This is a genomic window from Stenotrophomonas maltophilia (assembly GCF_047497515.2).
Classification (GTDB): domain Bacteria; phylum Pseudomonadota; class Gammaproteobacteria; order Xanthomonadales; family Xanthomonadaceae; genus Stenotrophomonas.
In genome coordinates this window covers 209,926-261,620 of sequence record NZ_JAXAXL020000002.1, presented here as the reverse complement: position 1 = coordinate 261,620, position 51,695 = coordinate 209,926, and the positions used below count along the sequence as shown (strand labels likewise).

At 67.4% G+C, this 51,695-nt stretch carries 46 protein-coding genes; 31 read left to right on the top strand and 15 right to left on the bottom strand.

Going from position 1 to position 51,695, the window contains the following annotated elements; translation table 11 throughout:
• Positions 1–42: 42 nt before the first annotated feature.
• From dapE to map, 6 genes are read right to left on the bottom strand one after another with little or no spacing between them, the layout of a single operon-like run.
• Complete coding sequence (gene dapE, locus ACMZPQ_RS04925) at positions 43–1,170, bottom strand: succinyl-diaminopimelate desuccinylase (protein ID WP_197580660.1); 1,128 nt, start codon at positions 1,168–1,170, stop codon at positions 43–45.
• Positions 1,167–1,538 carry an arsenate reductase gene (locus tag ACMZPQ_RS04920; RefSeq protein ID WP_008266886.1) on the bottom strand — a complete coding sequence of 124 codons (372 nt, stop codon included), beginning with the start codon at positions 1,536–1,538 and terminating at the stop codon, positions 1,167–1,169. The genes dapE and ACMZPQ_RS04920 overlap by 4 nt, the downstream gene beginning before the upstream one ends.
• 31 nt (positions 1,539–1,569) lie before the next feature.
• The gene (locus ACMZPQ_RS04915) at positions 1,570–2,436 is read right to left on the bottom strand and encodes a hypothetical protein (protein WP_197580661.1); all 867 of its coding nucleotides are present in this window, start codon (positions 2,434–2,436) and stop codon (positions 1,570–1,572) included.
• 2 nt (positions 2,437–2,438) lie between these two features.
• A complete protein-coding gene (dapD, locus tag ACMZPQ_RS04910) occupies positions 2,439–3,500 on the bottom strand; it encodes a 2,3,4,5-tetrahydropyridine-2,6-dicarboxylate N-succinyltransferase (protein WP_197580662.1) in 1,062 nt (353 codons plus the stop codon).
• Positions 3,500–6,109 carry a [protein-PII] uridylyltransferase gene (locus tag ACMZPQ_RS04905; protein WP_495495826.1) on the bottom strand — a complete coding sequence of 870 codons (2,610 nt, stop codon included), beginning with the start codon at positions 6,107–6,109 and terminating at the stop codon, positions 3,500–3,502. Before ACMZPQ_RS04905 ends, dapD begins: the two co-directional genes overlap by 1 nt.
• Before the next feature lie 20 nt (positions 6,110–6,129).
• Positions 6,130–6,915: a type I methionyl aminopeptidase gene (gene map / locus ACMZPQ_RS04900; protein ID WP_414486003.1), complete on the bottom strand. Its 786-nt coding sequence runs from the start codon at positions 6,913–6,915 to the stop codon at positions 6,130–6,132.
• Positions 6,916–7,145: 230 nt separating this feature from the next.
• Here map and ACMZPQ_RS04895 point away from each other — a divergent pair, with 230 nt between their 5' ends.
• The 16 genes from ACMZPQ_RS04895 to bamA all read left to right on the top strand — a co-directional run bounded on the left by ACMZPQ_RS04895 (position 7,146) and on the right by bamA (position 25,057).
• Positions 7,146–7,676, top strand: a complete 531-nt coding sequence (locus ACMZPQ_RS04895; protein ID WP_197580665.1) for a spore coat protein U domain-containing protein — start codon at positions 7,146–7,148, stop codon at positions 7,674–7,676.
• Positions 7,676–8,425: a fimbrial biogenesis chaperone gene (locus ACMZPQ_RS04890; RefSeq protein WP_197580666.1), complete on the top strand. Its 750-nt coding sequence runs from the start codon at positions 7,676–7,678 to the stop codon at positions 8,423–8,425. Before ACMZPQ_RS04895 ends, ACMZPQ_RS04890 begins: the two co-directional genes overlap by 1 nt.
• A gap of 7 nt (positions 8,426–8,432) precedes the next feature.
• Positions 8,433–10,811 (top strand): fimbria/pilus outer membrane usher protein, encoded by a 2,379-nt coding sequence (locus ACMZPQ_RS04885; RefSeq protein WP_197580667.1) that lies wholly within the window; start codon positions 8,433–8,435, stop codon positions 10,809–10,811.
• Positions 10,808–11,842, top strand: a complete 1,035-nt coding sequence (locus ACMZPQ_RS04880) for a Csu type fimbrial protein (protein WP_197580668.1) — start codon at positions 10,808–10,810, stop codon at positions 11,840–11,842. The genes ACMZPQ_RS04885 and ACMZPQ_RS04880 overlap by 4 nt, the downstream gene beginning before the upstream one ends.
• Before the next feature lie 301 nt (positions 11,843–12,143).
• On the top strand, positions 12,144–12,389 hold the full coding sequence (locus tag ACMZPQ_RS04875) for a hypothetical protein (RefSeq protein ID WP_414486001.1): 246 nt from the start codon (positions 12,144–12,146) through the stop codon (positions 12,387–12,389).
• On the top strand, positions 12,389–13,087 hold the full coding sequence (locus ACMZPQ_RS04870) for a fimbrial biogenesis chaperone (RefSeq protein WP_197580669.1): 699 nt from the start codon (positions 12,389–12,391) through the stop codon (positions 13,085–13,087). Before ACMZPQ_RS04875 ends, ACMZPQ_RS04870 begins: the two co-directional genes overlap by 1 nt.
• A gap of 219 nt (positions 13,088–13,306) precedes the next feature.
• Positions 13,307–14,113 carry a 30S ribosomal protein S2 gene (gene rpsB, locus ACMZPQ_RS04865; RefSeq protein WP_006427162.1) on the top strand — a complete coding sequence of 269 codons (807 nt, stop codon included), beginning with the start codon at positions 13,307–13,309 and terminating at the stop codon, positions 14,111–14,113.
• A gap of 126 nt (positions 14,114–14,239) precedes the next feature.
• On the top strand, positions 14,240–15,115 hold the full coding sequence (tsf, locus tag ACMZPQ_RS04860) for a translation elongation factor Ts (RefSeq protein ID WP_197580670.1): 876 nt from the start codon (positions 14,240–14,242) through the stop codon (positions 15,113–15,115).
• Between the two features lie 251 nt (positions 15,116–15,366).
• On the top strand, positions 15,367–16,905 hold the full coding sequence (locus tag ACMZPQ_RS04855; protein WP_197580671.1) for a sensor domain-containing diguanylate cyclase: 1,539 nt from the start codon (positions 15,367–15,369) through the stop codon (positions 16,903–16,905).
• A gap of 120 nt (positions 16,906–17,025) precedes the next feature.
• A complete protein-coding gene (gene pyrH / locus ACMZPQ_RS04850; protein WP_005415854.1) occupies positions 17,026–17,754 on the top strand; it encodes a UMP kinase in 729 nt (242 codons plus the stop codon).
• A gap of 96 nt (positions 17,755–17,850) precedes the next feature.
• Entirely contained in the window at positions 17,851–18,405 is a 555-nt protein-coding gene (gene frr, locus ACMZPQ_RS04845; protein WP_197580672.1) for a ribosome recycling factor, read from the top strand.
• A gap of 5 nt (positions 18,406–18,410) precedes the next feature.
• On the top strand, positions 18,411–19,178 hold the full coding sequence (gene uppS, locus ACMZPQ_RS04840; RefSeq protein WP_197580673.1) for a polyprenyl diphosphate synthase: 768 nt from the start codon (positions 18,411–18,413) through the stop codon (positions 19,176–19,178).
• Positions 19,175–20,011, top strand: a complete 837-nt coding sequence (locus ACMZPQ_RS04835) for a phosphatidate cytidylyltransferase (protein ID WP_197580674.1) — start codon at positions 19,175–19,177, stop codon at positions 20,009–20,011. The genes uppS and ACMZPQ_RS04835 overlap by 4 nt, the downstream gene beginning before the upstream one ends.
• Before the next feature lie 2 nt (positions 20,012–20,013).
• Positions 20,014–21,204 (top strand): 1-deoxy-D-xylulose-5-phosphate reductoisomerase, encoded by a 1,191-nt coding sequence (locus tag ACMZPQ_RS04830; RefSeq protein ID WP_197580675.1) that lies wholly within the window; start codon positions 20,014–20,016, stop codon positions 21,202–21,204.
• 56 nt (positions 21,205–21,260) lie between these two features.
• Positions 21,261–22,619 carry an RIP metalloprotease RseP gene (gene rseP, locus ACMZPQ_RS04825; protein WP_197580676.1) on the top strand — a complete coding sequence of 453 codons (1,359 nt, stop codon included), beginning with the start codon at positions 21,261–21,263 and terminating at the stop codon, positions 22,617–22,619.
• Between the two features lie 74 nt (positions 22,620–22,693).
• A complete protein-coding gene (gene bamA / locus ACMZPQ_RS04820; RefSeq protein WP_197580677.1) occupies positions 22,694–25,057 on the top strand; it encodes an outer membrane protein assembly factor BamA in 2,364 nt (787 codons plus the stop codon).
• Between the two features lie 160 nt (positions 25,058–25,217).
• Here bamA and ACMZPQ_RS04815 read toward each other — a convergent pair whose 3' ends face one another.
• Positions 25,218–26,030: an NMCC_0638 family (lipo)protein gene (locus ACMZPQ_RS04815; protein ID WP_197580678.1), complete on the bottom strand. Its 813-nt coding sequence runs from the start codon at positions 26,028–26,030 to the stop codon at positions 25,218–25,220.
• On the opposite strand from ACMZPQ_RS04815, the gene lpxD reads away from it, so the two are divergent.
• The 8 genes from lpxD (at position 25,971) to ACMZPQ_RS04775 (ending at position 36,031) form a co-directional block, all read left to right on the top strand.
• Positions 25,971–26,993, top strand: a complete 1,023-nt coding sequence (gene lpxD / locus ACMZPQ_RS04810) for a UDP-3-O-(3-hydroxymyristoyl)glucosamine N-acyltransferase (RefSeq protein WP_197580679.1) — start codon at positions 25,971–25,973, stop codon at positions 26,991–26,993. The genes ACMZPQ_RS04815 and lpxD overlap by 60 nt on opposite strands.
• Entirely contained in the window at positions 26,990–27,448 is a 459-nt protein-coding gene (fabZ, locus tag ACMZPQ_RS04805; protein ID WP_164136383.1) for a 3-hydroxyacyl-ACP dehydratase FabZ, read from the top strand. Before lpxD ends, fabZ begins: the two co-directional genes overlap by 4 nt.
• Positions 27,449–27,464: 16 nt before the next feature.
• The gene (lpxA, locus tag ACMZPQ_RS04800) at positions 27,465–28,256 is read left to right on the top strand and encodes an acyl-ACP--UDP-N-acetylglucosamine O-acyltransferase (protein ID WP_197580680.1); all 792 of its coding nucleotides are present in this window, start codon (positions 27,465–27,467) and stop codon (positions 28,254–28,256) included.
• A gap of 53 nt (positions 28,257–28,309) precedes the next feature.
• Positions 28,310–29,512 (top strand): lipid-A-disaccharide synthase, encoded by a 1,203-nt coding sequence (lpxB, locus tag ACMZPQ_RS04795; protein ID WP_414486002.1) that lies wholly within the window; start codon positions 28,310–28,312, stop codon positions 29,510–29,512.
• Entirely contained in the window at positions 29,509–30,177 is a 669-nt protein-coding gene (gene rnhB, locus ACMZPQ_RS04790) for a ribonuclease HII (protein WP_197580682.1), read from the top strand. Before lpxB ends, rnhB begins: the two co-directional genes overlap by 4 nt.
• A gap of 277 nt (positions 30,178–30,454) precedes the next feature.
• Complete coding sequence (gene dnaE, locus ACMZPQ_RS04785; protein WP_197580683.1) at positions 30,455–34,045, top strand: DNA polymerase III subunit alpha; 3,591 nt, start codon at positions 30,455–30,457, stop codon at positions 34,043–34,045.
• 43 nt (positions 34,046–34,088) lie between these two features.
• The gene (locus ACMZPQ_RS04780; protein WP_197580684.1) at positions 34,089–34,958 is read left to right on the top strand and encodes a hypothetical protein; all 870 of its coding nucleotides are present in this window, start codon (positions 34,089–34,091) and stop codon (positions 34,956–34,958) included.
• A gap of 113 nt (positions 34,959–35,071) precedes the next feature.
• Positions 35,072–36,031, top strand: a complete 960-nt coding sequence (locus tag ACMZPQ_RS04775; RefSeq protein ID WP_197580685.1) for an acetyl-CoA carboxylase carboxyltransferase subunit alpha — start codon at positions 35,072–35,074, stop codon at positions 36,029–36,031.
• Between the two features lie 167 nt (positions 36,032–36,198).
• Here the strand turns inward: ACMZPQ_RS04775 and ACMZPQ_RS04770 are convergent, their stop codons facing one another.
• Positions 36,199–36,654 (bottom strand): CopD family protein, encoded by a 456-nt coding sequence (locus ACMZPQ_RS04770; protein WP_075674936.1) that lies wholly within the window; start codon positions 36,652–36,654, stop codon positions 36,199–36,201.
• A gap of 149 nt (positions 36,655–36,803) precedes the next feature.
• Here ACMZPQ_RS04770 and ACMZPQ_RS04765 point away from each other — a divergent pair, with 149 nt between their 5' ends.
• Together ACMZPQ_RS04765 and ACMZPQ_RS04760 are read left to right on the top strand one after the other, a co-directional pair.
• On the top strand, positions 36,804–37,394 hold the full coding sequence (locus ACMZPQ_RS04765) for a methyltransferase domain-containing protein (protein ID WP_197580686.1): 591 nt from the start codon (positions 36,804–36,806) through the stop codon (positions 37,392–37,394).
• A 93-nt stretch (positions 37,395–37,487) separates the two neighbouring features.
• Positions 37,488–38,795, top strand: coding sequence for a polyhydroxyalkanoate depolymerase (locus ACMZPQ_RS04760; protein ID WP_133934196.1), 1,308 nt, complete (start codon positions 37,488–37,490; stop codon positions 38,793–38,795).
• A gap of 109 nt (positions 38,796–38,904) precedes the next feature.
• On the opposite strand, the gene ACMZPQ_RS04755 is transcribed toward ACMZPQ_RS04760, so the two are convergent.
• Together ACMZPQ_RS04755 and ACMZPQ_RS04750 are read right to left on the bottom strand one after the other, a co-directional pair.
• Positions 38,905–39,894: a sensor domain-containing protein gene (locus tag ACMZPQ_RS04755; RefSeq protein WP_197580687.1), complete on the bottom strand. Its 990-nt coding sequence runs from the start codon at positions 39,892–39,894 to the stop codon at positions 38,905–38,907.
• Complete coding sequence (locus tag ACMZPQ_RS04750; protein WP_197580688.1) at positions 39,891–40,256, bottom strand: helix-turn-helix transcriptional regulator; 366 nt, start codon at positions 40,254–40,256, stop codon at positions 39,891–39,893. The genes ACMZPQ_RS04755 and ACMZPQ_RS04750 overlap by 4 nt, the downstream gene beginning before the upstream one ends.
• Before the next feature lie 136 nt (positions 40,257–40,392).
• On the opposite strand from ACMZPQ_RS04750, the gene ACMZPQ_RS04745 reads away from it, so the two are divergent.
• Positions 40,393–41,295: a peptidylprolyl isomerase gene (locus tag ACMZPQ_RS04745; RefSeq protein ID WP_197580689.1), complete on the top strand. Its 903-nt coding sequence runs from the start codon at positions 40,393–40,395 to the stop codon at positions 41,293–41,295.
• Between the two features lie 579 nt (positions 41,296–41,874).
• Here the strand turns inward: ACMZPQ_RS04745 and ACMZPQ_RS04740 are convergent.
• On the bottom strand, positions 41,875–42,747 hold the full coding sequence (locus ACMZPQ_RS04740; protein WP_049456459.1) for a DMT family transporter: 873 nt from the start codon (positions 42,745–42,747) through the stop codon (positions 41,875–41,877).
• Positions 42,748–42,862: 115 nt separating this feature from the next.
• Between ACMZPQ_RS04740 and ACMZPQ_RS04735 the strand changes: the two genes are divergently transcribed.
• Positions 42,863–43,807 carry a LysR substrate-binding domain-containing protein gene (locus ACMZPQ_RS04735; protein ID WP_197580690.1) on the top strand — a complete coding sequence of 315 codons (945 nt, stop codon included), beginning with the start codon at positions 42,863–42,865 and terminating at the stop codon, positions 43,805–43,807.
• A 69-nt stretch (positions 43,808–43,876) separates the two neighbouring features.
• The gene (locus ACMZPQ_RS04730; protein WP_106550374.1) at positions 43,877–44,170 is read left to right on the top strand and encodes a hypothetical protein; all 294 of its coding nucleotides are present in this window, start codon (positions 43,877–43,879) and stop codon (positions 44,168–44,170) included.
• A gap of 35 nt (positions 44,171–44,205) precedes the next feature.
• Here ACMZPQ_RS04730 and ACMZPQ_RS04725 read toward each other — a convergent pair whose 3' ends face one another.
• Together ACMZPQ_RS04725 and ACMZPQ_RS04720 are read right to left on the bottom strand one after the other, a co-directional pair.
• Positions 44,206–44,970 carry a DUF4349 domain-containing protein gene (locus ACMZPQ_RS04725; RefSeq protein ID WP_495495825.1) on the bottom strand — a complete coding sequence of 255 codons (765 nt, stop codon included), beginning with the start codon at positions 44,968–44,970 and terminating at the stop codon, positions 44,206–44,208.
• Positions 44,971–44,996: 26 nt separating this feature from the next.
• A complete protein-coding gene (locus ACMZPQ_RS04720; protein ID WP_197580691.1) occupies positions 44,997–45,353 on the bottom strand; it encodes a GFA family protein in 357 nt (118 codons plus the stop codon).
• Positions 45,354–45,465: 112 nt separating this feature from the next.
• Between ACMZPQ_RS04720 and ACMZPQ_RS04715 the strand changes: the two genes are divergently transcribed.
• Entirely contained in the window at positions 45,466–47,274 is a 1,809-nt protein-coding gene (locus tag ACMZPQ_RS04715; RefSeq protein ID WP_197580692.1) for a DUF885 domain-containing protein, read from the top strand.
• A 154-nt stretch (positions 47,275–47,428) separates the two neighbouring features.
• On the top strand, positions 47,429–48,427 hold the full coding sequence (locus ACMZPQ_RS04710) for a polysaccharide lyase (RefSeq protein WP_197580693.1): 999 nt from the start codon (positions 47,429–47,431) through the stop codon (positions 48,425–48,427).
• Positions 48,428–48,436: 9 nt separating this feature from the next.
• Here ACMZPQ_RS04710 and agp read toward each other — a convergent pair whose 3' ends face one another.
• A complete protein-coding gene (gene agp / locus ACMZPQ_RS04705) occupies positions 48,437–49,660 on the bottom strand; it encodes a bifunctional glucose-1-phosphatase/inositol phosphatase (RefSeq protein ID WP_197580694.1) in 1,224 nt (407 codons plus the stop codon).
• A gap of 67 nt (positions 49,661–49,727) precedes the next feature.
• Positions 49,728–51,560, bottom strand: a complete 1,833-nt coding sequence (smrA, locus tag ACMZPQ_RS04700; protein ID WP_197580695.1) for a multidrug efflux ABC transporter SmrA — start codon at positions 51,558–51,560, stop codon at positions 49,728–49,730.
• Between the last annotated feature and the right edge of the window lie 135 nt (positions 51,561–51,695).

The following is a 51,695-nucleotide window of genomic DNA, read 5'->3' as shown; positions in this document are numbered from 1 at the left end:
GCCGGAGGTGTGCCGACCAACGGTCGGCACCCACCCTCCCCCTCACACCAGCAGCCGTTCCACCAGCCGCTGGTACAGGCCCGGCAGCGCTTCCAGCTCGTCCACGCGCACGTTCTCGTCCACCTGGTGGATGCTGGCGTTGACCGGCCCTACTTCGATGCACTGCGCACCCAGCGGCGCGATGAAGCGCGCGTCGGAGGTACCGCCACCGGTGCTTTCTTCCGGCGCACGACCGATGTGTTCGGCCAGCACGGCACGCGCAGTGGCACGCAGCGTGCCTTCCGGGGTGTAGAACGGCTCGCCGCTGCGATGCCATTTCAGCGTGTACTGCAGGCCATGCCGGTCGAGCAGTGCAGCGATCTCCGCCTCCAGCCTCGGCGCGTCCCAGTGCGGGTTGTAGCGGATGTTGAAATCCACCTCCAGTTCGCCGGGAATCACGTTGTTGGCGCCGGTGCCGGCATGGATGTTGGAGATCTGCAGGCTGGTCGGCGGGAAGCTTTCGTAGCCCTCGTCCCAGCGCCGCCCACTCAGTTCGGCCAGCGCAGGCGCGGCCTGGTGGATGGGGTTGCGCGCCTTTTCCGGATACGCCACATGGCCTTGCACGCCCTGCACGCGCAGCTTGGCCGACAGGCTGCCGCGACGGCCGACACGCAGCAGATCGCCGAGCGTCGTCGTGGACGACGGCTCACCGGTGATGCACCAGTCGATGCGCTGGCCGCGCTCGGCAAACAGCCGTGCGACATGGCGCACGCCATCAATGGCATCGCCTTCTTCGTCGCTGGTCAGGAGCACCGCCAGCGTGCCGGGATGATCGGGGTGCGCCGCGACAAACTGCTCGGCGGCGACCACGAACGCGGCCACGCTGCCCTTCATGTCGGCCGTGCCACGGCCATACAGCACGCCGTCACGGATCGTCGGCGTGAACGGGTCGCTCGCCCATGCCTCGCGTGGACCGGGCGGCACCACGTCGGTGTGTCCCAGCAGCACCAGTACCGGCGCGCCGTGGCCGTGGGTTGCCCACAGGTTGTCGACCTCGCCCAGGCGCAGATGGTCGCAGCGGAACCCGGCCTGCTTCAGCCGTGCCGCCAGCAGCGCCTGGCAGCCGGCGTCGTCCGGCGTCACCGAGGGCCGAGCGATCAGCTCGCTGGCCAGGTCGAGAACCGCGCTCACGCGCCACCCACGCCGAAGCGTGCCTTGAAGCCGTTGTCACTGAAGCCCTGGCTGACCGTACCGTCGGCGGTGACCACCACGGGGCGCTTGATCAGCTGCGGATACTCGCGAAGCAGCAGCTTCCATTCGGCATCGGACTCGGCCGCCTTGCGGTTGTCCGGCAATTGCCGCCAGGTGGTGGAGGACTTGTTCACCATCGCCGCCAGGCCGCCCAGCTGCGCAGCCCATTCCAGCAACGTTTCCGGGCTGGGCTTGTTGTCGCGGTAGTCGACGAAGGTGTACGGCACGCCGAAGCGGTCCAGCCACTTGGTCGCCTTCTTGCAGGTATCGCAGTTCTTCAAACCGTAGACAGTGGTGCTCATGGCCATCTGTGATGCTGGAAAACAGAGGGCCAGAATCTCACAACAGGCGCTCGGACACGACCCGGAACGGCACCGCCGGCAGCCGGAAGGCGAGCCCCTCGTGCAACGCCACGCCCATCGCCTGCAGCCTCGGGCAGTAGGACTCGCCCTCCAGCTGCAGCGGTTGCAGCTGGGTGACATCCACCGGCAGATCGATGCGGGTGCTGGCCCAGCGCCGATCGCAGGTCCGCGCGATGGCCTCGTCCTGGCAGGTCAGGAAGCGCAGCCGTGCGTCATGGCCATCGCAGAATCCGGCCCATGCCGCTGGGTTCTCGCCTTCTGCTGCGCGCCACTGCAGATGCAGGGGTGGGGCACTGCCCTGCCCGCCTTCGATCAGCGTGTGGCCATGACCCGCGGCATCCAGCACATGTTCAAAGCGGGTGGATAGATGCGGCTGCATCGCATCGCTGAACGCACGCGCGCCGGCCACGAAGGCCCGCTGGTCCATCACGTTGCGGTCGAACAGCACCACCGGCGTCCCGTCCGGAGCATCGTCGCGGCGCAGGTACCAGCGCCAGTTGCTCTGGCGTGGCGAGGGCATCAGCCTGCGCAACGATCCGGCCAGCGCGGGGCCGAAATGCCCGTGGCGGTAGCTGAGGATGGTGTACGGCGTGCGCCCTTCATGCACGACGTAGTGATGGCCCGGCGGCGGCGGCGGTGCCTGCCGCACGTCGACCCACCAGCTCACATACACCACATCGCGCACGTCGCTGACCAGCGCCGGCATCGGCCAGCGCCGCGACAGCGCGCGCCGCAGCCGGGTCCAGCGCGGGGCATGCAGCAGGCGCAGCAGCACCCGCCCGAACAGGGTGTCGGACGGATGCTGGTAGATCGCGGACTGCGCCAGATCCTCCGGCGCCGTCACCTTCAGTCGGCCAGGCCGCGCAGCAGGTCGTTGACGCTGGTCTTGCTGCGGGTCTTGGCATCAACCTGCTTGACGATCACCGCGCAGTACAGCGAATGGGTGCCGTCCTTGCTCGGCAGCGAGCCGGACACCACCACGCTGTACGGCGGGATGTAGCCGTAGCTGATCTCGCCGGTGGCGCGGTTGTAGATGCGCGTGCTCTGGCTGAGGAACACGCCCATGCCGATCACGCTGTGGTGGCCGACCACCACGCCTTCCACCACTTCCGAACGCGCACCGATGAAGCAGTGGTCTTCGATGATGGTCGGGCTGGCCTGCAGCGGTTCCAGCACGCCGCCGATACCGGCACCGCCGGACAGGTGGCAGTGCTGGCCGATCTGCGCGCAGGAGCCGACGGTGGCCCAGGTATCGACCATGGTGCCTTCCCCGACGTAGGCACCGATGTTGGTGAAGCTCGGCATCAGCACCACGTCCTTGCCGAAGTAGGTACCGCGGCGGGCGATCGCGCCCGGCACCACGCGCACGCCACCCCGGCGGAACTTCGCTTCGTCATAACCGGCGAAACGCGATTCGACCTTGTCCCAGAACGGTGCGGGGCGCGCATCGACCACCGCCATGTCGTTGACGCGGAAGTACAGCAGCACCGCCTTCTTCAGCCACTCGTTGACCTTCCAGCCACCGTGGCCATCCGGCTCGGCAACGCGGAATTCCCCGCTTTCCAGGCCATCGATCACGCGGTTGACCAGCGGTTTGGTCGAGCCTTCCAGCTCATGCAGGGTCAACGTGGCGCGGCGCTCGAAAGCGCTCTCGATACCGAACTTCAGCTCCTCCACGCCCGGCGCGGCCGGCTTGCGCAGCGACTTGCGGGCAATGGTTTCGGCGCGAGTGGCTTCGGCGCTCTTGGCCGGAATCTTCTTCGGCGCAGCCAGCTTTTTCGCCGGGGCCTTGGCCGCTGCGGCCTTCTTCGGCGCGGCGGCCTTCTTCGCGGCCGGCGCGGCGGCAGGTTTCTTGGCCGCTGCGGCCTTCGGGGTCGCGGCGGTCTTCTTGGCAGGCTTGGTGGCCATCAGGCGGGGTCTCCGGCGTTTCGATCAGGGTCCAGGCAGGCCAGCATCGCGTCATGCAGCTGCTGCCGGGCAGGTTCAGTCAGGGGGAGGTCGTGTTCGTCACTGATCACGAAGGTGTCTTCGGCGCGTTCGCCGAACGTGGCAATGCGCGCATCATGCACGCGCAGGCCCTGGTTGCGCAGCACGAATGCCACGTCGGCCAGCAGGCCGGGGCGGTCGGGTGCGACCAGGGCAAAGCGGGTCGCGCCGGGCTCATCGCGGAACTCGATGCGCGGGGCAAAGCGGAAATGGCGCAGCTGCCGTGGCACCACCCGGCGCGATGGCCGCAGGCGGGTCAGGTCACCGCTGAGCGCCTCGCGCAGCGCGGCTTCCAGGTTGGCGCTGCTGCCATCGGCAAAGCTGTCGGCCGGGCTCACCTCGAAGGTATCGAAGATGGTGTCGACCGGGCCGTCCAGCACGCGCGCACGGTGGATGCCATAGCCCTTGCGATCCAGGGTCATCACGATGGCGGCGAACAGGCCGTCGCGGTCCGGCGAATGCACGAACACTTCCAATGCGGGGTCGTCGACGCTGATCCGGCGCACCTTCACCAGCGCCTGCCCCTGCTTCACCGGCACCAGCGCGGCGGCCTGCCAGGCCAGCTGTTCCGGGCGCAGGCGGATGAAGCCTTCATCGGGCATCACCGCGAACTGGCGGTCGATGGTGGCATCGTCATAGCCCTGCTCGCGCACCAGCGCGCGCACACTGTCGCGCGCCTCGGCCACGCGCTCGGCCGCCGGCACCGGATGTTCCAGCCCCTCGCGCAGCGCGCGCCGGGTGGCGAAGTACAGGTCGGCCAGCAGGCGGTCCTTCCAGGCGTTCCACAACTTCGGACTGGTGCCGGCGATGTCGGCGCAGGTCAGCAGGTACAGGTAATCCAGGCGATCACGGCTGCCGACCAGGGTGGCGAAACGATGGATCACCACCGGATCGGCGATGTCCTGCTTCTGCGCGGTCACCGACATGCGCAGGTGCTGCTCGACCAGCCACGCCACCAGCTCGGTATCGGTGCCACTGAGCGCATGCGCCTGGCAGAACGCGCGCGCGTCCACCGCGCCCAGCTCCGAATGGTCGCCGCCGCGGCCCTTGGCGATGTCATGGAACAGGCCGGCCAGCAGCAACAGCTCCGGCTTGCGCAGGCGCGGCCACACTTCATGCGCGATCGAGAAGCGCTCATCGGCACGGCTGCTGGCGAACAGGCCGATGTTGCGCAGGACCATCAGCGTGTGCTGGTCGACGGTATAGACATGGAACAGGTCGAACTGCATGCGCCCGCTGACCTGGGCAAACGCGGGAATCCACTGGCCAAGCACGCCCAACCGTGCCATGCGCGAGAGCGTGTCGACCGGGCGCTGGCCACGCAGCAGGGACAGGAACTGCTCGCGCGCATCGCTGTCGGCCTGGTCGTAGGCCGGCAGCAGCGGCAGCGCTTCGGCCAGCGCGCGCGCGGTCAGCGAATGCAGGCCGCGCACCTGTGGATTGTTGGCCCAGCTGGCGAACAGCGCGAACACCTGGCCGATATCGCCGCACGGCCAGCGGGCATCATTTGCGGCCAGGTAGCCGCGGCGCAGGGAAAAGCCGACCGTCAGCGGTTCCGGCTGTGCCTCGCCATCGAACTGTTCCTCGAAACGCTGCAGCAGTCGGTCACTGATCCGCCGCACCACAAGCGCAGCGCGGTAGAAGCCCTGCATCATTTTTTCGACACCGAGATTCTCGGCATCGTCTTCAAAGCCCAGGCGCGCGGCCAGGGTCTTCTGGTAGTCGAAGCGCAGGCGTTCTTCCGGGCGGCGCGCCACCAGGTGTAGGCCGAAACGCAGCCGCGCCAGCACCGCGCGCTCGCGCTTCAGTGCAGCCGCTTCATCGGCACCCAGATGGCCGAGCCCGACCAGTGCCTCCAGATCGCGCACGCCGAACGCACGCAGCGCCATCCAGCCCAGCGTGTTCAGATCGCGCAGGCCGCCCGGGCCATCCTTCAGGTCCGGCTCCAGGTTGTCGGCGGTATCGCCGAAACGCTGGTGGCGGTTGCGCAGTTCTTCCAGCTTGGCCAGGAAGAAAGCGCGTGCCGGCCACAATTCGCGGTCGTCGATGGCCACGCGCAGCGCGCGGCGCGTGGCCTCTTCGGCCAGGATCGGGCGTGCCTCGATCAGCGCGGTCAGCACCGTCTGGTCGGCGGCGGCCTCGCGGCACTGCGCAGCCGAGCGCACGGCGTGGCTGACCGCCAGCCCGCAATCCCACAACAGCGCGAACAGGCGTGCCAATGCGGGCTCATGGGCAAGCTGTGCCGGCGGATCGCCGAACACCAGCAGGTCGATGTCCGAGCGGGGAAACAGTTCACCACGGCCGTAGCCGCCGACCGCGAACAGCGACAGCCCGCTGTCAGCCGGCAGGCAACGCTGCCAGGCCAGGCGGATCAGATGGTCGGCTGCGCGCGCGCGCAGCGCCAGCAGGCGCTCGATGTTGTCGCCCTGGTCGAAACGGCGGTACAGCCGCGCATCGGCCTGCTGCAGCGCCTGGCGCGCGGCAGCAGCCCAGTCCGGGTCGTTGAGCGACGCGGCCGGCGTGTCCAGCAGCGAACTCGCCGGCAGCATCCTCAGGAGACCTGCGACTCGCCCGGCGACAGGGTCAGCACGTCCACGCCGGTCTCGGTGACCGCGATCATGTGCTCCCACTGTGCCGACAGCTTGCGGTCCTTGGTCACCACGGTCCAGCCATCCGGCAGCACCTTGTTGTAGCGGGTGCCCTCGTTGATCATCGGCTCGATGGTGAAGGTCATGCCCGGCTGCAGCACCAGGCCCTGGCCCGGGCGGCCGTAATGCACCACCTGCGGCTCGTCGTGATAGACCTTGCCGATGCCGTGGCCGCAGTACTCGCGCACCACGCTGAAGCGCTCGCCTTCGGCGTAGCTCTGGATGGCATGGCCGATGTCGCCCAGCGTCGCGCCCGGACGCACCGCGCGGATGCCGCGCCACATGGCTTCATAGGTGGCTTCCACCAGGCGGCGGGCCATTACCGACGGGGTGCCGACGAAGTACATGCGGCTGGTGTCACCGTGCCAACCGTCCTTGATGACGGTGACGTCGATATTGATGATGTCGCCGTCCTTGAGCACCTTCCCTTCGCTGGGGATGCCATGGCAGATGACGTTGTTGACCGACGTGCACACGGTCTTGGGGAAGCCGCGGTAGCCGACGTTGGCCGGAATGGCGCCCTGCACGTTCACGATGTGGTCGTGGCAGATGCGGTCCAGTTCCTCGGTGGTGACACCGGGCTTGACGTGGGGGGTGACGATGTCGAGCACTTCGCTGGCCAGCCGGCCGGCGATTCGCATCATCTCGATTTCCTGCGGGGTTTTCAGATTCACGCTCATGCCCGCCATTATCGCCGATCCGGGCGCAATCTGAACGAACGCCACCCAACTGGCGTTCCAGGCCATGCACGGTTCCGGCAAGGAAAGTGAAAGCGTGACGGACTCCGCCCTTTCGGATCCCTATTTATCACGGATTACAGACACTTGCGCTGCCTAAGCTGCCCCCAGCATCGTCAAAGCGGCACCGATCGTGCCGTCTTCGCCTTGTTCAACAGACCTTCGGGTCAGGGAGGTTGTCCATGCGATCCCCAGTACGATCCCCGCTGGCTTGGGCCATGGCCGGGCTGCTGATGTCCAGCCCGGTGCTGGCCGCCGATACCACCACCTTCAACGTCACCCTGGTGGTCACCAAGGCCTGCACCATCACCGCTGCGGCGGCCACCAATGTCGATTTCGGCACTGCCGCTTCCACCACGGCCACGCCCACGCTGGGCCAGGGCACGGTGACCGCGCAGTGCTCGGCGTTGACCCCGTACACGATTTCGCTGAATGCGGGCGCCAATGCCGCCACCGCCAACGACGTCACCACGCGCCGGATGAAGAACACCAACGCCGCGGTGACCGCCAACAACTTCGTCGGCTACCAGCTCTACCAGGATGCTGCGCACACGCTGGTATGGGGGGCCACCACCGGTACCAACACCCAGGCGGGGATCGGCACCGGCCTGGCGGTGCCCTACATCGTCTACGGCCAGATCCTGAACCTGAGCACGAACAACCCGGCAACCGGCAACTACCTGGATACGATCACCGCCACGATCACCTATTGATGGAGCACGCCCGCATGGCCGGACCCCGCCCGTGGCGCGCCACCGGCGTGGCGCTGCTCGCCCTCTGCCTGCTGGCAGCCTCCACGGCAGGCGCCACCAGCCTGCAGGTGGCCCCTACCAGCCTGCAGCTGGAAGCCCGCCAACGCGCCGGCGAACTGTGGCTCACCAACAGCGGCACGTCACCGGTGAAGCTGCAGGTGCGCCTGTTCCGCTGGGTCCAGCAGAACGGACAGGAGCAGCTGCTGCCCACCGATGAACTGGTTGCCACCCCGCCGATGCAGGAATTGGCGGCCGGGCAGCAGCAGCTGGTGCGGGTGATGCGGCCCAACCGCGAGCCGCCGCCAGCACAGCAGTACTTCCGGCTGATTGTCGACGAGGTGCCCGATCTGGCCACCCGCGCCGATGGCATGCAGTTCGTGCTGCGCTATTCGATTCCGGTCTTCGTGCAGCCGGCATCGGGCAAGCTGGCCGCGCGACTGCAGGCCCGGCTGGTGCGGCTGGACGATGGCCGCGACGGCGTGGAGGTGTCCAATTCCGGCGACAGCTACGCGCAGATCGCCGACCTCGCACTGGGCAGTGCCCAGCGCCCTCGCATCGTGCACCCTGGCCTGCTGGGCTACGTGCTGCCCGGCCAGGTGATGCGCTGGCCGCTCGAACGCACGGCGATCGACCGCGACAACGACCAGATCACGGCCAAGCTCAATGGCGAGTCGGAACAGACGCCACTGTCGCCACCACCGGCTCGCTGAGGCGTTGATGGGCGCGCTGCTTGCTGCCCTGGCTCCTGCGGCGACCGAAGCCGCCGATGTGTCCGGCATGGCGGCCAGTGGCGCTGCGGATGTCTCCGGCGTGTCCGCCGATGCCATCCTGCCACCCCCTACCCCGCTCACGGCCAGCCAGACGCTGTACCTGGACGTATCGCTCAACAGCACACCGCGTGGCCTGCTGCCATTCACCGACAACCGGGGTCGGCTTGAGGCCAGCCCCGAAGTGCTGCGCCAGCTGGGTTTCAACGCCAGCGGCGACGCCCCGGTCTACCTGGACCAGATCAGCGGCGCGGTGGTGCGCTATGACGCGCACATGCAGACCCTGGCGCTGGATGTACCGCTGGACCAGTTGACCCTGCCGACCACCGTGCTCAGCCGACCACAGGCGCGCGCACCCGCTGGCAGTGCATCGCCCGGCGTGCTGTTCAACTACGACGTCTACGGCAGCCGGGTGGATACGCTGGGCAGCCTCAGCCTGAGCTCGGAACTGCGCCTGTTCGGCATCGGCAACGGCACCTTCGAGAACACCGCGATCAGCCGTCGCTACCAGCAGCCGGGCGACCGTCGCTGGCGCGGTGAGAGCGTGCGCCTGGACACGCGCTGGAGCCTGGATTTCCCCGACCAGGCGATGACCCTGGAGGTTGGCGACTTCTACAGCGGCTTCGTCGACTGGACCCGGCCGGTGCGCCTGGGCGGCCTGCAGATCGGCCGAAACTATGGCCTGCAGCCGTATCGCGTGCTGACGCCTACCCCCAGCTTCCTCGGCCAGGCGGTGGTGCCCTCCACGGTCGAGCTGTATGTCGACGGCCTGCGCCAGTACAGCGGACAGGTGCCGGTCGGCCCGTTCCAGCTGGCCGCGCAACCCGGCATCAGCGGCACCGGCAACGCACAGGTGGTGGTGACCGATGCGTTCGGCCGCATGCAGACGCTGGATTTCAGCTTCTACGGCACCCAGCAGCTGCTGGCCAAGGGCCTGTCGGACTGGTCGCTCGGCGTTGGACGCCTGCGCGAGGACTTCGGCCAGCGCTCGTTCACCTATGACGACCGCACGGTCGCCAGCGCCAGCTGGCGCGGCGGCGTCACGGATACCTTTACCGGCGAGGTGCATGCCGAAGGCGGCGGTGGCCTGGCCCAGGCCGGCCTCGGTGGCTGGTGGCTGCTCGGCGGTGCCGGCGTGTTCAATGCCGCCTACGCGCACAGCAACTACCACGGCCTGCAGGGCGGGCAATGGGCACTGGGCTACAGCTGGAACAACCGCCGCCTCAACGCCAACCTGCGCACCGTGCGCAGCCACGGCGACTACCGCGATCTGGGCGCGCTGCAGGACAACCTGCCGCCGAGCATCAGCGAACAGGCGACGGTCGGCGTGGATCTGCTGCGGCTGGGCACGCTCAGCGCCAGCTACCTGCGCCTGCGCTATCCCGATGGCGAGGACAACCGCTATGCCAGCCTGTTCTGGTCGCGTAGCTGGAGCCAGCGCTGGTCGGCCTACCTGTCGGTGAACCAGAACCTGGACAGGAGCGACGACCGCAGCATCTATCTGTCGGTGACCGCCAGTCTCGGCAACAACCGCCAGGCCAGCCTGTCCAGCCAGCGCAATGGCGACAGCCAGAGCTGGGTGGCCGATGTCACCCAGCCGGTGCCCGGCGATGGCAGTGCCGGCGGTGTCGGCTGGCGTGCCCAGGTCCGTCATGGCGAAGACGGCAATGGCGGCCTGGCCGAGGTCGGCATCCTCAACGATGTCGGCCGCTACTCGTTCGGTGCGTCGCGCCAGGGCAGCCTCAACTATGCCTACGCCAGTGCCAGCGGCAGCCTGGTGTGGATGGGCGGGCACGCCTTTGCTACCCGCGAGGTCTCCGATGCGTTCGCGGTGATCAGCACCAACGGCGTCGGCGGCGTGCCGGTACGACTGGAGAACCGCCTGATCGGCGTCACCGACGATCGTGGCCTGCTGCTGGTCAGCCCGCTGTTGTCGTGGCAGCGCAACCGGGTTTCGATCGACACGCTCGACCTGCCCGAGGACATGCGCGCCGACCGCATCGAGGACTGGGTGACGCCGCGCCAGCGGGCAGGCACCCGGGTCACCTTCCAGCTGCGTTCGCGGCCCTCGCTGAGCCTGACCCTGCAGGGCATGGACGGGCAACCGCTGGAGGTCGGCAGCGAAGTGCAGCTGCCCGATGGCCGCCAGGCGACCGTCGGCTATGACGGCCTGCTCTACCTTGAGGATGTGGCCGCGGGCAGCACGCTGTACGTCACCACCAGCCGCGGCCAGTGCCGGGTGAAGGTGCCGGACCTGCCCAAGGTGGTGGCCTCCGGCGCGCGGCCGAAGCCGGCACCGCTGCAGTGCATCCCGGAGGTGGCGCCATGAGGGTGCTGCTGCTTGGCCTGCTGCTGGTGGCCGGGCTGCTGGCCGCGGCACCGGCGCGCGCCGTCGCGGTCTGCACGGCCATCGCCGACCCGACACTGCCGTTCGGCAACATCAACAGCAATGCGCCCGGCGCAACCACGGGCACGCTCAACATCACGGTCAACTGCACCACCGCCGCGCTGAGCCTGCTGGCCACCACCGGCGTGCGGGTGTGCGTGGGCATCGGCGCCGGCAGCGGTGGCGGCAGCAGTGCCAGCTGGCGGACGATGAAGACCGGCACCAACGACAGCATGAATTTCCAGCTCTACAACACCTCCAACTTCAGCCAGGTGACCGGCTTGACCCCGCGCGGCACGCCGCCGGCGCAGGAGCTGACCTTGACCTACAACGTGCCCCTGACCGGCGGCAACGGCACGCAGGCCACACAGCTGTTCGCGCAGATCCCGGCCAATCAGATCCTGGCCTCGGGCGCGTACAGCAGCACCTTCAGCGGCGCCAACGTGGTGCTGACCTGGGCGTGGAATGAAGTACTGCTTGGCACCGCAACGGTTCCAGCCACCTGCAACGGTGGCGCCACCGGCACCAACAGCGCCAGCGCCGCGTTCAGCTTCACCGCCACCGCCAACGTGCTGCCGCAATGCGGCAGCTACGTCACCACCAACATGAACTTCGGCAACGTCACCGGGGGCATCCCGGCCAACATCGACCAGACCGCCACCCTCACCCTGACCTGCCTGAAGAACACCGCCTACCAGATCAGCCTGGACAACGGCCAGAACAACCCCACGGCCACCAGTACGCGGCGCATGGCGACCATTGTTGGCGCCGGCACCTACTACCTCACCTATGAGCTGTACCGCGATGCGGCGCGCAGCCTGCGCTGGGGCAACACCCTCACCGTCGATACCGTTGGCGGCACCGGGAGTGGCAGTGCGCAGCAGCTGACCATCTATGGCCGAGTGCCACCGGTCACCGGCCAGCCACCTGCCGGCACCTACAACGATCTGGTGCAGGTGACGATCACCTACTGACGCGCGTGCCGACCAACGGTCGGCACCCACCGGGCAGGATTGGAATGGTCGGCATCCACCGGGATGGGTTGGGAATGGTCGGCACCCACCGGGCAGGTTTGGAGTGGTCGGCACCCACCGGAATGGGTTTGGAATGGTCGGCACCCACCGGGCAGGTTTGGAATGGTCGGCACGCACCGGGATGGGTTGGGTAGATCCACGCCATGCGTGGATGACGGCGCAGTCGAGCAAGCTCGACTCTACAGTTCCTGCCGATCCGGCCGATACCGCGCAACGAGTCTTTCGACACACGGGATGGCAGGTGGTCCGCGCAGTTCTGATCGGGGCGATGCTGGTTGCCAGCACGCCGGCATGGGCCGACCCCAGCACCTCCACGCTACAGATCCGGCTGACGGTGGTCGAAGCCTGCAGCGGTGAAGCCGGTACCCACCGCTGCCCGGTCCCGCAGCAACGCAGCGACGCCGCGCAGCTGCCGGACCAGGTCCGCGATCTCGCGCCACCGTCCACCAACGATGAACCGGTGCCTGCCGTGACCATCATCTACTGATGCGCGCAGCACTGATTGTCCTCGCCTTGCTGCTGGCATTGCCCGCCGCTGCACTGGACCTGTCCCCCACCACCCTGCAGCTGCCGGCCGAAGGCGGCCGCACCGAGCTATGGCTGTACAACCCCGGCCCCGGCCACTGGCAGGGCCAGGTGCGGGTGCTGGCCTGGGAGCAGCAGACCGACGCCGAACGGCTGCGGCCCACCGACCAGATCCTGGCCAGCCCGGTGCGGCTCGACATGGCGCCCGGCGTGCGGCAGCGCGTCTGGCTGCTGCCCGGCCGATCCGAAACCGTCGCTGGCGAACAGGCCTACCGGATCGTGCTGGAGCCCAGCCTCGCGGGCCTGCCACGCTACTCGCTGCCGCTTTTCCGCGGCCAGGCCGCACCCCAGGTGCAGCCCCGCGTGCACGCCCGGATCGAACCCGATGCGTCGCAGCCCTATCTGCGATTGAACAATGCCGGCCCGCTGCACGCCCGCCTCCACGATCTGGTGTTCGTTGCCGAGGATGGCCAGCGCACCCTGCTGCTTCCGGGCCTGGCCGGCTATCTGCTGGCCGGGCACGAGCGCCGCTGGGCGCTGCCGGCCCGCCCCGGCGGTTACCATGGCGGGCATTTCCACGCCCATCTGCAGGATGGTCGCCAGGTCGACCTGACCGCGCCGGACCCGGCAATTGCAGCGAGCGCGCCAAGCGGGCTATAATCGACCGGATTCCTGCCGCCTGCGTGCGCGGGAACCCGTCCACACCGGACGTCACCGGTGAATCCACACCTGCTGCCCCCATCCGTGCCGGGGTGCTCCGCAAGGAGTTCGGCCACGGAGGCAACAGGGAAGCCCAACCCCGGAACCGATCGCGCTTCCATGCGCCCGCATACCTATCCCCGCGGGCGGAATCGCTGGTTCCCCATCAGGAGTATTGCAATGCCCCAGGTCACCATGCGTCAGATGCTGGAAGCCGGCGTCCACTTCGGCCACCAGACCCGCTACTGGAACCCGAAGATGGCTCCGTACATCTTCGGCGCCCGCGGCAAGATCCACATCATCAACCTGGAAAAGACCGTCCCGCTGTTCAACGACGCGATGAACTTCATCTCGTCGGTGGCCCAGAAGCGCGGCACCGTCCTGTTCCTGGGCACCAAGCGCAGCGCCCGCGAAACCATCAAGGAAGAAGCCGAGCGTTGCGGCATGCCGTTCATGAACCAGCGTTGGCTGGGCGGCACCCTGACCAACTTCCGTACCGTCAAGCAGTCGGTTGCCCGCCTGAAGGAACTGGAAGCCGGTGAAACCGACGGCACCTTCGAGAAGCTGGTCAAGCACGAAGTGCTGGGCCTGCGTCGCGAGCGCGACAAGCTGGAAGCCTCGCTGGGCGGCATCAAGGACATGAACCGCCTGCCGGACGCCATCTTCGTGATCGACATCGGCCACGAAGACATCGCGATCAAGGAAGCCAAGAAGCTGGGCATCCCGGTCATCGCCGTGGTCGACACCAACTACAACCCGGAACTGGTTGATTACGCCATCCCGGGCAACGACGACGCCATCCGCGCTGTGCAGCTGTACGCCCGCGCCGCTGCCGACGCCGTGCTGGAAGGCAAGGCTGCTGCTCCGCACGCCGCTTCGGTGCGTGAGGAAGAGTTCGCTGAAGCCGCTGCCGAAGGCGAAGACAAGCCGGCCCGCCGCGCTCCGGCCAAGAAGGCTGCCAAGAAGGGCGACGACGCCCAGGCCTGATCCAGGCCCCGGGGTGGACGCCCGGCGTCCACCCTCCCTGCACGCAGCCCTTGGCGCGTGACAGGACCGTGTCACACGGGCCGGCCACCATGCCGGCCCAACCCCTTTCTTTCGTGAGGTAATCCCGTGGAAATCACTGCTTCCCTGGTCAAGGAACTGCGCGAGCGCACCGGCGCCGGCATGATGGAATGCAAGAAGGCGCTCACCGAAGCCAACGGCGACATCGACGCTGCTGCTGAAGCCATGCGCAAGTCCGGCGCTGCCAAGGCCGACAAGAAGGCTGACCGCGTGGCCGCCGAAGGCCGTCTGGGCCTGGCCCAGGACGGCGGCAAGGCCGTGCTGGTCGAAGTCAACTCGGAAACCGACTTCGTCGCCAACGATGACAACTTCAAGTCCTTCGTCAACGCCGTCGCCGCTGCTGCCCTGGCATCGGGCGCCGACGACGTGGAAGCCGTGAAGGCTGCCACGCTGGCCGACGGCCGCACCGTTGAAGAAGCCCGCGCCACCGCCGTGCAGACCCTGGGTGAGAACATCCAGATCCGTCGCATGGTGAAGATCGATGGCAACAACACCATCGGCGCCTACGTCCACACCAACGGCAAGGTCGGCGTGCTGGTCGACCTGGTCGGCGGCGACGTCGAGCTGGCCCGTGGCCTGGCCATGCACGTGGCCGCGCTGAAGCCGCCGCACAACAAGGCTGCGGACGTTCCGGCCGACTTCGTCGAGAAGGAAAAGGAAATCGAGCTGGCCAAGATGTCCGAGAAGGACCGCGCCAAGCCGGCCGAGATCCTGGAAAAGATCATCAGCGGCAAGATCAACAAGATCGTCAGCGACGTGACCCTGTACGGCCAGACCTACGTGCTGGGCGACACCACCGTCGAGCAGGTGGTCAAGGCCGCTGGCGCCGACGTGGCAGGCTTCAAGCTGCTGATCGTCGGCGAAGGCATCGAGAAGGTGGTGGAAGACTACGCCGCCGAAGTTGCCAAGGCGATGCAGGTCTGATTCCAGCCTTCCGGCTGTGAAGCGACCAGAAGGAGCCGCGGGAAACCGCGGCTCTTTTTTTATCCCCACCGCACCTGTGGGTGCGCACCGTTGGTGCGCACACCGACACCGGCGCCCAAGGGCCTTTGCGTTGCGCGCGAATCAAGCCGATACTCGGCACAGGGAATCAACAGTCACTTAGCAGGAACGAAAATCGCGGACTGTGATGCATTCCTAGGTATTCTTGTCCCAATGGAATTGAACGACCCGACATGCCTCCCGAGCTGACAGCTGCCCTGGCGCTCTGCCGCAACCTGCCTTCGCCACCCGGTATTGCCCTGCGCATCATCGAACTGGCCCAGGACCCGGAAGCGGATATCGCCACCGCCGCCGACATCATCGCCATCGACATGGCGTTGAGCGCTCGCATGCTGCGCATCGCCAATTCGCCGCTGTACGCCAGCCGGCGCCGGATCGAGAACCTTGGCCAGGCGCTGACCATGCTCGGCCTGAATGCCACGATCAGTCTCGCGCTCGGCTTCACGGTCACACAGGGGCTGACCGGGGGCGGTGGCGCCGACCACGACCTGCGCCAGCGCGCCTGGAAGCGCAGCATCCTCAGCGCCCTTGCCGCCAGCCAGCTCGGCCAGGCCCGCGGACTTCGCCGCCTGGAAGAGCTGATGCTGGCCGGCCTGCTGCAGGACCTGGGCATCCTGTGCCTGGCCCAGGCCGAGGCGGAACGCTACCTGCCGCTGCTGCGCGAAGCGCGCGACAACCCCGACCTGGTCGGGCGCGAGCGCGACGAACTGGGCTGCAGCCACGCCGACGTCGGCGCCTGGGTGGCCGAGCAATGGGGCCTGCCGCGCTATCTGGTGGAGAGCATCCGCCACAGCGAGGACCAGGGCGCCGCCGAATCGCCGTTCCAGGCCTGCGTGCAGCTGTCCGGGGCCGTGGCCGACATCTGGCTGGACGACGATGCGGACACCGCGCGCGAGCGCGCCCTGCAGCAGGTCCACGACGGCCTGGAGCTGGACAGCGCGCGCTTCGACCAGGTCCTGGCCCGCATCAGCGAGGCCCTGCCGGACATCGCCAGCCTGTTCGAGGCGGGCCTGAATTCTCCGCTGCGCGTGCGCGAACTGATTGACCATGCACAGGAGCTGGCCACCCTGCGCAACCTGCGCGAACTGCAGGATGCCGACCAGGCACGCCGTCGTGCCGACGAATTCGAGGCGCGCGCCAAGCGGCTGGCCGACCAGGCCCATCGCGATGCGCTGACCGGCGTGCTCAACCGCCGCCAGCTGGAAGCCGTGCTGGAGCAGGAATTCCTGCGCGCCGGCCGCCAGGGCTGGCCGCTGTCGGTGGCCTTCATCGACCTGGACGACTTCAAGAAGATCAATGACGCGCACGGCCACCTGACCGGCGACGAGGTGCTGCGCGCCTTCGCCGGCAAGCTGCAGGGCCAGCTGCGCAACAGCGACACCGTGGCCCGCTTCGGCGGCGAGGAGTTCGTCGCGCTGCTGCCCAACACCAGCGAGACGGTGGCCCTTGACGTGATCCGCCGGGTACTGGCCAACATCGTCGCCACGCCGATGGCCGAACTGGAGGGCGGGCCGCTGTTCGTCACCTTCTCCGCCGGCGTGGCCACCCAGGGCGGGTATGAGCGCTTCGCCGACGTGCAGGACCTGCTGCGCGCGGCCGATGACGTGCTGTACCGCTCCAAGAACCTGGGCCGCAACCGGGTGATCGCCCGCTCCCCCGGCGCCCTCGGCCATGACGAGCTGTCGGCGACGGCCGGCGCCGAGCTGGGCTGAACCGGAAGCCCGTGCGACCGGGGCAGAGGCCTGGATTCTGCGCCGCAGTGCACAAAACACTTTGGCCCGACGCCGCATGCGCGTAGAATCGCCCGCGATTTCCACGCACCCGAGGTCCCCATGTCCAAGCTCGCCTATCGCCGCATCCTTCTGAAACTGTCCGGGGAGGCGCTGATGGGAGATGAGGACTACGGCATCGACCCGAAGATCATCAACCGCCTGGCCCGTGAAGTCATCGAGGCCCAGCAGGCCGGTGCCGAAGTGGCCCTGGTGATCGGCGGCGGCAACATCTTCCGTGGCGCCGGCCTGGCCGCAGGCGGCATGGACCGGGTCACCGGCGACCAGATGGGCATGCTGGCCACGGTCATCAACGCCCTGGCCATGCAGGATGCCCTCGAGAAGCTGGGCGCCAAGGCCCGCGTGATGAGTGCGATCAAGATCAACGACGTGTGCGAGGACTACATCCGTCGCCGCGCCATCCGCCACCTGGAAAAGGGCCGCCTGGTGATCTTCGCCGCGGGCGTCGGCAGCCCGTTCTTCACCACCGACTCCGGCGCTGCGCTGCGCGCGATCGAAATCGGTGCCGACCTGCTGCTGAAGGCAACCAAGGTCGACGGCGTGTACGACAAGGATCCGAACAAGCACAGCGACGCGGTCCGCTTCGACAGCCTGAGCTACGACGAAGTGATCCGCCGTGGCCTGGAAGTGATGGATACCGCTGCCTTCGCACTGGCCCGCGACAGCGACCTGCCGATGCGCGTGTTCGACATGGGCCAGCCGGGCGAGCTGCTGAAGATCCTCAACGGCGCGAACATCGGCACCCTGGTGCAGGGCCGCGACCCGGCCTGAGCCTGAGCGCAAGGCGACGCCCAGGCTGATTCAGGCCCGGCAGCGTCCCGTATTCGCCTATAATCGCCCGATTCCAGATACATCCAGGACCGGGCGATGCTCAACGACATCAAGAACAACGCGCAGACGCGCATGGCCAAGAGCATCGACGCTCTGAAGCACACCCTCACCTCCATCCGGACCGGGCGTGCCACGCCGGCCCTGCTGGACCGCGTGATGGTCAATGCCTACGGCAACGCCAGCACCCCGCTGAACCAGGTGGCCTCGGTTTCCAATGCCGACGCGCACTCGCTGCTGGTCACGCCCTTTGACAAGAGCATGATCAAGGAGATCGAAAAGGGTCTCTACAACGCCGAGTTCACCCCGAACACCCTGGGCACCTCGATCCGCATCAACATGCCGCCGCCGACCGAAGAGCGCCGCAAGGAGCTGGTCAAGCAGGTGCAGAAGGAAGGCGAAGGCGCCAAGATCGCGATCCGCAACATCCGTCAGGACGCGAACAAGGAAATCGCCAAGCTGGTCAAGGACAAGGCCATCAGCGAAGACGAGAAGAAGCGCGGCGAAGACGACATCCAGAAGCTGACCGACGCCAATATCAAGGACGTCGACAAGGTCGTCGCCGACAAGGAAAAAGAACTGCTGTCGGTCTGAAGTCGATGCCTTCAGTCCCGCCTCCGTTGCCGGCCGCCCTGCCCCGCCACGTCGCCATCATCATGGATGGCAACGGGCGCTGGGCACAGCAGCGCCGTCGCCCGCGCGTGATCGGCCACCGTGCCGGCGCGCGTGCGGTCAACCGCACCATCGAGCGCTGCCTTGAACTGGGCATTCCGGCGCTGACCCTGTTCGCGTTCTCCAGCGAGAACTGGGGCCGCCCGCAGGAAGAAGTCGATGCCCTGATGAAGCTGTTCCTCGGCGCGCTCGACCGCGAAGTGGACGAGCTGCATCGGCGTGGCGTGCGCGTGCGCTTCATCGGCGAACGCGAGCGCTTCGGCGCCGGCCTGGTCAGCCGCATGCAGCTGGCCGAACAGCGTACCGCCGACAACACCACCCTGACCCTGTCGATTGCTGCCAGCTACGGTGGCCGCCAGGACATCGCGCGTGCCGCACGTGCACTGGCTGCCGAAGTGGCCGCCGGCCGCCTGCTGCCCGAACAGATCGACGAATCGCTGCTGGGCCGCCAGGTGGCCCTGGCCGACCTGCCGCCGCCGGACCTGTTCATCCGCACCGGTGGCGATACCCGCATCAGCAACTTCCTGTTGTGGCAGCTGGCCTACACCGAGCTGTGGTTCACCGAGGCCCTGTGGCCGGACTTCGATGCGGACCTGCTGCAGCAGGCGCTGGACGCCTATGGCAACCGCGAGCGTCGGTTCGGCCTGACCAGCGCCCAGATCGCCGCCCTGGCCACCGAGACCTCCAGCCAATGACCAAGACCCGAGTCCTCGCCGCGCTGATCATGGCGCCGGTCGCCATCGCCGCGATCCTGCTGCTGCCCACGCAATGGCTGGCCGCCGCCGCCGCCGCGGTGCTGCTGATCGGCCTGTGGGAATGGCTGAAGCTGGCCGGCATCGAAGACACCCTGGCGCGCACCGTGCTGCTGGTGCTGAACCTGCTGCTGATGGTGCTGCTGGTGTGGGCCGATGGCAGCACCCTGGTGCTGTTCCAGATCACCACCCTGGCCGGTGTCGCCTGGTGGCTGGCCGCGCTGGTCTGGCTGCGCTTCTTCAACTTCGGCGCACAGCCAACCGCGCCCTCGCGCATCGTCAAGATGCTGGCCGGCACGCTGGCCATCGTTCCGGCCTGGGCGGCGCTGGTGCTGATCCACGCCGGCGGTGATCCGCCCGGCAAGCAGGGCCATCTGTGGCTGCTGGCCGCGCTGGCACTGGTCTGGGCGGCCGATTCGGGCGCCTATTTCGCCGGCCGTCGCTTCGGCAAGCACAAGCTGGCCCCGCGCATCAGCCCCAACAAGACCTGGGAAGGCCTGTTCGGTGGCCTGCTCGCCGGTGTCGCGGTGGCCGTCGGCCTGGGCTGGCTGGCGGGCATCGACGTCGCCCACCTGCCGGGCCTGCTGATCACCTCGGTGGTCGCCGTGTTCGCCTCGGTGCTGGGTGATCTGTTTGAAAGCCTGATCAAGCGCCACGCCGGTGCCAAGGATTCGGGCAACCTGATCCCGGGCCATGGCGGCGTGCTCGACCGCGTCGACGGCGTCCTCGCCGCCGTTCCGGTGTTCGCGCTGGGCAAGGAAATCTTCGGGTTCTGACCATGAATGCTGTCGCAGACCTGCGCCGGGTCGCTGTGTTCGGCGCCACCGGCTCGATCGGTGCCTCCACGCTGGACGTGATCGCCCGCCATCCGCAGCGCTACCAGGCCACCGTGCTGGCCGCTGGTCGCCAGGTGCAGGCGCTGCTGGCGCTGTGCCGCCAGCACCGGCCTGCGCACGCGGTGATCGCCGATGAATCGCTGTACGCCGCGCTGCGCGACGGCCTGCGCGAGGCCGGCCTGGCCACCCAGGCCCACGCCGGCCATGCCGCGCTGGACCAGCTGGCCGCCAGTGACGCGTGCGACACCGTGGTCGCGGCGATTGTCGGCGCCGCCGGGCTGTCCTCGACCCTGGCCGCCGCCGCCGCGGGCAAGCGCATCCTGCTGGCCAACAAGGAATCGCTGGTGCTGGCCGGCGAACTGCTGACCCGCACCGCCCAGCGTGCCGGCGCCGAGATCATCCCGATCGACAGCGAGCACAGCGCGATCTTCCAGTGCCTGCGCTCGCGTGACGCCAGCCTCGACGGCGCCGGCGTGCGCCGGATCCTGCTGACCGCCTCCGGTGGCCCGTTCCGCGGCCGCAGCCGCGCCGAGCTGGCCCAGGTCACCCCGGCGCAGGCCGTGGCGCACCCGAAGTGGTCGATGGGGCCGAAGATCTCGGTCGATTCGGCGACGTTGATGAACAAGGGCCTGGAAGTCATCGAGGCGCACCACCTGTTCGCGGTGCCCGGCGAGCGCATCGAAGTACTGGTGCACCCGCAGAGCCTGGTGCATTCGCTGGTCGAGTTCGTGGACGGCTCGACCCTGGCGCAGATGGGCCTGCCGGACATGCGCACCACCCTTGCCGTCGGCCTCGGCTGGCCGCAGCGCATTGAATCGGGCGTGGCCGGGCTGGACCTGCTGGCCCAGGGCCGGCTCGATTTCGAGGCCCCGGACAGCGAGGCCTTCCCGTGCCTGGCGCTGGCCTGGCAGGCGATGCGGGCCGGCGGAACCGCACCGGCCGTGCTGAACGCCGCCAACGAAGAGGCCGTTTCAGCATTTCTTCAGGGCCGGATCGGTTTCCTGACCATCCCGGAGCTGGTTGCTAACGCTCTTTCAACACTGCCGACCCAAGCAGCCGATACACTGGAGGTCCTGTTGTCCGCCGACCAGCGGGCACGCCAGTTGACCCTGAACGCCATCGACGCCGCCTGAACGACCGCCTCCGCACAGCATGACGCCGCCGCCCCTGCCCGCCAATGTGAGCCTGCATGACTGACTTCATCGGATCGGTCTGGTGGATGATCGTCAGCCTCGGGCTGCTGGTCACGTTCCACGAATTCGGGCATTACTGGGTCGGGCGCCTCTGCGGGGTCAAGATCCTCCGCTTCTCGGTCGGCTTCGGCCGCCCGCTGTGGTCGCGTCGCGACAAGCACGGCACCGAGTTCGCCATCGCGGCGATTCCGCTAGGTGGCTACGTGAAGTTCCTCGACGAGCGCGAGGTCGAAGTCCATCCGCACGAACGCGGCCAGGCCTTCAACCACAAGACCGTCTGGCAGCGCATCGCCATTGTCGCGGCCGGGCCGATTGCCAATCTGCTGCTGTGCATCCTGCTGCTGTGGGCGATGTTCGTGATCGGCAAGCAGGACTACTCGCCGACCATCGGCCGGGCCAATGGCATTGCCGCCAGCGCCGGCCTGGTCAGCGGCGACCGCGTGCTGCGCGTGGATGACCGCCAGGTGGCGACCCTCGGCGAGGCCAGCATGGCGCTGACCGCTGCCGCGATGGATCGCCGCGACGTGAAGCTGGAAGTGCTCGACCCGGCCGACCAGGTGCGCGTGCGCACCCTGCCGCTGTCGCAGCTGCCGGCCGGTTTCGATGAGCGACGGGTGCCGATCCTGGCCGGGCTGTACTGGCAGTCCTGGCTGCAACCGGCGCTGGTCGACTCGCTCACCGCGGATTCGGCGGTCACCGGGCTGCTGCAGCCAGGCGACCTGATCGTGGCGATCGATGGCCAGCGCATCGACAGCGTCGACCAGGTGATCGGCGAGATCCAGGCGCTCGGCCGCGCCGGCGGCCCCGGCATGATCGAGGTCCTGCGCGGCGGTGAACGGCTGGCACTGGAAGTCACGCCGCGGCAGGGCAAGGATGGCAAGGGCAACCCGGTCTGGCAGATCGGCGTCGGCTTCCCCACCACCTACAGCCCCGCCTACGACACCCTGCTGCGCTATGGCCCGCTGGACGCGGTGACCGTTGCCGTGCGCGAAACCGGCCGCCTGGCCGCCGATTCGCTCGGCATGATGGGCCGCATCGTCACCGGCAAAGCCTCGCTGCAGAACGTTTCCGGGCCGGTCACCATCGCCCGCGTGGCCAATGTCTCGGCCAAGCGCGGCCTCGACTGGTTCCTGCAGTTCCTGGCCCTGCTGTCCCTCAGCCTGTGCATCATCAACCTGCTGCCGATCCCGATCTTGGACGGCGGGCACCTGCTGTATTACCTTATCGAGTTGGTCAAGGGCAGCCCGCTGAGCGAGCGTGCCATCGCCGCCGGCCAATACATCGGCCTGGCGTTGCTGGCCGGGCTGATGGGGTTGGCGTTCTACAACGACATCCTCGGCCTGGTCCCGCGATGAACTTTTCCACGTTGTTGCCGTCTACAGCGTCGGCATCCCGCACCAATGAAATCGACCTTCCTACCGGACGTGACATGACGCGACTCCCCAATCGCCGCCTGCTGGCCCTCGCCCTCGCCGCCGTCACCGGCGCCCCCGCCCTGGCCCAGGCAGCCGAGCCCTTCACTGTCAGCGACATCCGCGTCGACGGCCTGCAGCGCATCAGCTCGGGTACGGTGTTCACCTACCTGCCGGTGGAACGTGGCGAGACCATCACCGACAACAAGGTCGGCGAGACCATCCGCGCCCTGTACAAGACCGGCTTCTTCGAAGACGTGCAGCTGGACCGCCAGGGCAACATCCTGGTGGTGACGGTCAAGGAACGTCCGGCGATCAACAAGCTGACCGTGACCGGCAACAAGGACATCAAGTCCGAGCAGCTGCTCAAGGGCCTGTCCGACATCGGCCTGACCGAGGGCGGCACCTTCGACCGCCTGAGCCTGGACCGCGTGACCCAGGAACTGCGTCGCCAGTACAACGATCGTGGCAAGTACACCGTCGAGATCACCCCGACCGTGAGCCCGCTGGACCGCAACCGCGTGGACATCGCGATCACCATCAAGGAAGGCAAGGCGGCCAAGATCCGCCACGTCAACCTGGTCGGCACCGAGAAGTTCGAGAGCAAGGACATCCTGGAAACCTGGGAGTCCAAGGAGCACAACTGGGCGTCGTGGTACCGCCGTGACGACCAGTACTCCAAGGAAAAGCTGTCCGGCGACCTGGAAAAGCTCAACTCCTGGTACCTGGACCGCGGCTACGTCGACTTCAGCATCGATTCCACCCAGGTCTCGATCAGCCCCGACAAGCGCGACATGTTCCTCACCGCGGGCGTGACCGAGGGTGCGCAGTACAAGATCTCCGAGATCAAGGTCAGCGGCGACACCATCCTCCCGCAGGAGGACGTCGAGCGCATGGTGATCCAGAAGTCCGGCGACACGTTCTCGCGTGCGCTGCTCGAATTCAGTTCGGACACCATCACCAACTCGCTGTCCAACATCGGCTACGCTTTCGCCAAGGTGAACCCGATCCCGACCACCAACCGCGCCGAGCAGACCGTGGCCATCAACATGCAGGTCGTTCCCGGCCCGCGCGTGTCGGTGCGCCGCATCCTGTTCCGCGGCAACACCCGCACCTCCGACGAAGTGATGCGTCGCGAAATGCGCCAGTTCGAGAACAGCTGGTACTCGCAGGCCGCGATCGACCGCTCCAAGATCCGCCTGCAGCGCCTGGGCTACTTCGAGTCGGTGGACGTCGAAACCCCGGCCGTCAGCGGCAGCAACGACCAGGTCGACGTCGTCTACAACGTCAAGGAAACCACCTCCGGCAGCTTCGTGTTCGGCCTGGGCTACTCGCAGTCCTACGGCATGACCACCTCGGTGCAGCTGTCGCAGAACAACTTCCTCGGCGGCGGCAACCGCGTGTCGGTCGAAGCCTCGCGCAGCAGTTACCTGCAGCGCTACGGCTTCAGCTACACCAACCCGTACTTCACCGATGACGGCGTGTCGCTGGGCTACAACCTGTCCTGGCGCGAACTGGACTACTCCGACTTCAACACCGCGCAGTACAACAGCACGAACGGTTCGGCGCAGGTGGTGTTCGGCGTGCCGCTGACCGAGACCGATACCGTCTCGCTGATGTTCGGCATCGACAGCAACCAGATCACCACGTACGCAGGCTCCACGCCCGCATCGATCATCGATTACATCGATGCCGTCGGCACCCGCACCTTCCATGCCTGGCGCACGGAACTGGGCTGGGCGCGCGACTCGCGCAACGACTACTTCATGCCGACCCGCGGTACCTACCAGCGTATCGGCCTGGAAACCACGTTGCCGGGCTCGACCATCGAGTACTACAAGCTGAACTACCAGATCAGCAAGTACTGGCCGATCATGCCGTCGCTGGTGATCAACACCCGTGCCGAAGTGGGCTACGGCGACGCCTACGGCAAGGACTACACCCGCACGATCACCAACGCGGACGGCACCACCCGTACCGTCACCGCCAGCGGCCTGCCGTTCTTCGAGAACTTCTACGCCGGTGGTACCAACTCGGTGCGTGGCTTCGAGGACAACACCCTCGGCCCGCGCGAAGTCACCAACGGCTATCCGGAAGGCCAGCCGCTGGGTGGTTCGCTGAAGACCGTCGGTTCGGTCGAAGCCTACTTCCCGCGCCTGTTCGACAGCCCGTCGGCACGCGTCTCGGCCTTCGTCGACTTCGGTAACGTCTACAACGGCACCAAGAACTTCAAGGCCAACGAGCTGCGCGTGTCGTCCGGTGTGGCCCTGCTGTGGCGCGCCCCGGTCGGCCCGATCTCGATCAGCTACGCCTTCCCGCTGAAGAAGGAAGACGGCGACAAGATCGAGCGCCTGCAGTTCACCTTCGGTGGGCAGTTCTGACGAACCGCCCTGCGGTTCATCAGAACTGCACGCGCATCCCTCCTATCCCCCGCGCCGTTGGCGCGCCCCCCTTAACAGAAGGGGGGCTCTCCACCAGACGGGTCTCGAATCGCCGGGCTTTGCCCGGCGTTTTCGTTTCTGTCCGTCGCGTCGAGCTTGCTCAATGCTTCTTTGGCGCGGCAGCTGGAATGAATTCCGCAGTAGCCACGCGGGCCATCGACGCCATCGCCTGTAGCGGCATGTCCGGCTCGGTGGACGTGGTAAGCGTGAACAGGATGCCGGTCCGGGCATCGGGCGCATTCACGCCCCATGACCGGGTGTGCGTGCCATCGCGGTTCGGCCCGAGGGCTTTCACCTCGTTGACCTGCAGCGGCGCAGGCATGCTCTTCAACAGCCGCTGGAACTCGGCCACGAATGCATCCGGCTGCGCCTGCCGGGCAAACACCACGCACAGCCCGTCATCGGTCTGCGCGACCGCATAGTCGCCGCTTCCCAGGCTGATCGACCAAGCCTTGCCTGCCTTGCCCATCAGGAATCTCTGCGCGGTGTCGCCGGGCAAAGGCGCCAGGCCGTTGGATTCCATGAACGGTTCGACCTTGCCCGGATCGCCAAAGGCGGCCAGGCAGGTATGGGTGAACAGTCGCCCGAAATCGGCTGCGGCACCCGCGGGCGCGTCGGAGGCACCGGCACCGGCACCGCTGGAGAGCGCAGACGCGGCCAGGACGGCGACCGAACACAGCAGATTTCGCATGGAAGCTCCTTTTCCGTGACCCGGGCAGGCTGCGCGGTCATCCACGGCGCGCGGCCACGGTAGCCCACCGAGCGCAGCAATGGCCAGCTGCTGGGGGCCGCCGTCCCGCCGCCAGGAATGCCCCCGCATGACCGCAATGGCGTCACACGTTAAACTCCCGCCGTGAATACTCCCACCTACACCGCCCAGCAACTTGCCGAGCAGTTCGGCCTGCAGGTCCATGGCGACCCTGCCACCGCCATCCATGGCGTGGCTACCCTCGCCCATGCCGGTCCTGGCCAGCTGACGTTCCTCTCCAACCCGCGCTACCGCGCCCAGCTGGCCGACAGCCAGGCCTCGCTGGTGGTGCTGCGTGCCGACGACGCCGAGGCCGCCCCTGGCGCCGCGCTCGTCGCCAAGGACCCATACACGGCCTTCGCCAAGATCGCCGCGCTGTTCGACATCGCGCCGACGCGCCCGCCGGGCATCCATCCCAGCGCCGTCATCGATCCCACCGCGCAGGTCGCCAGCAGCGCCCACATCGGTCCCTTCGTCTCGATCGGCGCGCGCAGCGTGGTCGGCGAGAACTGCATCATCGGCACCGGCAGCGTGATCGGCGAGGACTGCAGCCTGGACAACGGCTGCGAGCTGATTGCCCGGGTCACCCTGGTCACCCGGGTCAAGCTCGGCAAGCGCGTGCGCGTGCACCCCGGTGCCGTGCTCGGCGCCGATGGCTTCGGCCTGGCGATGGACGCCGGCAAGTGGATCAAGGTGCCGCAGCTCGGCGGCGTGCGCATCGGCGACGACTGCGAGATCGGCGCCAACACCTGCGTCGACCGCGGAGCGCTGGAAGACACCGTGCTGGACGAGGACGTGCGCCTGGACAACCTGGTGCAGATCGCGCACAACGTGCAGATCGGCGCACACTCGGCCATCGCCGGCTGCACCGGCATCGCCGGCAGCGCCAAGATCGGCCGCTACTGCCTGCTCGGCGGCCACGTCGGCGTGGTCGGCCACCTCGAGATCTGCGACAAGGTCGTGATCACCGGCAAATCGGTGGTCCGCAATTCCATCCATGAGCCGGGCGAGTACTCGTCCGGCACCCCGTTGACCGACAACCGCACGTGGCGCAAGAACGCCGCGCGCTTCAAGCAGCTGGACGCATTGGCTCGCCGCGTCCTGGCTGCTGGCAAGGAGAAAGAATGAACGACACGCTGCAGCTTCCGATCGACGTCTGCCAGATCCAGGAACTGCTCCCGCACCGTTACCCGTTCCTGCTGGTGGACCGGGTGCTTGAACTCGACATCGACGCCAAGCGCATCCTGGCGCAGAAGAACGTCAGCATCAACGAGCCGTTCTTCCAGGGCCACTTCCCGGGCCGCCCGATCATGCCCGGCGTGCTGATCATCGAAGCGCTGGCCCAGGCCGGTGGCGTGATGACCCAGCTGACGCTCGGCCGCGATGCACAGTCCAAGCTGTTCTACATGGTCAAGGTGGAAAACGCCCGCTTCAACAAGCAGGTCGTCCCCGGCGACGTGCTGATGCTGGATGTGCAGATGAGGCGCCTGATCCGCAACATGGGCTGGTACTACGGCGAAGCCAAGGTCAACGGTGAAGTCGTTGCCTCGGCCGAGGTCATGTGCGCCGGCGCCAAGGGCTGATCCACTGGAGGCAGCAATGACTGACAACGCACCGCGGATCCATCCGACCGCCGTCATCGATCCGGCCGCGCGCCTGGCCGACGACGTACAGGTGGGCGCGTTCACCCTGATCGGTGCCGATGTGGAAATCGGCGCCGGCACGGTGGTGGGCCCCCACTGCAGCATCCACGGCCCGACCAGGATCGGCCGCGACAACCGCTTCGTCGGCCATGCCGCGATCGGCGGCGAGCCGCAGGACAAGAAGTACGCCGGTGAGCGCACCGAACTGGTGATCGGCGACCGCAACGTGTTCCGCGAGTTCGTCACCCTGAACCGCGGCACCGGCGGTGGCGGTGGCATCACCACCATCGGCAACGACAACTGGATGCTGGCCTACACGCACGTGGCGCACGACTGCCATGTCGGCAACTTCTGCGTGTTCTCCAACAACACCACCCTGGCTGGCCACGTGACCGTGGGCGACTACGTGATCATCAGCGGCTTCGCTGGTGCCCACCAGTTCTGCCGCATCGGCGCGCATGCCTTCCTTGGCATGGGAGCGCTGACCAATGGCGACGTGCCGCCGTTCACCATGGTCGGCACCGACTCGCTGGGCCGCCCGCGCGGCATCAACAGCGAAGGCCTGAAGCGGCGTGGCTTCGATGCCGAGCGCATCTCCGCCATCAAGCGTGCCTACCGCACCCTGTACGTGGCGGGCCTGCCGCTGGCCGAGGCCAAGCAGCAGCTGAACGAGCAGGCGCGTGACAGCGATGACGTGAAGGCGATGCTGGACTTCATCGAGCACGCCGAGCGGCCGTTGCTGCGATGAACAGCATGATCGGCCAGGCGCCGGCAGGCGCCGCGGTGATCCCACTGGCCTCGATGGCCGGCAGCGTGCCGGCGCAGCGGGTGCTGAGCGAGCGCCCGTTGCGGATCGCGCTGGTGGCCGGAGAAGCATCCGGCGATCTGCTCGGTGCCGGCATGGTGCGCGAGCTGAAGGCGCGCTTCCCGAACGCCGAGTTCGCCGGCATCGGCGGCGATGCCATGCGCAGCGCCGGCTGCCAGACCTGGCACGACGCCAGCGAGCTGGCGGTGATGGGCCTGACCGAAGTGCTGCGCCACCTGCCGCGCCTGTTGAAGCTGCGTTCGGCGTTCCGCCAACGTGCGCTGGAGTGGCAGCCGGACGTGTTCATCGGCATCGACGCTCCCGATTTCAATCTGGGCATCGAGCGCTGGCTGAAGCAGCGCGGCGTGCGCACCGTGCACTACGTCAGCCCCTCGGTGTGGGCCTGGCGCGAGAAGCGTGCCGAGAAGATCGGCAGCAGCGCCGACCTGGTGCTGTGCCTGTTTCCAATGGAACCGCCGATCTATGCCAAGCATGGCATCGATGCACGCTTTGTCGGCCACCCGATGGCCGATGACATTCCGCTGCAGGGTAACCGCGAAGAAGCCCGCGCGGCACTGGGCCTGCCGACGTCGGCCAAGGTGCTGGCGGTGCTGCCGGGCAGCCGCCTGGGCGAGATCTCGCGCCTGGGCGAACCGTTCTTCGAGGCGGCGTGGCAGGTCTCCGAGCGCATTCCGGGCCTGCATGTGGTGGTGCCTGCCGCCAACGCGGCGTGCAAGCGGCTGATCGAAGAGCAGCTGTCACGCTCGGCGTTGCCGGTGGCGTTTTCGCACGTGCTCGACGGCCAGGCCCGCACTGCGATGATCGCCGCCGACGTGGTGGTACTGGCCTCCGGCACCGCGACCCTGGAGGCGATGCTGGTCAAGCGGCCGATGGTGGTCGGCTACCGGGTCAACGAGCTGACCTACCGCCTGGTCAAGGCGCTGGGCCTGATCAAGGTCGACCGCTTCGCACTGCCGAACATCCTGGCTGGCCAGGACCTGGCGCCGGAACTGATGCAGCATGACTGCACGCCGGACAAGCTGGCCGCGGCCATCCAGCAGTGGTTCGACCATCCGCAACGGGTGACCGACCTGCAGGGCACCTATGCACGCCTGCACGAGCGCCTGCGTCGCAATGCCTCGGCACGCGCCGCCGACGCCGTGGGCGAGCTGCTGATGCGCGACCAGGCGGCGGCATGAGCCGCCGCGACGCGGCAGCGGCCAGCCTGGCCCTGTTCGATGGTGCGCCGGTGGTCGAGCCGGAGCGGCTGATTGCCGGCGTCGACGAGGCCGGGCGTGGACCGCTGGCAGGGCCGGTCGCGGTCGCGGCGGTGGTGTTCGATCCCTCCCGCCCGCGCATCAATGGCCTGGACGATTCCAAACAGCTTACCGCCGCACGCCGCGAGCAGCTGCATGACCGCATCATCGAACGGGCGCTGGCCTGGAAGGTGGTGCTGGTGGACGTGGATACCATCGACCGCCTGAACATCTACCAGGCCACCCTGCAGGGCATGCGCGAGGTGGTCGCTGCGGTGGCCCACGTGGCCGGCTTCGCCCGCATCGATGGCAACGTGGTGCCGAAGGGGCTGGTGCTGCCGGCACAGGCGCTGGTTGGCGGCGATGGCATCGACCGCGCGATCATGGCCGCCTCGATCCTGGCCAAGGTCTCGCGCGACCGCTACATGCAGGACCTGCACGCCCGGTACCCGCACTACGGCTTCGAGCAGCACAAGGGCTACGGCACCCCGGCCCACCTGGCCGCGCTGCGTGAACATGGCCCCTGCGGCGAGCACCGTCGCAGCTTCGCGCCGGTACGTGAATGCCTGGAAGCGCCGCAGGCGTCGGCCGACATCGCGATTGCCTGAATCGCCTGAACGCCCGCTGCAATCCGTCTGGGGAAGAGTCCCCCTGAGTCAGGGGGACGCGCCTACGGCGCGGGGGTCTGGAAGCATGGTGAGACGGGGCCCGCGGTTCGCCTGCGAGCCGTGGGAAGCGATAGCGCGAATGCGATATCGCGTGCCGTCAAGAGCTTGTCGCGCCCCCCTGCCCTCGCTACCCTGACCGGGCACTCCAGCGCTTCCCGACCCCGGCGACGATTCCCCCGTCGGCACCCGGGGCCCGCGCGCTCCAACCTGGTCCGGCATGTCCAACTCCCGCTTCGTACATCTCCACGTCCACACCGAGTTCTCGCTGGCGGACTCGACCATCCGTGTGCCGGCCAAGCCGGACCAGGCTGACCCGAAGAAGGCCAAGCAGGCCAACCTGCTGTCGCGCTCGGTCGAACTCGGCCTGCCCGCGCTGGCAGTGACCGACCTCAACAACCTGTTCGCCCTGGTCAAGTTCTACAAGGCGGCCGAAGGCGTGGGCATCAAGCCGATCGCCGGCGCCGACGTGCTGATCGCCGAGGAAGGCCAGGACCCGTGGCGGATGACCCTGCTGTGCCGCGACCGCGAGGGCTACCTGAGCCTGTCGCGGCTGCTGACCCGCGCGTGGATGGAAGGGCATCGCCCGGAAGGCGGTGTGGCGGTGCACCCGGACTGGCTGAAGGCCGGCAACGCCAACCTGTTCGCGCTGGCCGGGCGGCAGAGCCTGGCCGGACGGCTGGCGCTGGACGGCAAGCATGAACTGGCCGAGCAGCAGCTGGCCGACTGGCAGCGCGTGTTCGGCGACGGCCTGCACCTGGAACTGACCCGTACCGGCCGCGAAGGCGAGGAAACCTTCAATCAGTTCGCGCTGATGGCGGCCGGCCAGCGTGGTCTGCCGGTGGTGGCCAGCAATGACGTGCGCTTCCTGTCGCCGTCGGATTTCAGCGCGCACGAAGCGCGCGTATGCATTTCCACCGGCCGCGTGCTGGATGACCCCAAGCGCCCGCGCGAATACAGCGACCAGCAGTACCTGAAGTCGGCCGAGGAGATGTGCGCGCTGTTCGCCGACATCCCCGACGCGATCGACAACACGCTGGCGCTGGCCGAGCGCTGCAACATCGAGATGCGGCTGGGCACCTACTTCCTGCCCAACTACCCGGTGCCCGACGACGAGACCCTGGACACCTGGATCCAGAAGATGTCGCGCGACGGCCTGGAAGAACGCCTGGAGAAGAATCCGCTGGCGCCGGGCAAGACCCGCGAGGAGTACTTCGAGCGCTTGGAGTTCGAGCTCAACACCATCATCAAGATGGGCTTCCCCGGCTACTTCCTGATCGTGGCCGACTTCATCCAGTGGGGCAAGAACCAGGGCATCCCGATCGGTCCCGGCCGTGGTTCGGGTGCCGGTTCGCTGGTGGCGTGGGCACTGAAGATCACCGATCTGGACCCGCTGCCGTACAACCTGCTGTTCGAGCGCTTCCTGAACCCGGAACGCGTGTCGATGCCCGACTTCGACATCGACTTCTGCATGGACCGCCGCGACGAAGTGATCGACTACGTCGCGCGCAAGTACGGCCGCGAACGCGTCAGCCAGATCATCACTTACGGCACCATGGCCGCCAAGGCGGTGGTGCGCGACTCCGGCCGCGTGCTCGGTTTCCCGTACGGCCTGGTCGACGGCGTTTCCAAGCTGATCCCGAACATCCTCGGCATCCACCTGAAGGATGCGCTGGGCAAGGGCAAGGAAGGCCCCAGTTCGGAGATGGCCTCGCCGGAGCTGATCCAGCGCTACGAGACCGAGGACGATGTCCGCGACCTGATCGACCTGGCGCTGCAGCTGGAAGACCTGACCCGCAACGCCGGCAAGCACGCCGGTGGCGTGGTGATCGGGCCAGAGCCGCTGAGCGAGTTCTGCCCGCTGTACGCCGAACATGACGAGAACGGCCTCGGCAAGAACCCGGTCACCCAGTTCGACAAGAACGACGTGGAAGAAGTGGGCCTGGTGAAGTTCGACTTCCTCGGCCTGCGCACGCTGACCATCATCGACTGGGCGGTGAAGGCGATCAACAAGCGCCATGAGCGCGCCGGCATTCCGCCGGTGGACATCGCCGCGATTCCGCTCGACGACACCCCCACCTACAAGGACATCTTCGCCAACGGCAATACCGGCGCGGTGTTCCAGTTCGAATCCTCGGGCATGCGCCGCCTGTTGAAGGACGCGCGCCCCGACCGTTTCGAAGATCTCATCGCGCTGGTGTCGCTGTACCGCCCCGGCCCGATGGACCTGATTCCCTCCTTCAACGCGCGTAAGCACGGCCAGGAAGAAATCATCTATCCCGATCCGCGCACCGAAGCGATCCTGAAGGACACCTACGGCATCATGGTGTACCAGGAGCAGGTGATGCAGATGGCGCAGATCGTCGGCGGCTACTCGCTGGGCGGCGCTGACCTGCTGCGCCGCGCGATGGGCAAGAAGGTGCCGGCCGAAATGGCCAAGCACCGCGAGATCTTCCGCGAAGGTGCGGCCAAGGACGGCGTGGACGAAGCCAAGGCCGACGCGATCTTCGACCTGATGGAGAAGTTCGCCGGCTACGGCTTCAACAAGTCGCACGCCGCCGCCTACGCGTTGGTCAGTTACCAGACCGCGTGGCTGAAGCGCCATTACCCCGCCGAGTTCATGGCGGCCACGCTGTCTTCGGACCTGGACAACACCGAGAAGGTGGTCGGTTTCCTCGACGAGGTGCGCAACCTCGGCCTGACCGTGCTGCCGCCGAAGGTGAACCACTCCGCCTTCATGTTTGAAGCGGTAACGCCGGACACCATCCAGTACGGCTTGGGTGCGATCAAGGGCGTTGGCCAGGGCGCCTGCGAAGCGGTGGTGGACGAGCGCCTGAAGGGAGGCGAGTACAAGGACCTGCTCGACTTCTGCACCCGCGTCGGTTCGGCCAAGCTCAACCGGCGCACGCTGGAAGCGATGATCAACTGCGGTGCGCTGGACGAACTCGGCCACAACCGTGCCTCGCTGATGCTGCAGCTGCCGGAGGTGATCAAGGCCACTGACCAGATGGCACGCGAGCGCGCGTCTGGCCAGAACTCGCTGTTCGGCGGCCCCGACCCGAGTGCAACCACGATCCAGCTGGACCTGCCCGAGGCCGAGGAATGGCCGTTGCTGCAGCGCCTGAACGGCGAGCGCGACACCTTGGGCTTCTACCTCAGCGGGCACCCGTTCGATCCGTGGCGCGACGATGTGCGCGACCTGGTCGGCAACGACCTGGGTTCGGTGGAAAAGATCTGGAGCGCCAACAGCGGCGGTGGCGGTGGCGGCGAGAAGCGCTGGCGTCCCGAAGTGCAGACGGTGCTGGCCGGCCAGGTCGTCGGCGTGCGCCGCAAGGGCGAAAGCCAGATCTTCATCCAGCTCGAGGACGGTCGTGGCCGCGTCGAGTGCAGCGCGTTCTCCGACGCGATGGCCGAGTTCGGCCACCTGATGACCAAGGACCGCATCCTGGTGGTCAAGGGCGGACTGCGCGAGGACGAATTCAATGGTGGCTTCGCACTGCGCATCCGCCAGTGCTGGGATTTCGACGAAGTCTGCGCCAACTATGCCACCCGGCTGTCGCTGCGCCTGGACCTGCGCCAGCAGCGCCCGGTCTGGGAACGCATCGATGCCCTGCTCGACCGCCATCGCCCGGGACGCACGCCGCTGCGCCTGGACCTGCTGCTGAAGGGCCCGCAGGGCGGTATCGCCGGCATGCTCGATGTCTCCGGGCAGAGCGCGGTGCGCATCGATTCCAAGCTGATGGAGGCGCTGCGCGCCGACCCGGCCGTGCGCACGCTGAAGGTGCGCTACAGCCCGCCGTGGGCCAGCTGAGGCTGGCCTGTTTTCCCGTTCCACGTATCACGGACGATTGCCGATGAAGACCCTGCTGTTCCCGTTCGCCGCCGCACTGGCGCTGGCCGCCTGCTCCCCGTCGAAGATCGAGTTCCAGATCGACAACCCGACCGGCACGCCACTGGCACTGAGCATCGATGGCCAGGACCTGCCGGTGGCCGCGCACGGTTCGCGCCCGATCTCGCTGGCCGTGGGCGAGCACCACCTGCACAGCGAAAAACTCGGTGACGTGCGCTTCATCGTCTACGTCGACGGCCGTGGCGGCTTGATCAACCCGACCCTGGGCGAATACGTGGTCGCCCGCGAGATCTATGTCACCGACGAGAGCAAGCTGAAGAACTTCGGCGTCGGCAACACCGGGATCGAGCTGGGCGGCGTCAACTTCGAAGGGCCGTTCGAGAAGAGCCACGCGCTGTTCATCGACAAGACCTGGACCTACGGCGTGCGCGAACCGTTCCCGAAGGAAAAGGTGGTGGCCCATGTTGATTCCAGCGGCGGCCAGATCGTGGCCAAGGTGTTCACCGCGACCGACTTCATTACCTACGTGGAAGAAGGCATGGGCGAACCCGGCGCGTTCAAGCGCGAGCAGCCGGCCGGTTACGTGGCCCCGGCCTTCAAGCTGGAACCGGCTCCGGCCAGCCTGCCGGCGCTGGTGCCCGCCTTCGAGGCCCATGCCGCGCCGCTGCGCGAGGTCTATGCGCGCTGGCTGAAGGCCACCACCGCCGATGAACAGAAGGCCCTGCGCAAGCAGGATTTCGCCGCACAGATGGCCTTCACGTCGGCCACCGCCAGCCTCGGCAGCGGCCTGGGCCGGGAGGCCAACGAGGCCTACAACGACTTCGTCTCGCAGCGCAGCCAGCTGATGGGGCGCAGCGCCCTGGTGGTGCCCTGAGCTGACTGGCGCCCCCTGCCCGGCTGCGCTACCGTCGCCTTCCAGACGAGGGCGTACGGGTGGTTTGCACGCATTCGGCTAGAATTCCCCTCTTCTTTACACGACGGCTTCCGATGAATCCGAACTACCTCGACTTCGAGCAACCCATCGCCGACCTGGAAGCTAAGATCCAGGAGCTGCGCAACGCCAGTGCCGGGCCGGCGGTCAATGTCGAGGCCGAAGTGCACGCGCTGCAGGACAAGCTGCGCATGCGCACCGCGCAGATCTTCCGCAACCTGACCTCGTGGCAGGTGCTGCAGCTGGCCCGCCACCCGTCGCGCCCGTACACCGCCGACTACATCCGCATCATCTGCGATGAGTTCCAGGAGCTGGCCGGTGACCGCGCCTTCGCCGACGACAAGGCCATCATGGGCGGCCTGGCCCGCATCAATGGCCGCGCGGTGATGGTGATCGGCCACCAGAAGGGCCGCGACACCAAGGAAAAGATCAAGCGCAACTTCGGCATGCCCAAGCCGGAGGGCTACCGCAAGGCCCTGCGCCTGATGAAGATGGCCGAGCGCTTCGGCCTGCCGGTGCTGACACTGATCGACACCGCAGGCGCCTGGCCGGGCATCGACGCCGAATCGCGCGGCCAGTCCGAAGCGATCGCGCGCAACCTGATCGAGATGGCCGAACTGAAGGTGCCGATCATCTGCACGGTGATCGGTGAAGGCGGCTCCGGCGGCGCGCTGGCGCTGGGCGTGGGCGACCGCACCGTGATGCTGGAGTACTCGGTGTACTCGACCATCACCCCGGAAGGCTGCGCCTCGATCCTGTGGAAGGACGCCGGCAAGGCCAAGGACGCCGCCGAGCAGCTGGGCCTGACCGCCCCGCGCCTGAAGAGCCTGGGCCTGGTCGACAAGGTCGTGCGCGAGCCGACCGGCGGTGCCCACCGCAACCCGATGCAGATGGCCAAGCGCCTGAAGGCCGTGCTGATGAACGAACTGGACGCGCTGGAAAAGCTGTCCACCGAACAGCTGCTGGAACAGCGCTACAACCGCCTGCGCAGCTACGGCACGTACGAAGCCGCATAAGCCCGGTAGTGCCGGCCGCGGACCAGCCCGGTAGTGCCGGCCGCTGGCCGGCAACAGGCAGGCAATTGCAGGAACGAAAAGAGCCGGGCAGATGCCCGGCTCTTTTCATTTACGCCCTGGCGGCATCCACGCATGGCGTGGATCTACCGCGTGCAGATGACCCCGCCTCAGAACGGCTTGGCCAGCACCAGCCACACGATCGGAATGAACGCCAGCAGCGGAATCTCGTTGATCCAGCGCAGCGCGCGCGACGACGGCAGCGCCCTGCCCTTGGCCACGCCCTTCAGCAGGCGCCCGATCCAGATGAAATACGCCAGCAGCACCACCACCAGCCCCAGCTTGGCATGCAACCAGCCAGCGCCGCCCGGCGCGACCATGGTCGGGAAGTCCGGAATGACCTTGTAGCCCAGCCACAGCACCAGGCCCAGCAGGAAGGCCAGGCCTAACATCGAATGGCCGAAGCGGTACAGGCGCAGGCCCATCAGCTGCAGGCGCTCGGTCACAGCCGGCTGCCCTGCGGTCTCGGCCAGGTTGACCAGGATGCGCGGCAGGTAGAACACCGTGGCCATCCATGCCACCACGAACACGATGTGGAAGGTCTTCACCCAGTAGTAGCTCTGCATGCGCTTGCTCCGGCGGCTGGCGTAGATGGGCGGCCATTCTCGCATGCCGTGGCCGGGCCACCCCGCACGCCGCCGCCGCGACGGATCGACGCATGGCGCGCCGCAACGCCGTACGATAGGCGCCGTTTTCCCGACCGCACGACGCCTGCATGGACAAGACCTACGACGCCGCCTACTTCCAGCGCTGGTACCGCCGCGCCGACATCGGCGGCAGCGCCCGCCTGGCGCGCAAGGTGGCCCTGGCCGTGGCCAGCGCCGAGTACTACCTGGAACGACCGATCCGCAGCGTGCTGGACATCGGCTGCGGCGAAGGAGCCTGGCGCGCGCCGCTGCTGAAGCTGCGTCCGAAGGTCGAATACCTCGGCTTCGACAGCAGCGAGTACGCTGTGCGCCGCTACGGCCGCACCCGCAACCTGCATCTGGCCCGCTTCGGTGATTTCGCCTGGTTGCGGCCCTGCGCCCCGGTCGACCTGCTGGTCTGCTCGGACGTGATGCACTACGTGCCCAACCGCGAACTGCGCGCCGGCCTGGCCGGCGTGGCCGAGCTGACCGGCGGCGTGGCTTTCCTGGAAACCTTCGCCGCCGAAGACGCGTTCGACGGCGATCATGACGGCTTCCAGGCCCGCCCGGCGCGCTGGTACCGGCGCGAACTGGCCCGCCGGGGGCTGCAGCCGGTAGGGTCGCACTGCTGGCTGGGCCCCGCCCTGGCAGGCGATGCGGCCGCGCTGGAACGGATGTGAATCCGGATTCATTATTTTCATCCAACTTAACCTGCGGGACACCCGGATGGGATATGCTGCGCGGCAACATATGACCATACATATTCGGTCGTCATGCTCTATCAACTGCACGAACTGACCCGCAACCTGCTCGCCCCCTGGGTGCACCAGGCCCAGGCCAACGCCAAGTTCTTCGCCAACCCGGGCCACTGGTGGTCGCAGATGCCGGGTGCCGATCGCCTGGCTGCGGTCAACGAGTTGTTCCATCGCATCGGCAAGGATTACGAGAAGCCCGAGTGGGGCATCAACGAAATCGACGTCGATGGCGAACGCGTGCCGATCGTCGTGCACGAGGAAGTGAGCAAGCCGTTCTGCAAGCTGCTGCGCTTCAAGCGCCACAGCAATGAAGCCGACCAGCTGCACACCATGCTCAACCAGCCGTTCGTGCTGGTGGTCGCGCCGCTGTCCGGCCACCACGCCACCCTGCTGCGCGATACCGTGCGCACGCTGCTGCGCGACCACCGCGTGTACGTCACCGACTGGGTGGATGCGCGCATGGTGCCGGCCAGCGAAGGCGAGTTCGGCCTGGACGACTACATCGCCTACATCCAGGAATTCATCCGCCACCTTGGCGTTGAACGCCTGCACGTGGTGAGCGTGTGCCAGCCGACCGTACCGGTGCTGGCTGCGGTTTCGCTGATGGCCAGCCGTGGCGAGCCGACGCCGCGCACGCTGGTGATGATGGGCGGCCCGATCGATGCGCGCTGCAGCCCGACCGCAGTGAACAACCTGGCCACGCAGAACCCGCTGTCGTGGTTCGAGAACAACGTCATCCACACCGTGCCGCCCAGCTACCCCGGCGCCGGCCGCCGCGTGTATCCAGGCTTCCTGCAGCATGCCGGCTTCCTGTCGATGAACCCCAGCCGCCATTTCAGCTCGCACTGGGATTTCTACACCGACCTGGTCAAGGGCGACCTGGAAGACGCCGACGCGCACCGTCGTTTCTATGACGAGTACAACGCGGTGCTGGACATGCCGGCCAAGTACTACCTGGATACCATCCGCGTGGTGTTCCAGGACTTCCTGCTGCCGCGTGGCGAGTGGGTGGTCAACGGCGAGAAGGTCGATCCGTCGGCGATCCGCGATACGGCGCTGCTGAGCATCGAGGGCGAGCTGGACGACATCGCCGGCCTCGGCCAGACCGAAGCGGCGCAGGCACTGTGCACCGGCATCAGCGCAGACCGCCGGGAGCATTTCATCGTCGAAGGCGCAGGCCACTACGGCATCTTCAGTGGCCGCCGCTGGCGCGAAGTGGTGTACCCGAAGGTGCGCGACTTCTTCGCCGCGCATGCCGAGGCGCCAGCAGCGAAGGCGACGAAGAAGAAGAGCAACGTCACCCCGCTGCGGCGCAAGGCGGGGTAATTCCCCGCTCTGCCCGGAAGCCCGGGATCGGATCCGTTTCCAGCGGAAAGGGCTCTGACCCCAGATCGTGCCAACCAAGGTTGGCACCTACCAGAGCGTCGCCGACCGCTTACAGCCGCACCAGCAGGTGCTTGGCGATCAGGCCGTGCAGCTTGCCGATGCCGCGCGCCAGGTGCATCGTCAGCAGCAGCAGCACCGCACCCACGACGGCAACCACGATGCCCACCAGCGGCGTTGCAGCCATCGGCAGCACGTTCACGCCGTCGATGTACACACCCGGGATGTCACCGCTGAACAGCACCGCCACCGGTGCCCAGATCATGCTCAACGACAACGTCAGCAGGGTCACCGCGATGGTGAAGTAGATGATGCCCAGCGGCAGCATCAGCACGAAATACAGCAGCGTCAGCCAGGTGCGGCCGTCGGTGAACATGTCACCGATGCGCTGCAGCGCGGTGCGGCTGCGATCGGTATAGCGCGGACGGCGCGGCATGCGCTCACCCAGCAGTGCTTCCACCAATCGCCCTTCCAGCAGTGCCAGCCCGCGCACCGAGCCGAAGAACAGCACGGTCAGCGGAATGCCGATGATCAGGATCAGCAGGCCCAGTGACAGCGACAGGCCGGTCACCACCCAGCTGAAGAAGAACACGCCGGTGGCCAGCGACAGCAGCATGTAGAACAGCGCGCCGTAGGTATGCGGATCGGTCACCACGCCGAAGAAGCGCGCCAGCAGCGAGCGCTGCACCGGCGTCGGCGGCGGTGCGGCCGGCTCGACGCCACTGGCCTCGGCAGCCGCACGCAGCACCGGTGCGGTATCCGCACGCGGCGTACGCAGCGCGCGGTTCACGGTCACTTCGGTCTCGCGGTAGATCTCGGCCACTTCGTCCGGCGCGCCATAGCTGCCGGCGACGTCGGCGATCACCTCGGCCTCGCTGCGGCCAGGCTGCGCAGCCAGCTCCGAACGCAGGTATTCCTCGGCGTCGTACAGCGCGTCCTGCACCATCGCCGGATCGGCGCCTTCCAGCGCCGCGCGCAGCTGCGCCAGGTACTGTGGGATGGTGGTGGGCAGGGCTCGGCCTGCCAGGCTCGGATCGTTCATTGCGGTACCCCCTCCAACACGGAATCGACGGAATCGCGGGTGGCCTGCCAGGCTTGGCGCCATTGCGCCAGCACCTGGAGGCCACGTTCATTGATGCGGTAGTAGCGCCGCGGTGGCCCGCTGCTGGACGGCTCGACATGGCTTTCCAGGAGCCCGGCGCCCTCCAGGTTGCGCAGCACCGGGTACAGCGCGCTCTGCTTGCCGCTCAGCACGCCCTCGCCCACCCGCTCCAGCTCCTTGGCAATCAGGTAGCCGTACAGCGGCTCGCCAGCACGAGCCAGCACCGCCAGCAGGGCCAGCGACACGGTTCCGGCGCTCAGCTCCTTCTGGAACTTCTTCAGGTGGACATCGTCTTCGACCATGACCGGCCCTCCACTACGTTGAAGTCCACAGTAGTGCGAAGTTCGGTATAGCGAATGTGTCGTTAGTCATCGTGCCGGTTGGCGAGACCGGTACGCTCGCGCAGAATCGAACCCTCGTTCATGTTCCGGGGATTCCATGTCGCACCGCCGTCGCCTTGCCCTGACCACCCTCGCCCTCGCCTGCCTGCTGCCCGCGCTGGCCAGTGCGGCCACCCCCTACCGCAGCCCGCAGCAGATCCTCGACGCGTCGGCGGCCAGCGACTGGCGCACCCCGGACCCGGCCAACCTGCTGTACATGGACCTGCCGGCCGGGCGGGTGATCATCGAGCTGGCGCCGCAGTTCGCCCCGCGCCATGTCGCCAACATCCAGACTTTCGCGCATGAGCACTTCTGGGATGGCACCAGCATCTACCGCTCACAGGACAACTTCGTGGTGCAGTTCGGCGATGCCGACGCCGATGACGCGGCCAAGGCCAAGCCGTTCGGCAGTGCCGCACACAAGCTGCCGGCCGAGTTCGAACGCGCCAGCGCCGGCCTGAAGGTCAGCGTGCTGCCCGACCGTGATGGCTGGGCCGCACAGACCGGTTTCGTCGACGGCTTCCCGGTCGGCCAGGATCCGCAGGCCGGCAAGGCCTGGCTGGCGCACTGCTACGGCATGCTCGGCGCCGGCCGCAGCAACGAGGAAGACAGCAGCATCGGCGCCGAGCTGTACGTGGTGACCGGGCAGTCGCCACGCCAGTTGGACCGCAACATCACCCTGGTCGGCCGCGTGCTGAAGGGCATGGAACTGCTCAGCGCGATCCCGCGCGGACCGGCACCGATGGGTTTCTACACTGACCCGAAACTGCGCACGCCGATCGTGTCGATCCGCCGCGCCAGCGATGTGCCGGCGGCCGAGCGCACGCCGATCCAGGTGCTGCGTACCGATTCGAAGACCTTTGCAGAAACGGTGGAGGCGCGACGCAATCGCGTGGATGATTTCTACAAGCGCCCGGCCGGGCATATCGATCTCTGCAATATTCCGGTGCCGGTGAAGTAACGCCGTTGCAGGTTCTGCGCGTGGCACGTGCCGAAGGTGCTTCACCTTTCATGAGCGTTACTTTTCTTTTCGCGCGAAAAGAAAAGTAACCAAAAGAAACGCGCCGCCAGATCGCGAGCCGCCGTGCTTCGCACGCCGGTCCCCTGCGCTTCTCGGTGAATCAGGGGGCGGCGCCGAACTCGCTGCGCTCAGACATCGGCACCTCTTCGCCCCTGATTCCCCTGCGATGCTCGGCTCGCTCAAGGCGGACCCAGATCAAAGGCCACAGCTGCACCCAGTAGATCCACGCCATGCGTGGATGCTTTTGCGGTTGATCTTGACCTTCCAGTCCGCCTTGAGCGAGCCGAGCACCGCAGGTCCGGCGAGGGCGAAGAGGCGCGGGTGTCTGAGCGCAGCGAGTTCCCGCGCCGTCCCTCGACGGGCCGAGGAGCGCAGGGTACCGGTGCGCAGCACCGGCTCGCGGCTGGCGGCGTGTTTCTTTGGTTACTTTCTTTGCACGAGCAAAGAAAGTGACACCTCTCCGCAGGCGCGGAAAAGAGCCGCCGGGCAGCGCCCGGCACTACCAGTGCGTCGACGCCCTCAGCCCTTCTGGCTCACCGCCACGCTCCCCAGAATCAACGCACCGGCAATCAACATCTGCACCGTCACCGCCTCGCCCAGGAACAACCACGCAAACGCCGCACCGAACAGCGGAATCAGATAGGTCACCGTCGATGCGCGCGACGGGCCGATGCGACCGATCAGGCGGTAGAACATCAGGAACGCCAGGCCGGTGCAGGCCACGCCCAGCGCGATCGCCGCGCCCCACGCCTTGAGCGGAATCGCCGCCTGCGGCCAGTGACTCACCGCCATCGGCAGCATCCACAGCGAGGCGCACGACAGCGTGGCCGCCGCGGCGGCCGCCGACGGCAGGCCGGTCATGTGCCGCTTCACCAGGTTCACACCCAAGCCGTACAGCAGAGACGCCGCAGCGCCGGCGATCACCGCGGTGCCGATGCTCAAGCCGGACACCTTGGCCGTGGCCAGCACCACCACGCCGGCAAAACCGACCAGCAGCGCGCCGGCGCGGCGCATGCCGATCTTCTCGCCGAAGAACAGGAAGGCGATCAGCGCGGCGAACAGCACCGTCATCGCATTGCAGATCGCGCCGATCGCAGCCGGTGCCTGCTCGGCGGCATAGGCGAACAGCACGAACGGCAGCGCCGAATTGATCAGGCCGATCGGGGCCAGCCACAGCCAGCGTCGCGGCGGGAACTGCGCGCGTGCACGCCACAGGAACGGCAGCAGCACCAGCGCGCCCAGCACCAGCCGCACCTCGACCAACGCGAACGGGCCGAACGAGGGTACCGCCACCCGCATGAACAGGAACGAGCAGCCCCAGATGGCGCCCAGCAAGGTCAATTCCAGCGGTGTGCGCCAATCGCGCTCGGCCGCCTGTGGGACCGCATTCATGCCCTGCCTCCGTCCATCGTCGAATCCTCGTCAAGACACACAGGATCGAGCCACGACGCCCGCCGCACAAGCGCGTAGTATCGCTGCCAGCCACAAATCTGGCTTGAGGCTCGACATGCAGCTACGCCCTTCCCCGCTCCCCGCGCTGGCCGTCTTCGCGGTCGCCGCACGCCACCAGAACTTCGCCCAAGCCGCGCAGGAGCTGCACCTGACCGCCAGCGCGGTCAGCCACCACGTGCGCCGCCTGGAGGAAGTGCTGGAGACCCGCCTGTTCCTGCGCCATGCGCGCGGGGTCCGGCTGACCGCCGAGGGCCGCCAGCTGGCCGACGCCGCCAGCGCCGCGTTCACCGACGTCGCAGCGGTCGCCCACCATCTGCACCCGGATGCCGACAGCGTGCCGCTGCGGATCACCACCCTGCGTTCGCTGTCGTACTGCTGGCTGCTGCCACGCCTGCCACGCTTCACCCAGGCCCATCCGCACATCCGCATCGAACTGCATACCGGCAGTGGGCTCGATCGATACGACGACAATGGCCCGGAAGTGGGTATCCGTTACGGACTTGGGCAGTGGCCGGGCCTGCGCGCACAGCACCTGATGGACGACTACCTGTTCCCGGTGGCCTCACCGGCGCTGGCCGGCGTTGAAACCCTGGACGACCCAGCCCGCATCGCCGGCTTGCCACTGCTGACCGATCTGTCGCCGCAGGGCTGGCGCGACTGGTTCCGCCATGCCGGCGTGCGCCCGCCCTCGCCGCTGCCGCCGATGCATACCTTCGCCGACAGTACCGACGCGATGCGTGCCGCGGTGTACGGCATGGGCGCAGTGCTGGCGCGCACCCACATCGCCCAGCCCTACCTGCAGCGCTACGAGGTGGTGCGCCTGCCCGGGCCCGCCCTGAAGGCGCGCTACGCCTATCACGTGGTGCATGCGGAGGGACAACCGCCGAGCCACGCCGCGCGCCTGTTCATCGACTGGTTGCTGGAGCAGGCGCAGGACGAGCGCACGCCGATACCCGCGCTGCCGGACAGCCTGCTGGGGCGCCCGGCCACGCGCGGCTGACTGCGCCCTCACCCGCTCTTTGCTTCGCGCTGGCTAGGCTGCAGTCGAACCCTTCCACGTGACCCTGACATGAGCCTGCTGCGACTGCGCATCACCGGAACCGAAGACGACGCCCGCGCCATCAGCGATCTGCTGCTTGGCCTGGAAGGCATCGAGCATGTCGAGGAAACCGACGACCTGATGCCACACATGGATGACGATGATTCCAGTTCGGCCGGGCTGTCCGATGACATCGGCCCCGGCATCCACGAACTGGAAGTGGAAGTCGGCAACGAAAGCACCGCGCAGAAGGTGCGCGATGCGGTGCAGGAACTGGCGCTGGAGCTGGATGTCTTCATCGAGTACGAAACCGACGAAGGGTGAGCGGCCGCCGGGCATGGCCCGGCGACCACGCGCGATTACGGCTTGCGACGGCGACGACGCCACCAGGCGCGCACGCCCCATGCGGCGATCAGCGCCAGTACCGCCACCGGCAGCAATGCGGCCGCCGCACGGATCAGGAACGCCACGCTGGTGCTGAGGATGCTGCCTGATTCACCCAGCGCCTCGCCGATCTCGCTGCGGCTGCGCTGGCCCGAGGTGGTATCGAAGTGCAGCGTCACCAGCTGCGTATCGATGCGCCGGCGCTGCTGCGCGGCGTCCTTGTTGGCCTGCTCGACGCCTGCCTCGATCTCCGACAGGCGCTTGGTGATCGCCATCAGGTCCTCGACCTTCAGGTCCTTGCGGTCCTGGTAGGACAGCAGCCGTGCGTGCTCCTTCTCCAGCCGCGCCTTGGTCAGCGTGGTGTCGGCCACCTGCTGTGCGAGGTCTTCGGCACGGGTATTGCGCGACTGCAGGGTGCCGCCTTCGCCGGCCAGCGCAATCAACGGTTCGACACCCTTCGGCGCGATGCGCACTTTCACCTCGCCACTGGGCCGCTCGCCGCTGCGCTGGTCGACCTGCAGCACCGCGCAGTCGCCGAATTTCGCGCCCTGGCACGCCTGGGCCACCTGCTGGATGCGGGGTGCGATCTGCGCCGATTCCAGCTGTACCTGCACGTCATGCTCGTACGCGAGGAACGCGCCTTCAGGCGAAGCCACCGCCGCTTCGGCACCCCCTCCGGCATCGGCCGCCATGTCGTGCTTCGCACACGCCGCCAACGCCAGCAGCACCGGTATCGTCATCACGCGCGTCCACGCGCGCATCGGCCTCACAGGGCGGCTCCGTCGTAGGAGGTCACCGCAAGGGCCGCCAGGTCCACCTGCGGCACGCAGCGCACGTTCACCGCCACCATCGGCGTGCCGGTACGCGGATCCACCGCTTCGCTGTAGGGCGCGATGCCGCACTCGCGGCAGTGGTGATGGTCGATGTGCGCCTTGTTGAAGTGGTAGGTGGCCACGTCGGCCGGATCCGTGGCCAGCTGGAACGCCTCGCGCGGCGCGAACCACAGCAGGCTGCCACGGCGGCGGCACATCGAGCAGTTGCAGTCGACGACGTCGCTGATCGGTGTCTCGGCCTGTACGGTGAATGCGATCCTGCCGCAATGGCAGCTTCCCTGGTATTCCATGTCCTGCGCTCCGCAAGAGAGTCCTTGTCAGCGCCCATGGTAATCCTATGGCACGGGGACAAAGCAGCCCCAGCGGCCTATGCTCGGGGTTTGACCCTGTACAGGAACGCCGATGCGCCCGCATCTCCTTGCCCTCGCCCTGGTCGCCGCCCTGGCCGGTTGCCAGCCGGCCGACGCCCCGACCACCGGTTCCACCCCGGCCGCCAGCCAGCAGGCCGCGGACGCTGCAGCTGACGCCGCCTTCGCCGATCTGTCCAAGCGCGCCCTGGACACCTGGATGCAGCTGTCGCCGGTCAGCGCCACCCAGATCGGCGACCACCGCTACGACAGCGAACTGGACGACCTGAGTGCCGCCGGGCAGCAGAAGACCGTGGCCGCCTACAAGGCACTGCTGGGCGAGCTGGACAAGATCGAGGTGGCCAAGCTGGGCCGCGAAAACCAGGTGGACGCGGCGATCCTGCGCAACCAGCTGCAGTCGGAAATCTGGAACGCCGAAGTGCTGCAGTCCGGCAAGTGGGACCCGCAGCTGTACAACGGCATTGCAGGCAGCGCGATCTACGGCCTGATGGCACGCGAGTTCGCGCCGCTGCCGGAGCGCCTGAAGTCGGCCACCGCGCGCATGGAAAAGCTGCCGGCGATCTTCGCCCAGGCCCGCGAGAACCTGGACCCGGCGCGCGTGCCGAAGATCCACGCCGAGACCGTTGCCAAGCAGAACAAGGGCATCCTCAGCATCGTCGATACCTTCATCACCCCGCACATCGGTGAACTGCCGCAGGCCGACCAGCAGCGCCTGCAGGCCGCCATCGACGGCCTGAAGAAGGCGGTGGACGAGCAGCAGGCCTGGCTGGACAAGACCCTGGTGCCGAACGCGAAGGGCGACTTCCGCATCGGTGCGGAAAAATACGACCAGAAGCTGAAGTTCGCGCTGAGCTCGTCGCTGTCGCGCCAGGAGATCGGTGAGCGCGCGCGCGCCGAACTCAAGCGCGTGCGCGAAGACATGTACGGCATCGCGCAGACCGTGCTGAAGGACAAGCCGGGTGCGCCGGAGATGCCGGCCCAGCCGACCGACGAACAGCAGCAGAAGGCGATCGAAGCCGCGCTGGAACTGGCCTACGCCGACAAGCCGGCACGCGACAAGGTGGTCGACGATGCCAAGGCCGCGCTGGAGCAGTCCACCGCGTTCGTGCGCGAACACGACCTGGTGACCCTGCCCGACGCGCCGGTGGACATCATCCTGATGCCGGAATTCCAGCGTGGCGTGGCCGTGGCCTACTGCGATTCGCCGGGCCCGCTGGACAAGAACCTGAAGACCTTCTACGCCGTGTCGCCGATTCCGGACGACTGGAACGCAAAGCAGGTCGACTCGTTCCTGCGTGAGTACAACTCGCGCATGATCCACCTGCTGAGCATCCACGAAGGCACCCCAGGCCACTACCTGGAGGGCTGGCACTCGGCCAAGTTCCCCTCCACCCTGCGTGCGGTGCTGCGTTCGGGCCTGTTCGCCGAAGGCTGGGCGGTCTACACCGAGCGCATGATGCAGGAGCAGGGTTACCTCAACAACGACCCGCTGTTCCACCTGGTGCAGCTGAAGTTCTACCTGCGCACGATCTCCAACGCGATCCTCGACCAGGGCGTGCACGTGGACAACTGGGATCGCGAAAAGGCGATGCACCTGATGACCCACGACGCGTTCCAGCAGGAAAGCGAAGCAGCGGGCAAGTGGGTACGTGCGCAGCTGACCTCGGCGCAGCTGCCGACCTACTTCGTCGGCGCGCAGGAACACTTCGACACGCGCAAGGCGGTGCAGGAGAAGCTGGGCGACAAGTTCAACCTGAAGGCGTACCACGACCAGGTGCTGTCCTACGGCGCGCCGCCGGTGCGCTTCGCCCGCCAGCTGATGCTGGACCAGCCGATCGAGTGATCGGAGCGGCCTGAAGTGAACCAGAACGGCCCGGGCAAACCCGGGCCGTTTCTACATGCGGTGTCTGCATGCGGTGGAGGAAGGCGTGATTGCATCACGCACCGGCAACATGCCCGGGCGCATCGTTCGCCCGGCTCCCCTTCCACCGGTTTCCATGTCGATTCCCCTGCTCCGTCTTGCATTGCTGCCCACGCTGCTGGCCAGCGCCTGCACCTTCGCCGCCTGCCCATCACCGCCGGCCGGGCAACCCGACATCCGCGCCCTGGGCTACTACACCGACAAGGCCGGCTCGGTGATCGACCCCGCACTGCACCAGCAGAACCACGATGCCACCGCGCCGCTGGACGGTTATGCCGCCGACGTGGCGCGCATGAGCGACGACTACCTGCGCGACGGTGATCGTGCCGCGGCGCAGTGCACCCTGGCCTGGCTCGGCGCCTGGGCGAAGGACGGCGCAATGCTCGGGCAGATGATCCGGGTCAACAACGATCAGTCGTTCTACATGCGGCAGTGGATGCTCGATGCGGTGGCCATGGCCTACCTGAAGGTGCACGACCAGGCCGACCCGCAGCAGCGTGCGCGCATCGATCCGTGGCTGCAGCAGCTGGCACGCGCCAACCTGGCGTACTGGGACAATCCGAAACGGCGCCGCAACAACCACTACTACTGGGGCGGCCTGGGCGTGCTGGCCACCGGCCTGGCCATCGATGACGAGGCCTTGTGGCAGGCCGGCCACGCCGCCTTCCAGAAAGGCATCGACGACATCCAGGACGATGGCAGCCTGCCGCTGGAGATGGCGCGCGGGCAACGCGCCCTGCACTACCACGACTACGCACTGGCACCGCTGGTGATGATGGCCGAACTGGCGCGACTGCGCGGCCAGGACTGGTACGCCAGCCGGGATCACGCCATCGACCGCCTTGCCCGCCGCGTCATCGAAGGCAGCAAGGACCCTGCATGGTTCAACGAACAGACCGGCGTTGCACAGCTGCCGCTGCAGGCCAGCGGCTGGGTCGAGTTCTATCGTCTGCGATCACCGGATGGCGGCCTGTTCGACGCGGCGCACGCACGCGGCCCGTTCCACTCGCCGCGGCTGGGCGGCGATCTCACGCTGATGGCCACGCACGGCATCGTGCGCGCGCCGCTGCGTTAGCGGCGTAGCTCAGCGGACTGCCGGCTGCAGCAGACGCAGGAATTCGGCGACGGTGCAGCCCTGTGCCGCGCACCCCGGCACACGCAGCGCGACACGACCCGGCGGCTGCGCGTCGTTCAGCGGCTGCGCTTCACGCAGCTGCGCGGTGGTCGGGTAGACGTAAGCCAGGCGGATACGCTCCACCCCGCTGTGGCGGTCACGCCAGCGCTCGAACTGCAGCAGGCCACCGATCGGTGTCTTCTCGTACTGGCCCGGCAACGTGTAGTCGGTGATGCCCAGCGCCGCCAATACGGAACCGATGTTGGAATCGTGACCGACCAGCAGGGTCACCTTCGGCGACGCGGGATCTTCCAACAACGCATCCACGCATGCCAGCAGCGGGGCAGCCACATCACGGGCAACCTCGGGTGTGCCGAACAGGATGTCCTGGTAGCGATTGCGGATCTGGGCCAGTGCCTGCCATTGCGCCTCCGTGTTCAACCGGCCCCAGCCTTCGCGCGCACTCCCGCTTCCCTGGTAGTGCTCCATCAACAGGGCATCGACCAGCCCGTTGGCCAACGCCAGCGATCCGGAGACGCGCGGCTCCTGGCCCGGCTCCGCGCTGAAGCGGGTGTCGGCCAGTGTCAGACGGCAGTCACGGTGGCCCTCGCAGGCCGCGGACTGCGGATAGCGGGTGATCGCCTCCGACACGGCCAGTGCCGGCGCCAGATCCGATGCGGCCAACGCCTGCTGCATCGCCGACGGCGCGCCTTCGCGGAAGGCCGCGTCATCGCGGTGGATCACCGGATTGAACAGCGGGTCCATCGTGCCCAGTGGCATACGCTGCTCGACCGTGACATGGCAGCCCGGGAAGGCGCCGGCCACGAAGAACTGCGCGGTGGCCTGGGTGCGCTGCAGGCTGTTGGCATGTGCGTGGAAGTCGGCGGGCTGCGGGCAACCCGACGCCGGCAGCAGATGCGCCTGGCGCAGCCACTGGCCGATGTAGCGGCCCATGTAGACCTCCAGCACGCCGCCCTTGGTGGTCAGCTCGCCCGCGGCGACATCCCAGCGTGGCCAGGTTTCGGGGGTCGCGTTGGCCAGAGCACCAGAGGCCACCACCGGCGCGCGCAGGTTGTGGCGGCTGAGCAGGACGACCTGCTCGAGCTGGTCATCCTCGGCGGATACCGGCGCCGCAGATGTAGCTGCGGTGGCCAGGCCGAGCGCCAGCAACAAGGCGCGTAGGGGGCGGATCATGCAGGTCTCCGAAACCACGCTGGGGTCAGAGCCCTTTCCTGCGGAAAGGGATCCGACCCGGAAGCGGTCATTGATCGGCCGCCACGAAACCACCGGTCTGCCGCGCCCACAACCGCGCGTACAGGCCACCGGCCGCAATCAATTCGGCATGGGTACCGGTCTCGACGATGCGGCCCTGGTCCATCACCACCAGCCGGTCCATGCGCGCGATGGTCGACAGCCGGTGCGCGATCGCGATCACCGTCTTGCCGCCCATCAGTTCGTCCAGGCTGTCCTGGATCGCCGCTTCGACTTCAGAATCCAGCGCCGAGGTCGCCTCGTCCAGCACCAGGATCGGCGCGTCCTTCAGCAGCACGCGGGCAATGGCGATGCGCTGGCGCTGGCCGCCGGACAGCTTCACGCCACGTTCGCCGACATGCGCGTCGTAGCCACGACGGCCCTGCCCGTCCACCAGCGTATCGATGAAGGCTTCGGCACGCGCCTTGGCCACGGCGGCACGCAGCTGGTCCTCGGTCGCATCCGGGCGGCCGTACAGCAGGTTGTCGCGGATCGAACGATGCAGCAGCGAGGTGTCCTGGGTGACCACGCCGATCTGCTGCCGCAGGCTTTCCTGGCTGACATGGGCGATGTCCTGGTCGTCGATCAGAATGCGGCCGCTTTCCAGGTCGTACAGGCGCAGCAGCACGTTGACCAGGGTCGATTTGCCGGCGCCGGACGGGCCGACCAGGCCGATCTTCTCGCCCGGCTTCACCACCAGGTCCAGGCCGGCGATCACGCCGCCCTTCTTGCCATAGTGGAAGTGGATGTCCTGGAAATGCACGCCGCCGCGGGTCACCTGCAGTGGCACCGCATCCTCGCGGTCCTGCACGGTCAGCGGCTGGGCGATGGTGGTGATGCCATCCTGCACCGTGCCGATGTCCTCGAAGATGCCGTTGATGGTCCACATGATCCAGCCGGACATGTTGTGGATGCGGATCACCAGGCCGGTGGCCAGGGTGATCGCGCCGACCGTGATGTGGCCGCCGTTCCACAGCCACAGCGCCAGCCCGCAGGTACCGGCAATCAGGAAGCCGTTGACGATGGCGATGGTCAGGTCCATGCCGGTGGTGATGCGGGTCTGTGCGCGGTGCTTGACCGCCAGTTCCTGGATCGACTCGGCCACGTAGGCCTGCTCGCGTCCGCCATGGGCGAACAGCTTCAGCGTGGGGATGTTGGTGTAGCCATCGACGATGCGGCCCATTGCCTTGGAGCGCGCTTCGGAGGCGATCCAGGCCCGTTCCTTCGCGCGCGGCACGAAGTAGAACAGGATCACCGCGTAGGCCAGCAGCCACAGGATCAACGGCACCATCAGCCGCCAGTCGGCCTGCGCGAACAGGTACAGCGCGGTGCCGGTGTAGACCACGATGTACCAGAGCGAATCGACCATCTGCACCGCCGACTCGCGCAGCGAGGTGCCGGTCTGCATCACCCGGTTGGCGACGCTGCCGGCAAAGTCGTTCTGGAAGAAGCTCAGGCTCTGCCGCACCACGTAGTTGTGCATCAGCCAGCGCGAGCGGTTGCTCAGGCCCGGCACGATGGCCTGGTTGACCAGCAGGTTGTGCAGGCCGACCAGGATCGGCCGCGCGATGACCGTGATGAACAGCATCCAGCCCAGTTCATTGGCGTGGCGCTTGAAGAAATCGGCACCGGGCTGCTCGGCGACCATGTCGACGATGCGGCCCAGGTAATCGAACATCGCCACTTCCACCAGCGCCAGCAGCAGGCCGGCGATGAGCGTGGCCAGCAGCACCGGCCACACCGGGCGCAGGTAGTGCAGGTAGAACGGCAGCACCTTGCGCGGTGGCATGCGCCCGTCCACGGGCGGGAACACTGGAATCAGGGATTCAAACCAACGGAACATTGCATTCCCTCGCCTCTTGCAAGCGGCGGAGTATCCCACGATGGATGTGTACGCCAGCCGACGATCGCCGCAGCTGCGGTAGTGCCGGCCGCTGGCCGGCAACCTCATGATCCCCGTATACGTTGCGGGGTTGCC

Bases quoted from the DNA above. Each gene is read 5' to 3' on its own strand.
- ACMZPQ_RS04920 (WP_008266886.1), bottom strand. From the start codon at position 1,538: ATGGCCATGAGCACCACTGTCTACGGTTTGAAGAACTGCGATACCTGC.
- dapD (WP_197580662.1), bottom strand. From the start codon at position 3,500: ATGGCCACCAAGCCTGCCAAGAAGACCGCCGCGACCCCGAAGGCCGCA.
- map (WP_414486003.1), bottom strand. From the start codon at position 6,915: ATGGCGGGCATGAGCGTGAATCTGAAAACCCCGCAGGAAATCGAGATG.
- ACMZPQ_RS04895 (WP_197580665.1), top strand. From the start codon at position 7,146: ATGCGATCCCCAGTACGATCCCCGCTGGCTTGGGCCATGGCCGGGCTG.
- ACMZPQ_RS04890 (WP_197580666.1), top strand. From the start codon at position 7,676: ATGGAGCACGCCCGCATGGCCGGACCCCGCCCGTGGCGCGCCACCGGC.
- ACMZPQ_RS04885 (WP_197580667.1), top strand. From the start codon at position 8,433: ATGGGCGCGCTGCTTGCTGCCCTGGCTCCTGCGGCGACCGAAGCCGCC.
- ACMZPQ_RS04880 (WP_197580668.1), top strand. From the start codon at position 10,808: ATGAGGGTGCTGCTGCTTGGCCTGCTGCTGGTGGCCGGGCTGCTGGCC.
- ACMZPQ_RS04870 (WP_197580669.1), top strand. From the start codon at position 12,389: ATGCGCGCAGCACTGATTGTCCTCGCCTTGCTGCTGGCATTGCCCGCC.
- rpsB (WP_006427162.1), top strand. From the start codon at position 13,307: ATGCCCCAGGTCACCATGCGTCAGATGCTGGAAGCCGGCGTCCACTTC.
- ACMZPQ_RS04855 (WP_197580671.1), top strand. From the start codon at position 15,367: ATGCCTCCCGAGCTGACAGCTGCCCTGGCGCTCTGCCGCAACCTGCCT.
- pyrH (WP_005415854.1), top strand. From the start codon at position 17,026: ATGTCCAAGCTCGCCTATCGCCGCATCCTTCTGAAACTGTCCGGGGAG.
- frr (WP_197580672.1), top strand. From the start codon at position 17,851: ATGCTCAACGACATCAAGAACAACGCGCAGACGCGCATGGCCAAGAGC.
- uppS (WP_197580673.1), top strand. From the start codon at position 18,411: ATGCCTTCAGTCCCGCCTCCGTTGCCGGCCGCCCTGCCCCGCCACGTC.
- ACMZPQ_RS04835 (WP_197580674.1), top strand. From the start codon at position 19,175: ATGACCAAGACCCGAGTCCTCGCCGCGCTGATCATGGCGCCGGTCGCC.
- ACMZPQ_RS04830 (WP_197580675.1), top strand. From the start codon at position 20,014: ATGAATGCTGTCGCAGACCTGCGCCGGGTCGCTGTGTTCGGCGCCACC.
- rseP (WP_197580676.1), top strand. From the start codon at position 21,261: ATGACTGACTTCATCGGATCGGTCTGGTGGATGATCGTCAGCCTCGGG.
- bamA (WP_197580677.1), top strand. From the start codon at position 22,694: ATGACGCGACTCCCCAATCGCCGCCTGCTGGCCCTCGCCCTCGCCGCC.
- ACMZPQ_RS04815 (WP_197580678.1), bottom strand. From the start codon at position 26,030: ATGGACCTGCAGGCCGAACTGCTCGGCAAGTTGCTGGGCGGTGTAGGT.
- fabZ (WP_164136383.1), top strand. From the start codon at position 26,990: ATGAACGACACGCTGCAGCTTCCGATCGACGTCTGCCAGATCCAGGAA.
- lpxA (WP_197580680.1), top strand. From the start codon at position 27,465: ATGACTGACAACGCACCGCGGATCCATCCGACCGCCGTCATCGATCCG.
- lpxB (WP_414486002.1), top strand. From the start codon at position 28,310: ATGGCCGGCAGCGTGCCGGCGCAGCGGGTGCTGAGCGAGCGCCCGTTG.
- rnhB (WP_197580682.1), top strand. From the start codon at position 29,509: ATGAGCCGCCGCGACGCGGCAGCGGCCAGCCTGGCCCTGTTCGATGGT.
- dnaE (WP_197580683.1), top strand. From the start codon at position 30,455: ATGTCCAACTCCCGCTTCGTACATCTCCACGTCCACACCGAGTTCTCG.
- ACMZPQ_RS04780 (WP_197580684.1), top strand. From the start codon at position 34,089: ATGAAGACCCTGCTGTTCCCGTTCGCCGCCGCACTGGCGCTGGCCGCC.
- ACMZPQ_RS04775 (WP_197580685.1), top strand. From the start codon at position 35,072: ATGAATCCGAACTACCTCGACTTCGAGCAACCCATCGCCGACCTGGAA.
- ACMZPQ_RS04770 (WP_075674936.1), bottom strand. From the start codon at position 36,654: ATGCAGAGCTACTACTGGGTGAAGACCTTCCACATCGTGTTCGTGGTG.
- ACMZPQ_RS04765 (WP_197580686.1), top strand. From the start codon at position 36,804: ATGGACAAGACCTACGACGCCGCCTACTTCCAGCGCTGGTACCGCCGC.
- ACMZPQ_RS04760 (WP_133934196.1), top strand. From the start codon at position 37,488: ATGCTCTATCAACTGCACGAACTGACCCGCAACCTGCTCGCCCCCTGG.
- ACMZPQ_RS04755 (WP_197580687.1), bottom strand. From the start codon at position 39,894: ATGAACGATCCGAGCCTGGCAGGCCGAGCCCTGCCCACCACCATCCCA.
- ACMZPQ_RS04750 (WP_197580688.1), bottom strand. From the start codon at position 40,256: ATGGTCGAAGACGATGTCCACCTGAAGAAGTTCCAGAAGGAGCTGAGC.
- ACMZPQ_RS04745 (WP_197580689.1), top strand. From the start codon at position 40,393: ATGTCGCACCGCCGTCGCCTTGCCCTGACCACCCTCGCCCTCGCCTGC.
- ACMZPQ_RS04740 (WP_049456459.1), bottom strand. From the start codon at position 42,747: ATGAATGCGGTCCCACAGGCGGCCGAGCGCGATTGGCGCACACCGCTG.
- ACMZPQ_RS04735 (WP_197580690.1), top strand. From the start codon at position 42,863: ATGCAGCTACGCCCTTCCCCGCTCCCCGCGCTGGCCGTCTTCGCGGTC.
- ACMZPQ_RS04730 (WP_106550374.1), top strand. From the start codon at position 43,877: ATGAGCCTGCTGCGACTGCGCATCACCGGAACCGAAGACGACGCCCGC.
- ACMZPQ_RS04725 (WP_495495825.1), bottom strand. From the start codon at position 44,970: ATGACGATACCGGTGCTGCTGGCGTTGGCGGCGTGTGCGAAGCACGAC.
- ACMZPQ_RS04720 (WP_197580691.1), bottom strand. From the start codon at position 45,353: ATGGAATACCAGGGAAGCTGCCATTGCGGCAGGATCGCATTCACCGTA.
- ACMZPQ_RS04715 (WP_197580692.1), top strand. From the start codon at position 45,466: ATGCGCCCGCATCTCCTTGCCCTCGCCCTGGTCGCCGCCCTGGCCGGT.
- ACMZPQ_RS04710 (WP_197580693.1), top strand. From the start codon at position 47,429: ATGTCGATTCCCCTGCTCCGTCTTGCATTGCTGCCCACGCTGCTGGCC.
- agp (WP_197580694.1), bottom strand. From the start codon at position 49,660: ATGATCCGCCCCCTACGCGCCTTGTTGCTGGCGCTCGGCCTGGCCACC.
- smrA (WP_197580695.1), bottom strand. From the start codon at position 51,560: ATGTTCCGTTGGTTTGAATCCCTGATTCCAGTGTTCCCGCCCGTGGAC.